Annotated in this window: 41 protein-coding genes and 1 pseudogene (2 of these 42 running past the window's edge); 20 read left to right on the plus strand and 22 right to left on the minus strand. The window is 70.4% G+C overall.

Annotated features, from left to right (window positions below; translation table 11 throughout):
* Together ACP7TJ_RS28105 and ACP7TJ_RS28110 are read right to left on the minus strand one after the other, a co-directional pair.
* Positions 1 to 1,041 carry the 5' end (the start) of a trypsin-like serine protease gene (locus ACP7TJ_RS28105; RefSeq protein ID WP_427766257.1) on the minus strand. It extends 1,161 nt beyond the left edge of the window, so the window shows 1,041 of its 2,202 coding nt (coding positions 1-1,041); its start codon is at positions 1,039 to 1,041; its stop codon lies beyond the left edge, outside the window.
* A gap of 78 nt (positions 1,042 to 1,119) precedes the next feature.
* On the minus strand, positions 1,120 to 1,644 hold the full coding sequence (locus ACP7TJ_RS28110; protein ID WP_189912395.1) for a hypothetical protein: 525 nt from the start codon (positions 1,642 to 1,644) through the stop codon (positions 1,120 to 1,122).
* A 422-nt stretch (positions 1,645 to 2,066) separates the two neighbouring features.
* On the opposite strand from ACP7TJ_RS28110, the gene ACP7TJ_RS28115 reads away from it, so the two are divergent.
* The 5 genes from ACP7TJ_RS28115 (at position 2,067) to ACP7TJ_RS28135 (ending at position 10,995) form a co-directional block, all read left to right on the plus strand.
* On the plus strand, positions 2,067 to 5,450 hold the full coding sequence (locus ACP7TJ_RS28115; protein ID WP_189912394.1) for an ALF repeat-containing protein: 3,384 nt from the start codon (positions 2,067 to 2,069) through the stop codon (positions 5,448 to 5,450).
* Positions 5,451 to 5,525: 75 nt separating this feature from the next.
* Entirely contained in the window at positions 5,526 to 7,490 is a 1,965-nt protein-coding gene (locus ACP7TJ_RS28120) for a DNA/RNA non-specific endonuclease (RefSeq protein ID WP_427766261.1), read from the plus strand.
* Between the two features lie 32 nt (positions 7,491 to 7,522).
* A complete protein-coding gene (locus ACP7TJ_RS28125) occupies positions 7,523 to 8,560 on the plus strand; it encodes a hypothetical protein (protein WP_427766264.1) in 1,038 nt (345 codons plus the stop codon).
* A gap of 229 nt (positions 8,561 to 8,789) precedes the next feature.
* On the plus strand, positions 8,790 to 10,262 hold the full coding sequence (locus ACP7TJ_RS28130; RefSeq protein WP_427766267.1) for a NucA/NucB deoxyribonuclease domain-containing protein: 1,473 nt from the start codon (positions 8,790 to 8,792) through the stop codon (positions 10,260 to 10,262).
* A 109-nt stretch (positions 10,263 to 10,371) separates the two neighbouring features.
* Complete coding sequence (locus tag ACP7TJ_RS28135) at positions 10,372 to 10,995, plus strand: DUF6461 domain-containing protein (RefSeq protein ID WP_387580629.1); 624 nt, start codon at positions 10,372 to 10,374, stop codon at positions 10,993 to 10,995.
* A 29-nt stretch (positions 10,996 to 11,024) separates the two neighbouring features.
* Here the strand turns inward: ACP7TJ_RS28135 and ACP7TJ_RS28140 are convergent, their stop codons facing one another.
* Positions 11,025 to 12,395 carry an SMI1/KNR4 family protein gene (locus tag ACP7TJ_RS28140; RefSeq protein ID WP_427766272.1) on the minus strand — a complete coding sequence of 457 codons (1,371 nt, stop codon included), beginning with the start codon at positions 12,393 to 12,395 and terminating at the stop codon, positions 11,025 to 11,027.
* Between the two features lie 33 nt (positions 12,396 to 12,428).
* A complete protein-coding gene (locus ACP7TJ_RS28145; RefSeq protein ID WP_373312553.1) occupies positions 12,429 to 13,535 on the minus strand; it encodes a vWA domain-containing protein in 1,107 nt (368 codons plus the stop codon).
* A gap of 296 nt (positions 13,536 to 13,831) precedes the next feature.
* On the opposite strand from ACP7TJ_RS28145, the gene ACP7TJ_RS28150 reads away from it, so the two are divergent.
* Positions 13,832 to 14,185: a hypothetical protein gene (locus ACP7TJ_RS28150; RefSeq protein ID WP_266402434.1), complete on the plus strand. Its 354-nt coding sequence runs from the start codon at positions 13,832 to 13,834 to the stop codon at positions 14,183 to 14,185.
* Positions 14,186 to 14,308: 123 nt separating this feature from the next.
* On the opposite strand, the gene ACP7TJ_RS28155 is transcribed toward ACP7TJ_RS28150, so the two are convergent.
* Positions 14,309 to 15,718 carry an MFS transporter gene (locus ACP7TJ_RS28155; protein ID WP_189912386.1) on the minus strand — a complete coding sequence of 470 codons (1,410 nt, stop codon included), beginning with the start codon at positions 15,716 to 15,718 and terminating at the stop codon, positions 14,309 to 14,311.
* A 427-nt stretch (positions 15,719 to 16,145) separates the two neighbouring features.
* Between ACP7TJ_RS28155 and fusA the strand changes: the two genes are divergently transcribed.
* A complete protein-coding gene (gene fusA / locus ACP7TJ_RS28160) occupies positions 16,146 to 18,194 on the plus strand; it encodes an elongation factor G (RefSeq protein ID WP_427766277.1) in 2,049 nt (682 codons plus the stop codon).
* A gap of 67 nt (positions 18,195 to 18,261) precedes the next feature.
* Here fusA and ACP7TJ_RS28165 read toward each other — a convergent pair whose 3' ends face one another.
* Entirely contained in the window at positions 18,262 to 20,076 is a 1,815-nt protein-coding gene (locus tag ACP7TJ_RS28165; protein WP_390920501.1) for a coagulation factor 5/8 type domain-containing protein, read from the minus strand.
* 237 nt (positions 20,077 to 20,313) lie between these two features.
* On the opposite strand from ACP7TJ_RS28165, the gene ACP7TJ_RS28170 reads away from it, so the two are divergent.
* Genes ACP7TJ_RS28170 through ACP7TJ_RS28185 form a run of 4 tightly spaced genes read left to right on the plus strand, consistent with a single transcriptional unit; the run spans position 20,314 to position 24,876 of the window.
* Positions 20,314 to 21,630, plus strand: a complete 1,317-nt coding sequence (locus tag ACP7TJ_RS28170) for an ABC transporter substrate-binding protein (protein WP_427766280.1) — start codon at positions 20,314 to 20,316, stop codon at positions 21,628 to 21,630.
* Positions 21,631 to 21,644: 14 nt separating this feature from the next.
* Positions 21,645 to 22,634 (plus strand): carbohydrate ABC transporter permease, encoded by a 990-nt coding sequence (locus ACP7TJ_RS28175; protein WP_427767504.1) that lies wholly within the window; start codon positions 21,645 to 21,647, stop codon positions 22,632 to 22,634.
* A gap of 17 nt (positions 22,635 to 22,651) precedes the next feature.
* A complete protein-coding gene (locus ACP7TJ_RS28180) occupies positions 22,652 to 23,491 on the plus strand; it encodes a carbohydrate ABC transporter permease (RefSeq protein WP_225627865.1) in 840 nt (279 codons plus the stop codon).
* 26 nt (positions 23,492 to 23,517) lie between these two features.
* Complete coding sequence (locus ACP7TJ_RS28185; RefSeq protein WP_387790145.1) at positions 23,518 to 24,876, plus strand: GH1 family beta-glucosidase; 1,359 nt, start codon at positions 23,518 to 23,520, stop codon at positions 24,874 to 24,876.
* Between the two features lie 59 nt (positions 24,877 to 24,935).
* Here ACP7TJ_RS28185 and ACP7TJ_RS28190 read toward each other — a convergent pair whose 3' ends face one another.
* The gene (locus ACP7TJ_RS28190) at positions 24,936 to 25,145 is read right to left on the minus strand and encodes a tautomerase family protein (RefSeq protein ID WP_427766285.1); all 210 of its coding nucleotides are present in this window, start codon (positions 25,143 to 25,145) and stop codon (positions 24,936 to 24,938) included.
* A gap of 116 nt (positions 25,146 to 25,261) precedes the next feature.
* Positions 25,262 to 26,023, minus strand: coding sequence for an SDR family oxidoreductase (locus tag ACP7TJ_RS28195; protein ID WP_387751998.1), 762 nt, complete (start codon positions 26,021 to 26,023; stop codon positions 25,262 to 25,264).
* Between the two features lie 86 nt (positions 26,024 to 26,109).
* On the opposite strand from ACP7TJ_RS28195, the gene ACP7TJ_RS28200 reads away from it, so the two are divergent.
* From ACP7TJ_RS28200 to ACP7TJ_RS28210, 3 genes are all read left to right on the plus strand, one after another.
* Complete coding sequence (locus tag ACP7TJ_RS28200; protein ID WP_266550517.1) at positions 26,110 to 26,970, plus strand: helix-turn-helix transcriptional regulator; 861 nt, start codon at positions 26,110 to 26,112, stop codon at positions 26,968 to 26,970.
* 187 nt (positions 26,971 to 27,157) lie between these two features.
* Positions 27,158 to 29,047 (plus strand): DNA/RNA helicase domain-containing protein, encoded by a 1,890-nt coding sequence (locus ACP7TJ_RS28205; RefSeq protein WP_427766289.1) that lies wholly within the window; start codon positions 27,158 to 27,160, stop codon positions 29,045 to 29,047.
* A 200-nt stretch (positions 29,048 to 29,247) separates the two neighbouring features.
* Positions 29,248 to 31,362, plus strand: coding sequence for a DUF2075 domain-containing protein (locus ACP7TJ_RS28210; protein ID WP_427767508.1), 2,115 nt, complete (start codon positions 29,248 to 29,250; stop codon positions 31,360 to 31,362).
* Between the two features lie 54 nt (positions 31,363 to 31,416).
* On the opposite strand, the gene ACP7TJ_RS28215 is transcribed toward ACP7TJ_RS28210, so the two are convergent.
* The 3 genes and pseudogenes from ACP7TJ_RS28215 to ACP7TJ_RS28225 form a co-directional block, all read right to left on the minus strand.
* Entirely contained in the window at positions 31,417 to 31,545 is a 129-nt protein-coding gene (locus tag ACP7TJ_RS28215) for a DUF6408 family protein (protein ID WP_222436418.1), read from the minus strand.
* A 308-nt stretch (positions 31,546 to 31,853) separates the two neighbouring features.
* Positions 31,854 to 32,294, minus strand: a complete 441-nt coding sequence (locus ACP7TJ_RS28220) for a hypothetical protein (RefSeq protein ID WP_427766293.1) — start codon at positions 32,292 to 32,294, stop codon at positions 31,854 to 31,856.
* Between the two features lie 107 nt (positions 32,295 to 32,401).
* Positions 32,402 to 33,016, minus strand: a pseudogene (locus ACP7TJ_RS28225) (PIN-like domain-containing protein); the annotation flags it as partial.
* A gap of 257 nt (positions 33,017 to 33,273) precedes the next feature.
* On the opposite strand from ACP7TJ_RS28225, the gene ACP7TJ_RS28230 reads away from it, so the two are divergent.
* Positions 33,274 to 33,573: a hypothetical protein gene (locus tag ACP7TJ_RS28230; protein ID WP_367542472.1), complete on the plus strand. Its 300-nt coding sequence runs from the start codon at positions 33,274 to 33,276 to the stop codon at positions 33,571 to 33,573.
* Positions 33,574 to 33,859: 286 nt separating this feature from the next.
* Here the strand turns inward: ACP7TJ_RS28230 and ACP7TJ_RS28235 are convergent, their stop codons facing one another.
* The 5 genes from ACP7TJ_RS28235 to ACP7TJ_RS28255 all read right to left on the minus strand — a co-directional run bounded on the left by ACP7TJ_RS28235 (position 33,860) and on the right by ACP7TJ_RS28255 (position 41,367).
* The gene (locus ACP7TJ_RS28235; protein WP_427766296.1) at positions 33,860 to 36,805 is read right to left on the minus strand and encodes a hypothetical protein; all 2,946 of its coding nucleotides are present in this window, start codon (positions 36,803 to 36,805) and stop codon (positions 33,860 to 33,862) included.
* Entirely contained in the window at positions 36,802 to 37,926 is a 1,125-nt protein-coding gene (locus tag ACP7TJ_RS28240; protein ID WP_266550581.1) for an ATP-binding protein, read from the minus strand. The genes ACP7TJ_RS28235 and ACP7TJ_RS28240 overlap by 4 nt, the downstream gene beginning before the upstream one ends.
* Before the next feature lie 89 nt (positions 37,927 to 38,015).
* The gene (locus ACP7TJ_RS28245; RefSeq protein ID WP_427766300.1) at positions 38,016 to 39,458 is read right to left on the minus strand and encodes a vWA domain-containing protein; all 1,443 of its coding nucleotides are present in this window, start codon (positions 39,456 to 39,458) and stop codon (positions 38,016 to 38,018) included.
* Positions 39,455 to 40,846 (minus strand): hypothetical protein, encoded by a 1,392-nt coding sequence (locus ACP7TJ_RS28250; protein WP_427766303.1) that lies wholly within the window; start codon positions 40,844 to 40,846, stop codon positions 39,455 to 39,457. The genes ACP7TJ_RS28245 and ACP7TJ_RS28250 overlap by 4 nt, the downstream gene beginning before the upstream one ends.
* On the minus strand, positions 40,846 to 41,367 hold the full coding sequence (locus ACP7TJ_RS28255) for a hypothetical protein (protein WP_427766306.1): 522 nt from the start codon (positions 41,365 to 41,367) through the stop codon (positions 40,846 to 40,848). The genes ACP7TJ_RS28250 and ACP7TJ_RS28255 overlap by 1 nt, the downstream gene beginning before the upstream one ends.
* A gap of 339 nt (positions 41,368 to 41,706) precedes the next feature.
* Between ACP7TJ_RS28255 and ACP7TJ_RS28260 the strand changes: the two genes are divergently transcribed.
* On the plus strand, positions 41,707 to 43,329 hold the full coding sequence (locus ACP7TJ_RS28260) for a phosphodiester glycosidase family protein (protein ID WP_427766309.1): 1,623 nt from the start codon (positions 41,707 to 41,709) through the stop codon (positions 43,327 to 43,329).
* 14 nt (positions 43,330 to 43,343) lie between these two features.
* Here ACP7TJ_RS28260 and ACP7TJ_RS28265 read toward each other — a convergent pair whose 3' ends face one another.
* On the minus strand, positions 43,344 to 43,694 hold the full coding sequence (locus ACP7TJ_RS28265; protein WP_427766312.1) for a hypothetical protein: 351 nt from the start codon (positions 43,692 to 43,694) through the stop codon (positions 43,344 to 43,346).
* A gap of 229 nt (positions 43,695 to 43,923) precedes the next feature.
* On the opposite strand from ACP7TJ_RS28265, the gene ACP7TJ_RS28270 reads away from it, so the two are divergent.
* Positions 43,924 to 44,955 (plus strand): alpha/beta hydrolase, encoded by a 1,032-nt coding sequence (locus ACP7TJ_RS28270; protein ID WP_427766315.1) that lies wholly within the window; start codon positions 43,924 to 43,926, stop codon positions 44,953 to 44,955.
* 7 nt (positions 44,956 to 44,962) lie between these two features.
* Here ACP7TJ_RS28270 and ACP7TJ_RS28275 read toward each other — a convergent pair whose 3' ends face one another.
* Positions 44,963 to 45,688, minus strand: a complete 726-nt coding sequence (locus ACP7TJ_RS28275) for a TioE family transcriptional regulator (protein WP_367453790.1) — start codon at positions 45,686 to 45,688, stop codon at positions 44,963 to 44,965.
* A 58-nt stretch (positions 45,689 to 45,746) separates the two neighbouring features.
* On the opposite strand from ACP7TJ_RS28275, the gene ACP7TJ_RS28280 reads away from it, so the two are divergent.
* Both ACP7TJ_RS28280 and ACP7TJ_RS28285 read left to right on the plus strand, forming a co-directional pair.
* Positions 45,747 to 46,952, plus strand: coding sequence for an erythromycin esterase family protein (locus ACP7TJ_RS28280; RefSeq protein WP_427766319.1), 1,206 nt, complete (start codon positions 45,747 to 45,749; stop codon positions 46,950 to 46,952).
* A gap of 60 nt (positions 46,953 to 47,012) precedes the next feature.
* Positions 47,013 to 47,486, plus strand: coding sequence for a hypothetical protein (locus ACP7TJ_RS28285; protein ID WP_427766322.1), 474 nt, complete (start codon positions 47,013 to 47,015; stop codon positions 47,484 to 47,486).
* Between the two features lie 76 nt (positions 47,487 to 47,562).
* Here the strand turns inward: ACP7TJ_RS28285 and ACP7TJ_RS28290 are convergent, their stop codons facing one another.
* The 4 genes from ACP7TJ_RS28290 to ACP7TJ_RS28305 all read right to left on the minus strand — a co-directional run bounded on the left by ACP7TJ_RS28290 (position 47,563) and on the right by ACP7TJ_RS28305 (position 56,484).
* A complete protein-coding gene (locus ACP7TJ_RS28290; protein WP_401540579.1) occupies positions 47,563 to 48,162 on the minus strand; it encodes a hypothetical protein in 600 nt (199 codons plus the stop codon).
* A 47-nt stretch (positions 48,163 to 48,209) separates the two neighbouring features.
* On the minus strand, positions 48,210 to 52,676 hold the full coding sequence (locus ACP7TJ_RS28295) for a DUF6531 domain-containing protein (RefSeq protein WP_427766325.1): 4,467 nt from the start codon (positions 52,674 to 52,676) through the stop codon (positions 48,210 to 48,212).
* A 157-nt stretch (positions 52,677 to 52,833) separates the two neighbouring features.
* The gene (locus ACP7TJ_RS28300) at positions 52,834 to 53,598 is read right to left on the minus strand and encodes a hypothetical protein (RefSeq protein WP_427766328.1); all 765 of its coding nucleotides are present in this window, start codon (positions 53,596 to 53,598) and stop codon (positions 52,834 to 52,836) included.
* Between the two features lie 108 nt (positions 53,599 to 53,706).
* Positions 53,707 to 56,484: a glycosyl hydrolase gene (locus ACP7TJ_RS28305; protein ID WP_427766331.1), complete on the minus strand. Its 2,778-nt coding sequence runs from the start codon at positions 56,482 to 56,484 to the stop codon at positions 53,707 to 53,709.
* Positions 56,485 to 56,768: 284 nt separating this feature from the next.
* On the opposite strand from ACP7TJ_RS28305, the gene ACP7TJ_RS28310 reads away from it, so the two are divergent.
* Positions 56,769 to 57,671, plus strand: partial view of a hypothetical protein gene (locus tag ACP7TJ_RS28310; RefSeq protein ID WP_427766334.1) — the 5' portion only. It continues 624 nt past the right edge of the window; only the first 903 of its 1,527 coding nucleotides appear in the window; the start codon lies at positions 56,769 to 56,771; its stop codon lies beyond the right edge, outside the window.

The raw sequence follows: 57,671 nt of genomic DNA on the forward strand, positions 1-57,671 counted from the left end.
ACCCGCGTCGGCGACGCTGCCGACGTCCTCCAGGGTGCTGCCGACGACGAGGTCGGTGTAGCCGTCCTCGTTGTAGTCGACGGTGTCCAACGCGTCACCGAACCAGTCACCCTGCTCGGCCGCGCCGGCCACCCAGTCGAGGTCCTGGTTGATCTCGGCGGTACCCTTGCCGCCGCCGTACACGATCCGCACGAGACCCGCATTGGTCTTGCCCCCGACCGTCGCCGCCGGGTCGGCGATGGCGATGTCCTCGATCCCGTCGCCGTTGAAGTCGGTGATGCGGGGGGCGCGGACCTTGGAGCTCACCCAGGAGGCCAGGTCGTCCACCCGGGAGATCACGCCACCGGTGCCGGTCTGCGCGGCGTCCGTGCCGTAGCAACCGCCCTGGTGCGACTGGCTGCTGAGGCCCACCAGCGTGCCCGCGACGACGACCGGGCCTCCGGCGTCGCCCATGCAGGCGGCCGCGCCGTTCACGCCGGTCACGTTCGCGGAGGTGGCGGCGACCGAGTCGACGCTGTACGTCCCCGTGTGCAGACGGAGCGGGGCCCACTCGTCGGCGGTACGGCCGTACCCGGCGAACTTCACTTCCTGGCCGGCCGTGGGCGCGGTGGTCGCGAGGGCGGCGGGCGCCACGTCGGTGACCGGCCGGTTCAGCCGGGCCAGGACCACGTCACGGTCCGTGCGCGGCACGAGCTCGACGACACGGCGTTCGGCGCCCTGGGAGTTGGAGAGGTTGCTGCGTCCGACGACGGCGGTGATCGCCTTCGCCGGGGCGCCGGGAGTGACCGCGAGCGAGACGGCCGGGTCGGCGGCGAAGCAACTGGCGGCCGTGAGCAGCCATTCGGCGTCCACGAGGACCGCGGAACAGCCGCGGTCGTGCGGGCCGACGATGAGCTGGGCGGTGTAGGCGTAGGTGGTGTCCGCGTCGGCGACCGGGGTGCCGCCGGTGACGGCGGCCGCGGGCACCGCGGACAACGCGAGCGACCCGGTGGCCAGGACGGCGCCGAGCGCGGCGACGCGGGAGAGTCTGCTGGGATGCATGGGAGTGGTTACCTCAATCACAAGGCTGAGCAACATGGTCGGGGGAGCGGATCCGGGCGGTGGGCGCCCCGGACTCGGCTACCTGACCGTCCGGATCTCCACGAGCATGTGGTCGCGGCCCTGCGGGTCCGCGGACTCGCCCACCGGGGTCCAGGCGTTCTTGCGGACCTCGACGGTCTTCTCCTCGGTGCCGACGGTCATGTCGACGGTGGTGGCGTAGTCGTTGCCCTTGATGGAGTAGACGGCGGGGACCTCCAGGGTCAGCCAGCCCTCGTCGCCGACGGTGTCGAAGCAGATGTTGTCTTCGCTGATCCGGGTCGAGATCTCGATCTGACCGGTGCCGACCGCGCAGTCGGCCAGGGTGATGTGGCCGTCGCCGCGCTTCAGGACAATGTTCTTTTCAGCCAGAATCTCATCGGCAAACGGGTAGTTGAAATCCTCAACGGCATAGCCGGGAGCGTCGTCCACGACAAGTTCCGGGGACGCCCCCTGGGCGGACGACTCAGGGAGACCGGTGGTTACCGCGAGGATCGCGAGAGTGCCGGCCGCCGCAGCGCCGAGAATCCTCGCCGCAAGCCGATTTCTGCGCTTCCGCAGGGTCATTGTGCTGTTTCTCCTCATCGCTTCCTCAGTTTGAAACGCATCACAGGCATGGGAAACAGACCCCGCATTCAAAGGGGTGCGTCTCTGTCTTGAAATGGCTCATCCGCCGCCGGGCGTGGGTGGGTTGACGGATGGTCAGCTCCGTGAACCTCGTCAAGTCAACACGAAGTGAGGGGATGATCCAGCACCTCATTTGTGAAGATTCTGTGAGCGACGCACTGTGATTGGGCTGAATTGTCCGGACAGTGGTGAATAAATCTTCGCATTGCGGTCGAGTTCAACGGACGGAAAATAACTCGGCCTAAGATTCGGCGAGTTGCTAAGGTCGGCGGAATCCAGTGACAACTATCCGCCGTATTCCGTGGCCAGCCCGGCTCGCAGGATCGCTGCGCGCCTCATCCAGCTTTCGCGAGGAATTCCCCATGCAGACAATGTTCTGGAGCAGACGCCGCGTGCTCGGCGCGCTCGCGGCCGCGACCGCCGTCGCCGCCACCCCCTCGGTCCTGCGGCCGGCCACCGCCGCGGCCGCCGAGGGCGCCGCGCCCGAGCCGGTGCCGCTGCCGGACACCGACCGGGCCAAGGTCGTCCGCGCGTGGCTGACCGGTGGCAGGGGGGTCAAGGCCGCAGCGGCCACAGCCCTCTACGGCTCGGACACCGACATCTCGACCTTCCTCGCCGAGACGCTGCCGAAGCAGACCGTGCAGGACAACCGGGTCGCGATCATCAGCAGCCTGGACCGCGCGGGCAAGGGCCTGCGCCGTGAGGCCGTCGCCGCCCTGGAGGCCGGCGACGAAGCGATCGCCGCGTTCCTGACCAACGGTTTCCGGCCCGCCATGCGGGAGGACTTCAAGGTCGCCACCAACATCGTCGCGTCCACCGGCGGCAGGGGCGTGAATCGGGAGGCCAGTGCCGCCCTGGACGCCGGCACCGAAGCGGCGCTCGTCACCTTCCTCACCGACAAGCAGTACGACGCGCGGCTGGAGGACACCCGGGTACAGGTCAGCACCATGCTGGTGACCGGTGGTCCGGAGGTGCAGAAGTACGCGGACCGCGCGCTGAGCGGTACCGCGGCCGACATCGAGTGGTTCATCGAGACCGGTCAGCACATCGCCCGTGCCCGTGACCAGGAGGCGGCGACCATCGAGGAACTGGTCGCCGTCGTCGAGCGTGAGGGCAAGCGCGCCGAGAAGGAGACCAATCTGGCGGTGGAGGCAGGGGCCCGCGCCGAGACCGCCGCCGCCAAGGCCAAGGAGGCCGCCGAGAAGGCCGCCGCCGAGGCCTCCGCCGCCCAGAACGACGTGCAGAGGGCAGGGGCGGCGGCCCGCAAGGCGGCGAGCGCGGCGAAGGGCGCGGCGGACGCCGCCCGCAACGCCATCAACGCCTCCAACGCGGCGGTGCAGGCGTCCCGCCGTGCTTCCTGGGCGGCCGCGGGTGCCGCGCAGGCGGCCTCGAAGGCGGGCAGCGCCGCGACCGCCGCCTACAACGCCGCGATAGCCGCGTCCAAGGACGCGAAGAAGACGGAGGACGCCAGGATCGCGGCGGTCGCCGCCAAGAACGCCGCCGCCAAGGCCCGCACCGCCGCCGCCGCGGCCGACAAGGCCGCCATCGCCGGCGAGGCGGCCAGCTCGGCCGGCGCCTCCGCCGCGTCCGCCGCCCGCAACTCGGCCGCGGCCGCCGCGGCCGCCGCCCAGGCCGCGGTGTCGGCCGGAGTCGCCAAGGCGGAGGCCGACGAGGCCAAGCGCCAGGCCGCCATCGCCAACAGCGCCGCCAACCGTGCCACCAACGCCGCCTCGTCCGCCCAGGCGTTGGCGAGCGCCGCGGCCAAGGCGGCCCGCACCGCGCGGGACGCAGCGAACTCCGCCGCGGCGCACGCGGACAAGGCCGCCGCCGCCGCCGAGGAGGCCGTCCTCAACGCGGGCAAGGCCATCGACTACGCCAACAAGTCGACCGCTCACGCCGACGCGGCCGTGAAGGCCGCCAACATCGCCTCCCAGGCGGTCGCCGACGCCATCGAGGTGGAGAAGAACGCCCGCGCCGCCGAGGCGCAGACGCTGGAGCAGGACAAGCAGCAGGCCATCGAGGAGGCCCAGCAGCTCGCCGCCATCGAGGTGACCGAGCTGTCCGACGTCCGCGACAAGCGGCTCATGGCCGAGCGCACCGCCCAGGACACCCTGGACACCATCGCGAACGCCGAACAGGCCCTGTACTCGGGCGACATGGCGTTGGCCGCCACTCTGGGCCGCAAGGCCGCGGTCGCCCTGATCGACTCCCGCGGGTCCCACACCCGGCAGGCCGCCCAGCACGCCCTCGCCGGTTCCGACGACGACGTCTACGCCTGGATCGACCTCGACCGGGCCCTCGCCCAGGAGCAGGACGACCGCGAGACCACCCTCCACGTGGCGGCGATCGCCGGCCCGAAGGTCGCCGCCGCCGCCGCTGCCGCGCTTGAGAGTAACGAGTCCAAGGCCGTCGGCGACTTCCTCACCATCGGCATGAAGCGGGCATCCAACGAGGATCTGCGCGTCGCCATCAACAAGATCCTCGCCGAGGGCGCGGGCAGGGCCGTCACCGAGGCCGCCAACAAGGCGCTGGACGAGAACACCACCGAGTCGCTCAACTACTTCTTCGACGAGGCCTACCCGCGGGCGCAGAAGCAGGACGACAAGGTCCGGGCCAACCAGCTCATCACCACCGCTGGCCCCTACACCAAGGCGTACGCGGAGGTCGCGCTCGAGGGACCGGCGTGGATGCTGCGCAACTTCATCACCGTCATCCAGTACCGCACGGCCCAGCTCGACCACGACACCGCCACCCACGTGGCCGCGATCCGCGGGGCCATCTCCGCCGCCGCGAAGATCGCGGAGAAGGCCCAGGAGAACGCGGCCCTCGCCTCGAAGGCCGCCGCCGACGCACGAAAGGCCGCCGCCGAGGCCCAGCAGTGGGCGCAGAAGGCACTCGACTCCGCGGCCAAGGCCGAGGACTACGCCCAGCAGGCCCGGGACCACGCCGCGGCTGCCGACAAGTCGGCCGCCGCCGCCCAGGCCTCCGCCAACACCGCCAAGGCCGCCGCCGCCACGGCCCGCAGCGCCGCCCGGTCGGCCAACTACTCGGCCAACAAGGCCGTGGACTCGGCCCGTTCCGCCATCGCCTCCTCCGCCGCGGCCCAGCGCTCCGCCGCCGCGGCCCGAGCCGCCGAACTCGCCGCCTCCGCCGACGCGAAGGCCGCCGCCACCGCGTACGCCCAGGCCAAGAAGATCGCCGCCGACAAGAAGCGGGCCGAGGAGATCGCCAAGGCCAAGGAACTCGCCCGCAAGGCCGAGGAGCAGCGGGCGAACAAGGAGAACCCGGCCGACAACAACAAGAACGACCAGGTCAACCCGCACGGCACCGGGGACGGCGACTCCGACGAGTGGTGGAACGACGCCCAGTTCTACGCGGACGCCGCCAACGTGGTCAGCATCGGCGCCGGGTTCCTCGCCGCGGGCTGCGGCCTCGCCGCCATCGTGTTCCCGCCGGCCCTCGCCGCGGCCGGCTTCTTCGCCGGAGTCTCCGCGGGCGCGGGCGCCCTCGGCACCCTCTTCACCGGCATCGAGCACGGCTTCACCAGCGGCGCCTTCTGGGAGTCCGCCGTCGGCACCGGCCTGAGCCTGGTCACGTTCGGCGCCTACAAGTGGGTGGGCGCGGCCGACAAGGCGCTCGGTGGCGCTCTCGTCAAGCCCGTCGTGGGCAAGATCACGGAGGTCGGCGAAGACCTGGTGTCGCCCATCACCAAGGGGCTCAGCAAGCTCTACGACCTGGCGGCCTGATCTCTCTTCGCTCTCCAGGGGGCGCCGCGACCAGGCGGCGCCCCCTTCCTCCCCTTCACGGAAAGTCCTGCTCCCATGCATGGCATACGCCGTGGGCACGCCACAAGAAGACGTGCCCGCTCGACGGTCCTGACCGTCCTCACCGCCCTGACCCTCGTCCTCCCCACGGCTGCGACGAGCCAGGCGGCCGAGCCGCCCGCGACGGCGAAGGCCGCTCCCGCCGCCGAGTCCCCGGCGCCCGGCGCGAAGAGCAACAGGACCAGCGCGTTCGCGGCCGACTCCGGTGAGGAGTGCACCGCCACCGCGCCGGGCTCCAAGGAGCGCCGCGCCGGTGCCGTCGAGTCCTGTGTGACGGTCACCCCCGCCCCCGTCACCGCCCCCGCGAAGACGAACACCCGCACCGGTCTCGCCTCCACCGCCGCGGACGCCCCCACCGGCACCTGCGAGATCACCAGCCCCGGCACCTACAGCTACGGGCGCTTCTCGTACTGCGTGACCGGCATCCACGTCACCTACATCCTCCGCGACACCAACGGCATCGAACTCGGCCGTGGCGTCCTGCAGGTCTCCACCAGCGCCACCCTGTCCGCGCAGGCCACGACCTGGAGCGAGCAGGTCGACGTCACCATGATCAGCGGCAGCCCCGCGGTGCCGGCCCTCGACGCCAAGTTCCGCGCCTCCTGCACGACCGGCTGCAGGGCCACCACGACAGCCCCCTGGTACAAGAGCGACATCGTCGTCGGCGGGACCCTGAGCGGAGCCGTCAAGTACAGCTCGTCCCCGGCGGCGGGTACCGCCCTGTCGTTCACCACCGGATACAAGATGTACGTGAAGTCCCCGAACGCGGACACCACCCCCGTGGACCCGAACGCCTCGTGGGACAACCCGCGCACCATCCGCTGCGACCACGCGGTCGGGGGCAGCTCGGTGGCGGGCTGCGCGGTCCCGTCGGTCCTGCCCGAGCTGTCGATGAAGGCGACGGCTTCGGACGCGGGCGGCGCCGTCGCCTCCTACGCGTGGGCCCAGAAGAACCTCAGCGGAGCCTGGGGGAAGAAGGGCAGCCCGCTGACCCGGTCGACGAGCGGCGTGGCCAACCGGACCGCCGCCACCTGCGGCGGCTTCACGGCCGAGCCGGAACTCGTCGACGCCGACTCCTGCGCCGACTTCCCCTTCGGGGAGGCGAAGGAGGGCGGTGCCCCGGGCGACAAGTGCGTCCAGGTGATCCCCAACCTCGGCAACGGCGAATGGGACACCTACGTCCTGAACGACGCCCACGTCCTGGACCCGGCCTCACCGTGCGTGCAGGCCCATGTCACGCCCGCTGAGAAGCAGTTCGCCGACGCCCAGCTCGCGGACGGTTTCAAGGACCAGCGGGTGATTGACGCCGACCAGTTCGAGCTGACGTTCTCGTTGCCGGACACCGGCCCGCATGCCGACTGCCTGAACGACCCGACGCCGGGCGACTCGCTGCCCAACGGCGACGGCTGGTTCTCCCTGGCCAAAGAGCCGGTTCCCCTTGTCAACAAGAGTGACCCGGCGGGCGGCAGCGGATTCAGGACGACCCGGGCGCTGGCATGCATCGGGCTCAACATCAAGGAGGGGACCGATACCAGCAACCCCGTCACCGGTATGAAGGACGCGGTGGAGTATGCGAAGGCGAACAATCTCCCCTACGACCAGGCCCGGTGTCATCTCGTCCCGAAGGTCCTCGGCGGGAAGGGTACGAGCAAGCGCACCCGGTTCAACCTCGTCCCTTGCTGGCAGGTCGGGATGAACACGGGCTCGCCCAGCATGCGGACCTACGAAAAGATGGCGGAGGACCTGGTCAAGGGCAACGATCCCCGTCGGGTTCTCGGAACGAGCGACGCGATCTTCTACCAGGTGACTCCCGTCTACAAGGACGCCAACAGCACCATCCCGGTGGGCGTCACGATGAGCGCTACCATCCAGCGGGCGAACGGGCCGACCGAGGAACTGTTCCCCAGCGTCTACGTCACCAACACCTATGCGAACACCGGGTTGTACAACCTCGGTAACTGACCCCCACTCAGTTCCTGCCAACGGGAGCCGGCATGAGCTTCACCACCCCACCGCGGCCGTTCGACATCACCGCGCTCTTCCCCCAGCTGGCCCCGCTGGCGCGCACGGCGACCCGGCTGCACCCGAGGCCGGGATCGCCGACCCTGCGCGACAGTTCCGTCGGCGGGCCGCTGCTGTGGCCCGCCGACGAGCCGTGGCCGTACTGCGACGAGCCGCACGACAGCCGCGCGGAGCCGGTGGTCCACACACCGGACGACGTCCGGCTCCTCCGTCGCGACCGCGCCGCGGCGGCCGAGCGGCGGCGCCTGGACCCCGAGGCACCCCAGTGGACTCCCGAGGAACGGGCCACCTGGGAGCGGCTCGCGAACCGCCCATGGTTCGACGGTCCGATCCCTCTTCTCCCCGTCGCCCAGCTCTACGCCCGCGACGTCCCCTTCCCGCGCCCGCCTGAAGCGGACATCCTCCAGGTGCTCTGGTGCCCCTTCGACCACGAGACGGCCCACCCCCGGACGGCCCTCTTCTGGCGCTCCTCCGCCACCGTCACCCACGTTCTCGACGCACCGCCCGAGCCGCCCGTCGTCCAACGGGACTGCTACCTCCCGGAGCCGTGCCTGTTCTCACCGGAACAGGTAACCGAGTACCCCCACCCCTCGGAGCTGGACGAGGAACTGCAGGACCAACTGGAGGACGAGAGCCGTTGGGAGTCGATCGACCCCGAGCTGTACACCACGTACGCGGACGACCCGGGCGAGCTGTACCTGAACAACCTCTCCACCGCCCCCGGCTGGAAGACCGGCGGCTGGACCCGCTGGAGCCTCACCGATCCCAAGCCCCGCCCCTGCCCCGCATGCGGAACCGAGCAGGTCCCGCTGCTCACCCTCGCCTCCTCGGAATGGGACGGCGGCAGCGGTACCTGGATCGCCGAGGAGGACCCGACGGACACGTCCCCGCCTCCCCTGGGCGCCCGGGACGGCCGGTACACCTTGATCGACATCGTCGGCGGCTACAACCTCCAGCTCCACGTCTGCCCGGCCGACCCGTCCCACCCCCACATCGAGCTGGTCCAGTAAGCAAGCGTCCTCGGCGTCCTCGGCGTCCCCGCTTCGAGCAGGCCCGCATCGGCTGCCGACGCCATGCGGTCGGGGCCGCACCGGGACCTGCGCTAGTCGTCCGCCAGGAACTCCCCTCGCGGTGACCCGCGTTCGCCCCGGCGGCGGAGCGGCGAACGGTACAGGTTCCTCCATGAGCCGGCGGAGGCCGCTGCCTCTGCCCGGAATCCACCGACACCAGAGAGAAGACATGCCCTCACGACGTACCAGACGGTTACTGCCCGTCCTCGCGCTCTCCCTCACGCTGAGCCTCACGGCCGTCGGCACGACGAACGCCGGCGAAGCCCCGGACCGCGACGCGCTCAGCTCCGCGAGCCCCGCCACCGGCCCCGCTCCGGTCGATCCCGCGGCCCCCGCGGCGACCCTGCAGACCACAGCCTTCACCGCAGGGAGGTCCTGCACCCGCGTTCCCGCCGGTACGCACCCGGAGGCGCCCGAGGCGGTCACGGCGTGCGTGAGCGTGGAGAGCAGCCCCGCCAAGGCGGGCACCCTGCCCCGCACCCAGGCGACATCCGCTTCGGCCACGCCGGACACCACCACCCCCGCGCGTTCCACGACCACGCACACCGAGGGAGGCGCCGCAGGCACCCGGAGCCTGGCCGCGGACGCGGACGAGGCCGACGACCCGGCCGGCGACGGCCTCGGCACCGAGTTCGAACCCGACGCCGACGACCCCGAACCTCCGGCCGCCACCTGCCAGGTCACCAACCCCGGCACCTGGACGTGGAGCCGCACCGGCGGCATGTGCCTGAACGGCGCCGAGGTCACGTACAAGCTCCTCGACTCGAGGGGCGCGGAGATCGGGAGTGGCCTGATATCCGTCAACTCCACCCTCAGCACCTCCTACAAATCCCTCGACGTCACCGAAACGATCACCGCCAAGGTGATCCGCGTCACCGGCGACGTGCAGAGCCTCACCCTGCGCATGCAGGTCGGCTGCGGCACCGGTTGCACGACGGTGACCAAGCAGCCCTGGTACGCCACCACCTTGTCGTACAACGATGAGGTCACCGGAAAGACCAAGTACCGCGGCGACCCCTTCGCCACAGGCAAGACCCGCGTCTCCTTCCGGACCAACTACGCGATGTACGTGACGATGCCGGGCGCCAATCCGGTCGACTCCAGTGCCACCTGGTCCAGCCCCGCGGGCGGGGAGATCCGCTGTGACGCCGAGCAGCCCCGGCTGCGCGGCTGCGTCATCCCCACGAACGACCTGCCCGTACTCAGCTATTCGCGCTCGCACGAGAAGTACGGGATCGTCGTCCCGATCTACGAGGAGATCATGCGGCGCCGCGGTACCGACATCCTGCACGCCGTCGACCTGACCCAGGCGACAGCCAACCGCAACGCGACCTGCACCCCGTTCACCAACCTGTACCCGACCACCCGCGGCGCGGACAGCTGCGACGAGTTCCCGCCCGCCAGCACCAAGGAGGGCGGCCAGGACGGCAGCCTCTGCGCCGAACTGACCCCTCAGGTCGTGAACAACGTGTGGTCAGCACCCGCGACCTGGCCCAACCGCCCGACCACCGGCACGGAGACTTGTCTGCGGCTGCACATCACCCAGCGCGCCAACAGCTCCGCCGGCGGCGTCCTCGGCTCCCTGCGCAAGTACCAGCGCCTGGTGACGGACGACCCGTTCCGCATCGAGTTCACCTCCTGAACCGGGCACCATGAACCGGGCACCATGAACCGGGCCCCCGCGCTGTGCCGCGGGGGCCCGGCAGACACGATCCGGCAGACGGCGCCGGTACACAGGACGGAGGCAGAACATGACAACGGACGCGTTCGACTGGGCGGGTGACCAGATGTGCGTCACCTTCACCCGGGGCCTGGACACCGCCGAGGTGTTCGCCCGCTACGGCGCCGACCCGGCCCGTTCCCGTCTGCTCGACGCGGACGCCGCGTCCGACCTGCCCACAGGTCAGTTCGCCGCCGGAGCGGTGTCGCTCCTCCGGTCCGGAAGGCTCGGCGACTGGACGTTCTGCGTCGAGGAGGACGGCGTCATCGGCTCGTGGCCCGAACTCCTCGCCGCGCTGTCCCGCGGCACCGAGACCTACAGCGTCCTGTCCACCGAGGGTCTTGCCGTCTTCCAGTACTGGCGCGACGGCCAGTGCCTGGAGAACTTCGAGCCCGACCTGGAACAACCCCCGTCCGAGCATCACGGTCCCTGGTGGGACAGGGTTCAGGAAGCCCTGGCCGGGCGTGAGGGCTCCGGAATGGCCCCCGTGGTCGCTCTCGTCCTCGACCACCTCGGCCTCACCCTGGACGACGCGACCCTGGCCGCCCCGTGGCCCACCCTGACCATCGCGGAGGACGACGCCCCGACCGCACCGCGCGGCGACTCCTACGCAGGTGAGGGCCCGGTCCCGCCAGGCGCCGTCGAGATCCTGTAGGTCCCAGGCCGTCCCTCACCGGTCGGGCCTCAAGAGGCCGCAGACTCCAACACCGTGATCCCGGTGATCGGCGGCCGGCCGTACAGGGTGAGGATCTCGTTGGCGAGGGCGATCATGTGCAGCGGGTTGTCCCGCTGCCGGTGGGCATCGATGCCGGCTGCGAGGAGCCCCGTGGGGACGGCCCCCGCGTCGAGCAGGACGCGCCACTCCGCGGGCGGCAGCTCCAGATACTCGAGGTGGGTGAGCCGGGAGATCTCGCACGGGTCGGCGAGCGTACCGGGATACGCGCTCAGGGTCCGCAGGCGGGGCAGGTCGAAGACGGGGGCGAGGCTGAGGGGTTCCTTCTCCCACACTCCGATGCTGAGGACCTCCAGGCCGGGGTGGGCGGCGGCCTCGATGCTGGGCAGGGAGGCGCGGTTGACGTAGGCGACCAGCGGGGGCCGTTCGACCTTCGGGACCGGCCGGCCGTCGAAGTGACCGTGGACGACCATGTCGGTGAGGGAGTCGGCGACCAGCCCGGCGCCGATGTTCCCCTCGTGACCGATGATGATCACCTGTCCGAGGTGCCCGTCCGGGCCCGGTGTGAGGTCGACGGCGATACGGTCGCCGCCGCCGTTGTCACCGAAGACGATCCAGCCCGGCGAGCCGACGAGCTGCTGCACGGCGTGCTCGGGACCCGTCTCGACCGCGTCCATGGCGCCGAACTGCCACAGCACCTCGCGGGACGCCGCGTCGGCGATGTACACCTCGCCGAGCGGGAACAGTTCGCAGCCGATGGTGTCGTACGGGTCCCGGAGGTCGTCCCAGTCCTCGTACCGGCCCCGGACGACCTGGTACAGGGCTCGCAGCTCGGGCGGCAGCGTCACCCCGAGGCGCGCTTCGGCCGCCGCGAGCTCTTCCTCGGAGGCGCCCACCGCGTCCTGGAGCCGTTCACGCAGAGTGCGCCGCAGCAGGTCCACGTCCGCGGACGCGGCCGGCGCCGCGCCCGGCACCGGCTCGGGCAGGCGGCGCACCGGCTCGGGCAGCGCCCCGTCCGCGAGGAGGAGCGTGCCGGGGTGCGCGGTAGCGACACCCGGCTCGACGGAGGAGCTCGGTTCGATCAGGTGCAGCCGGAGACCACCGGGTGTGGAGGAGGCCTCCACGACGAAGGAGACACCGTCGCTCCCGTCCTTCACGAGCGCCTCGGTGATCAGGCCCACGGCGTCGAACTCGTCCTGGTTGTCCGAGACGAGTGAGGCACGCCCCGGCTGCGGGGGCCGGTAAGGGAGGGGAACACTCCACCCACCGGGACCGATCTGCCCCGCCACGTGCCCGCCGGGCGCGGAGAGCGTGTCCGCGTGCGCGGTGTGCAAGAGGCGCAGCAGGGGCTGCCAGGTGGTGATGTCACGGAGCGAGGACAAGGGAGGTCTCCGAGGTGTGATGGATGGTAATGGCTACAGCAGGACGAGCAGCCTGGTCCCCGGGACCAGCTTGCGGTTGACCGACGTCGACTGGACGAACACCGTGTAGGCGTCGTTGCTCCCCGGCGCCACCGTGACCTCCGTGGCGGGCAGGCCCAGGAGCTGGCGGGCGGCGGGGCCGGTGAACACCTTGCCGGTCATGCGGCCGGTGGCCGGGTCCTTCTCGGCCACGGCGATCTGCTTGTTCGCCTGCACCTTCTCGCGCTTGGACAGCTCGTAGAAGGCGCAGCCGGTCCTGTACGGATGCCCGGCGCTGGTGACGAAGTCGCGGATCGACGTGCGCTGGTCCACCGGGATCAGCACGTACTTGCCGGCGTCCAGGGCCTGGAGGCTGGACGTCACGTCGGCCGCGCTCAGGTCCTGGCCCATCGCGAAGAGGTTCCGGGTGCCGCGCACGCCCTGCTCACGGTCGCGCAGGAACCGGGTGGCGGCCGTCTTGACGGCGCCGATCGCCTCCTCGACACCCTGGTCGGAGTCGGCGTCCCAGATCGAGATGTTGCCCGTCGGGAAGCCGTACTGCTGGGCCGTCCGCTTGGCCAGGGAGTTCGGCACCATGATGGCCGACGTCCAGTGGTCGGGCAGGGTGTTCATCTTGTCGGCGATCCTGCTCCGCCACTCGTCCAGGACGGCACGCCCGTCGGGCATGAGGTCGTGCCGCGCGCCCGTCCTGTCGGCGCCGGAGGCGTTCTCCTCGCCGTCGGTGACGACGACTTGGAGGAAGCTGTGCTCGCCGTACTCCTCCCATATGTGACCGAGGTCGTCGAGCGCCTTCACCGAGGCCTGGATCAGTGCCGTCGCGCCGTTCTCGACGGTGTACAGCCCCCGCATGGACGGCAGGTGCTTCACGTCCATGTCCCACACCAGGTTCTCGACGAGGTGGTCGAAGGCGTAGAGGCTGATCCGGGTCTCGTGCCCGAGCCGGTCCGACTCCTCCGCGAGTCCCTTCACGAACTCGTCGACGACGCGCACCAGTTGCTCCGAGTGGCCCTGCATCGAACCGGACTTGTCGATGACGAGAGCGACGTGGTTCACGAAGTGCTTCTTCAGCCGGTCCTTCACCGTGGCGCTCATCGCGTCCATCCCTTTCCCCGTCGGCCGTCGGGGCAGCTCCCCAACGCTCGTTTCCGCAGGCGGACGTGTCCATCTCCGGGGCGTGAACCCCGGGGATGGACGCCGTTCCGTCCAAGTGATGGCTTCACCTTAGGGAGGGGCACTGACAACGCGCCTGAACTGCGGTATCGCGCATCGGCCGCTTCACGCTGCGGTCCCGGGCGCGTGAGGACATCCCAACGCACCGTTGAACTCACGCGATTAATGGTTGATGGTTCACCTAAAGCTTCGGTCCGCCGGAGCTCCGACCGGAAGGAACCACGATCATGAAGAGCCGAACCAGGAAGCTGGCGCTGGGAGCCATGGCGGCCGTCGCGTTGAGCCTCGCGCTCCCGGCGGCCCCCGCGTTAGCCACTGAGGAGATCGACTGCGGCGTCGGCACGGATGCCGTGCGGGTGACGTATCTGGAGAACGGCACGGAGCACAGCCGGTGCTGGACCGGACCCGGTGACGTCTCGCTCGGACAGAGCGGGGTCACCTCCTTCTCCTCGGGCGCCCACGAGGTGGTCGTCTTCTGGAGGACGGACTTCGGATGGGACGTCGAAGTCCTCCCGCCCTACACGTCAGCCCCCTTCACCGGGACCGGCACCCACCACGTCTACGGTTTCCACGTCAGGTAACCGCTGACGGCGGCCGGCCGGTCCGTCGTGACCGGGCCGGTGCCGACGCGCCACCAGGAGAACGGCACGCAGAAGCCCTCCGCGTCCGATGAAGGACGCGGAGGGCCTCAGTGGGTGGACGGCTCAGGGAGCCACGCCGACGGAGGCGTTGTCGCGGGCCGGCGCCTCCGCGGCCTCGCCCTCCTCGAGACCCACGTCCTTCGTCTCCCGCCCGATCAGCAGCGCCACCAGCGTCAGCAGGGCCATCGAGGACAGGTAGACGCCGACCAGCCAGGGCGAGCCGTCGCCGGCCTCCCACAGGGCCACCGCTATGAAGGGGGCCACGGCCGCGCCGAGGATCGAGCTGACGTTGTAGGAGATGCCGGAGCCCGTGTACCGCACGCTCGTCGGGAACAGCTCCGGCAGCAGCGCGCCCATCGGGCCGAACGTCATGCCCATCAGCGTGAAGCCGAACACCAGCCACAGCACCACGCCGACCGTGCCCAGGCCGATCAGCGGCACCCAGACCAGGCCGAAGACCAGGATGCCGGCCGTGACCGCGATCAGCGTGGCGCGCCGGCCGTAGCGGTCCGCGAGCGGGCCGGAGATCAGGGTGAACGCCGCGAAGAACAGCACTCCGAAGATCATCATCAGCACGAACGTCGCGTAGTCGTAGCCCAGGCCCGGCACGGCGGCGTCCTCCGCCGTGCGGCCGTAGCTCAGGGAGAACGTGGTCATCAGGTAGAAGAGCACGTACGTCGCCAGCATGAAGAACGTGCCGAGGATCAGCTGCTTCCAGTGGCTGCGGAACACCGTCGCCAGCGGAAGCTTCCGCACCAGGCCCGCCTCCTTCGTCTTGGCGAACACCGGCGCCTCGACCAGGCGCATCCGCACCCACAGGCCGATCGCGACCATCACCGCCGAGAACAGGAACGGGATGCGCCAGCCCCAGTTCAGGAAGGCGTCCGACGGCTGCGACGGGTCGGCGCCGGCCGCGGACGGCAGCAGCGCGCCGATGACGAGGAACAGGCCGTTGCCGATGATGAAGCCCAGCGGGGCGCCCAGCTGCGGGAACGTGCCGTACAGGGCGCGTTTGCCCTTCGGCGCGTTCTCGGTGGCGACCAGGGCCGCGCCGCTCCACTCGCCGCCGAGCGCGAAGCCCTGCGCCAGCCGCATCAGCACCAGCAGCGCGGTCGCCACCCAGCCCGCCTGCGCGTAGGTGGGCAGCACGCCGATGAGGAACGTGGCGATGCCCATGGTGAGCAGGGAGGCCACGAGCGTTCCCTTGCGGCCGAGGCGGTCGCCGAGGTGGCCGAAGACCACCGCGCCGATCGGCCGGGCGACCATCGCGGCGCCGAACACCGCGAACGACGAGAGCAGCGCCGTGGTGGGGTCGCTGCTCGGGAAGAAGAGCGAGGGGAAGACCAGTACGGCGGCGGTCGCGTAGATGTAGAAGTCGTAGAACTCGATCGTCGTGCCGATGAGGCTGGCGATGAGGACGCGCGACCGCGAGTTGACGGGGGTCGGGGCCGGGCTGGTGGATGGTGCGGGCATGTCACGGTCTTTCCACGGGGGACGATCGCTCCACATTCTCAGAAGGTCTCACGCATCAGGAACGGTGTTCCAAGATATGAGACAACTTCCCTGTGACCTGCTGCGGTAAATGCGTGGCCCCGCGGCCGCCCGGCTCCCTACACTCGCCGGACAGGCGCGCCCCGCCCCCCGTCGGCGGTGCGCGCGTTCAGAACCGACCTGGGAGGGAGTCCGGCCGTGCGTGACCACATCGCTGTCGCCGTCGCTCCCCGTTCCCGGTCCCGCCGGTCCGTGGTGATCCTGGTGTCTCCGGCCGCCCGGTGCCCGCTGCGCGGCCGGCACCGGAGGCCCTGACGCACGTCCGACCCCTCCGCGGGGAGTACTCGGCGCCGTGCGCCGGGGGGAATCGCGCTGCCCTTTTCCGGTTCCATCCGAAAGGCCACGGGCCATGCGCACCACCGACACCCTCGCCGTCGTCCGCAACCTCGGCATCCTCGCCCACGTCGACGCCGGCAAGACCACCGTCACCGAGCGGATCCTGTACGCCACCGGCACCACCCACAAGCGCGGCGAGGTGCACGACGGCACCACCGTCACCGACTTCGACCCGCAGGAGCGCGACCGGGGCATCACCATCTTCTCCGCCGCCGTGACCTGCTCCTGGGACGGTCACCGGATCAACCTGATCGACACCCCGGGCCACGTCGACTTCGCCGACGAGGTCGAGCGTTCCCTGCGCGTCCTCGACGGGGCGGTCGCCGTGTTCGACGCGGTCGCCGGGGTGGAGCCGCAGAGCGAGTCGGTGTGGCGGCAGGCCGACCGGCACGGCGTCCCGCGCATCGCGTTCGTCAACAAGATGGACCGGGCGGGCGCCGACCTCGACGCCGCCGTCGCCTCCGTCCGGGAGCGGCTGCACCCGGCGCCGCTGGCCGTGCAGCTCCCGGTCGGGGCCGAGGACGCCTTCACCGGCGTCGTCGACCTGCTCGGCATGCGCGCCCTGACCTGGAGCGACGAGGGTGAGGCCCGCGATCCGGCACCCGTGCCGGACGCCCTGCGGGAGGAGGCGCTGCGGCGGCGCCGGCTGCTGGAGGAGGCCGTGGCGGAACTGCACCCGGCCGCGCTGGAGGAGTTCTGCGACACGGGCGCGCTCCGCACCCGGACGCTCACGGCGGCCCTGCGGGACCTGACCGCACGCGGCGAGGCCGTGGTCGTGCTGTGCGGCTCCGCCTACCGCAACCGCGGGATCGAGCCGCTGCTGGACGCCGTCCTCGCCTATCTGCCGTCGCCGCTGGACGTACCGCCGGTGCGCGGCACGCACGACGGCGCCGAGCAGGAGCGGCCCGCCGACCCGGCGGCGCCGCTCGCCGCCCTCGCGTTCAAGGTGACCGCGACCGCCACCGGGCGCCTCACCTACCTGCGCGTCTATTCCGGAACGATCGAACAGGGGGACACCGTGTGGGACGCCAGTGCTGGCCGCGCCGAGCGTGTCGGACGCATCCTGCGCGTCACCGCCGACCGGCACGCGCGCCTGGACCGTGCGGTCGCGGGCGACATCGTCGCCGTGGTCGGACTGAAGGGCGCCCGCGCCGGCGCCACGCTGTGCGCGCCGGACGCCCCGCTGGCGCTGGAGCCGCCCGGCACCGCCGAACCCGTCGTCTCGGTCGCCGTCGAGGCGCTGCGCGGCACGGACACCGGGCGGCTGGCGTCCGCGCTGGCCCGGCTCGCGGAGGAGGACCCCTCGCTGGTCGTGCGCGGCGACGCCGAGACCGGGCAGACGGTGCTGTCCGGCATGGGCGAACTGCACCTGGAGGTCGCGGTGGAGCGGATCCGGCGCGACCACGGGCTGGGCGTCGCCGTCGGCCGGCCCCGCGTCAGCCACCGGGAGACCGTGGAGCGCGGTGTGTCCGGGTTCGTGTACCGGCACGTCAAACAGGACGGCGGGGCCGGGCAGTTCGCGCACGTGGTGCTCGACGTGGAGCCGCTGGACGACCCCGAGCGGGGCTTCGAGTTCCGCTCGGCGGTCGTCGGCGGCCGGGTGCCGCAGGAGTACGTCCGCGCCGTCGAGGCCGGCTGCCGGGACGCGCTCGCCGAGGGACCCCTCGGAGGGCACCCGGTGACGGGCCTGCGGGTGACGCTCACCGACGGTTCGACGCACGTCAAGGACTCCTCCGACACCGCGTTCCGCACCGCGGGCCGGCTCGGACTGCGGGACGCCCTGCGGGCGTGCGCGATGGTGCTCCTTGAGCCGGTCGCCGAGGTCACGGTCACCGTGCCGCAGGACGCGGTGGGGTCCGTACTCGGTGACCTGGCGGCGCGGCGCGGCCGGGTGAGCGGCTCGGCCACCCGGGCGGGCGCGGCGGTCGTCACCGCGACCGTGCCGCTGGCCGAACTCTTCGGCTACGCGACCCGGTTGCGCAGCCGCACCCAGGGCCGCGGCACCTTCACCACCCGGCCGACCGGCTACGCACCGGCACCGGCGACGGCGCCCGCCCGGTGACGCGGTGACGCGGTGGCCGGTCCCCGGTGGTCCCTCCCCGGCCCAGTGGGGGAGGGACCGTCACCGGTCAGGGGTAGGACACCACCACCGACGGCACGGTGTTCGTGCCCGAGGTCGGCGCTCCGGTGTCGTTGATGACGCACTCGTACTGTCCGTGCCCGCTCAGCGAGATGACCATCAGGTGGTGGAAGCGCACCCCGGGCCGCTCCGGGGCGGCGAAACCGTGGTGCTGGACGATCGTCGGGTCGACGTTGTAGTAGCAGTAGCTGCCCATGCCCCAGCCCTCGTGGGTGGTGACGTGGTCGCCGACCTTGTAGGCGGCGTAGCCCTTGAGCGAGCCGTTCTGGATCGCGGCCTGGTTGGGGGCGTCGTAGGCCTTCTCGTTCTGGAAGAAGATCGTGCGGCCGCGTTCGCCGTTCCACTGCACGTCGTACTTGTTGAAGTGCTCGACGAACAGGCCGGTGGCGAGGACGTCGTGGCCGTTGACGACGACACCGAAGTCGCAGCGGTTGGTCTCCCAGCCCACACCCTCGCCGTGGTCGGCGCGCCAGACCCAGGTGTGGTCGATGACGGTGTGCCGGGCGTTGACCACCATGCTGGTGGTGGCCCGGCCGGGTCCCGCACCGCCGATCCGGATGAAGACGTCCTGGACGGTGATGGGGTTGGCGGCGTGGTCCCTGCAGGCGCCGCGCGGCCCGACCTCCAGCAGGACCGGGGAGTTGACCGTTCCGGCGTCGATCAGGAAGCCGGCCAGCCGTACGCCGTCGACGTCGGCGACCTTCAGTGCGGTGACGCCGTTGTCGGGGACGAGGGTGGCGTAACCGAGGCCCAGGACGACCGTGTTCGGCCGGTTCACCCGGACCGGCTGGTCGACGTGGTAGATGCCGGGCGTGAGCAGCAGGTGCAGGCCCTGCTCGAGCGCCCGGTTGAGGGTGGCCGCCGAGTCGCCCGGCTTGGCGACGTAGAAGCGCTCCAGCGGCAGCGAGGTGCCGCGCGGGGTGCCGTTGCCCCAGGTGACGCCACGCGCGTTCCGCCGCAGTGCGGGCAGGAAGACGCGGTACTTCTCGCCGTCGAGGTACAGGAAGGGCTTCTCGCGGGAGACCGGCGTCGTGTCGAGCGTGGTGTACGGCGGGTCCGGGAAGCTCTGCGCGGGGGCGCCCTCGACGCCGGAGAACACCATGTTCCACACGGCGTTGGTCCAGCCGCCGACCGAGCTCTCCCGGGTGTACCACTGCTGCTGCGAGTAGGGGCCGACCGTGCCGTCGATCCGGCTGTCGGCGATGTAGCCGCCGCTGGCCCAGCCGTAGGTGGACGAGGCGAGGTTGAGGTCGCCGCGTATGTGCATCCGGCGGAACGGCGCGGCCTGGGCGACCGCCCAGCGGTTGGTGCCGTTGGCCGGGACGAGGGCCAGGTTCTCCGCCGAACGCCAGAAGTTCTGCGTGGCGTTGCCGTCGAACCAGCCGGCGTCGACCGTCACGTCGCCGTGGATGGTGGTGTCGTCGGGGGACAGGCCGAGGCCGGAGACGGAGGTGTAGAAGCCGAGTTGGGCGTTGAGCCCGTGGTAGGCGCCGGGCTTGAAGAAGAACTGGTAGCGGCCGGGGCCGAACTGGTCCTCCTCCTGCCGGGCGAACACCTCGTCCAGCCTGGCCTGGATGCCCGGCGTGGAGGGGTCGAAGACGATCACGTTGGGGCCGAGGTCGCCACCGCCCTTCAGGCGCGGGGGCCTTCTGTGCGCGGCCGGCGCGGCGGACGCCGTACCGGACAGACCGGCCAGCACGGGAACGGCAGCCGCGGCGCCGAGCACGGCCCGGCGGCCGACGGCGGAAAGCGGGGTCGGGGTGGCGGAGGGCGGGGTGGGAGCGGAGTCGGACGTCGACGTCATGGGGCGGCTCCTGGTTCAGGAAGTGAAAACGGCGGGGAGGTGAGAGCGCTCTCTCGCGCTGAATGGTTTATCTCCGCAACGCATGAGTCAAGACATGCGGCAGGAGTCGAGCGGGTCCGTCAGAACCCTTGACGTGGTCCCGGCCAGAGGTTTAACTCACGTCCTAAATTAAGCCGTGAGGCGCTGCCCCGGGTCTTGCCCGCGGCATTCGACCTTCCCGGAAAGGGACCAGGAGCCATGCGCAGCATCCGAGCCGCGGCCACAGGCGCCGTCATGCTGTCTCTCGCACTCGCCGCCTCGGCCTGCGGAGGCGGTTCGAGCACCGGCGGCGGGTCCAACGACTCGCCGAAGGAACTGACCTACTGGGCCTCCAACCAGGGCGCGAGCATCGAGGCCGACAAGAAGGTCCTCCAGCCGGAACTCGACAAGTTCGAGAAGCAGACCGGCATCAAGGTCAAGCTGGAGGTCGTGCCCTGGTCCGACCTGCTCAACCGCATCCTCACCGCCACCACCTCCGGCCAGGGCCCGGACATGCTGAACATCGGCAACACCTGGTCCGCCTCCCTCCAGGCGACCGGCGGCCTCCTGCCCTGGGACGACCAGCAGTTCGAGAAGATCGGCGGCAAGGACCGCTTCGTCGACTCCGCGCTCGGCTCCACCGGCGCCGAGGGACAGCCCCCGGCCGCCGTCCCGCTCTACTCCATGGCGTACGCGCTCTACTACAACAAGCAGATGTTCGCCGACGCCGGCATCGACGCCCCGCCCGCCACCTGGGACGAGTTCGTCGCCGCCGGCAAGAAGCTGTCCAAGGACGGCAGGTGGGGGACAGCCATGGAGGGTTCCAACCCCTCCGAGAACGTCCACCACGCCTACGTCTTCGCCAAGCAGCACGGCGCCGACTTCTTCACCCCCGACGGCAAGCCCGACTTCACGAACGACGACGCCGTCGCCGCGGTCAAGCAGTACGTCGACCTCATGGCCAAGGACAAGATCATCGCCCCGGGCAACGCCGAGTACGCCCAGAACCAGTCCGTCAGCGACTTCGCCAAGGGCAGGACCGGCATGCTGCTCTGGCAGTCCGCCTCCGCCAACCTCACGTCCCAGGGCATGAGCGAGGACGCCTACGGCATCGCCCCCGTGCCCGTGCAGTCCGGAACCCCCGGCGCCGGCACGCAGGTCAACTCGATGGTCGCCGGCATCAACCTCGCCGTCTTCAAGAACACCGACAACCTCGACGGCGCCACCGAGTTCGTGAAGTTCATGACCAGCGACGCCGAGCAGAAGATCCTCAACACCGCCTACAGCTCCATCCCGCCGGTCAAGGCAGCCCAGGCCGATCCCGCCTTCAACACCCCCGCCAACGCCGTGCTGAAGGACACCCTCGCCAAGAGCGCCGTCGCCCTGCCGCAGGTGCCCGACGAATCCCAGTTCGAGACCGCCGTCGGCACCGCCGTCAAGGAACTGTTCGCCGACGCCGCCGCCGGACGCCCGGTCACCACCGACTCGGTGAAGGCCGCGCTCACCAAGGCGCAGCAGCAGATGCCCACGAAGTGAGTCCCAACACCGCCATGACCGCCACCGCCCCCGCAGCGGAGGCCACCGTGCGGAAGAGCTCCCCCGGTACGGCGCGCGGCCCCCGCCGCCGCACCGGGCGGCTCCGCCGCGTCGGACTGCCCTACCTGCTGCTCCTGCCCGCGCTGCTCCTCGAACTCCTCGTCCACCTGGTGCCGATTGTCATCGGCATCGTGATGAGCTTCAAGGAACTCACCCAGTTCTACATCCGCGACTGGAGCACCGCCCCCTGGGCCGGCCTCGACAACTACTCCGTCTCGGTGGACTTCGACGCCCCCGTCGGCGAGGCCCTGCTCCACTCGTTCCTCGTCACGGTCGCCTTCACCGTGCTGTCCGTCGGCCTGTGCTGGCTGATCGGCACCGCCGCCGCCGTGTTCATGCAGGACACCTTCCGCGGCCGCGGCCTGCTGCGCGCCCTGTTCCTGGTGCCGTACGCGCTGCCCGTCTACGCGGCCGTCATCACCTGGGTTTTCATGTTCCAGCACGACAACGGCCTGGTGAACCACGTCCTGCACGACCTGCTCGGCCTCACCGACAAGCCCTCCTTCTGGCTGATCGGCGACAACAGCTTCGTCGCCCTGCTCACCGTGTCGGTGTGGAAGGGCTGGCCGTTCGCCTTCCTCATCGTGATGGCCGGCCTGCAGAACATCCCCCGTGAGCTGTACGAGGCCGCCGCCCTCGACGGCGCCGGCATGGTCCAGCAGCTCCGCCGCATCACCCTGCCGTCGCTCCGCCCGGTCAACCAGGTGCTGGTCCTCGTCCTGTTCCTGTGGACGTTCAATGACTTCAACACCCCGTACGTCCTCTTCGGCAAGAGCGCGCCCGAGGCCGCCGACCTGATCTCCGTGCACATCTACCAGGCGTCCTTCGTCACCTGGAACTTCGGCACCGGGTCCGCGATGTCCGTGCTGCTCCTGCTGTTCCTGCTCGTCGTCACGGGCGTCCACCTCGCCCTCACCTCACGCGGACGGAGGACCGCCCAGTGAGCACGCCCCGGTCCCCGATGGCCCCGCCCCGCTCGTTCCTGTGGTCACGGCGGATCTTCCTGACCCTCCTCACCGGCTTCGTGCTGATCCCGGTGTACGTCATGCTGTCCAGCTCGCTGAAGCCGCTCGCCGACGTCACCGGCACGTTCCGCTGGCTGCCGACCGAGCTGACGATCCGCCCGTACATCGACATCTGGTCCACCGTGCCGCTCGGCCGCTACTTCGTGAACTCGCTGATCGTGGCGGGCGCGGCCACCGTCTGCTCGGTCGTCATCGCCGTCTTCTCCGCCTACGCCGTCAGCCGCTACTCGTTCCGCGGCAAACGCGTCTTCACGGTGACCGTGCTGTCGACGCAGATGTTCCCCGGCATCCTGTTCCTGCTCCCGCTGTTCCTCATCTACGTCAACATCGGCAACGCCACCGGCATCGCCCTGTTCGGCTCCCGCGGCGGCCTCATCCTGACGTACCTCACCTTTTCGCTGCCGTTCTCCATCTGGATGCTGATCGGCTACTTCGACTCCGTCCCCCGCGACCTGGACGAAGCCGCGCTCGTGGACGGCTGCGGCCCGCTCGGCGCGCTGTTCCGCGTCGTCGTCCCGGCCGCGGTCCCCGGCATCGTCGCCGTCGCCGTCTACGCCTTCATGACCGCCTGGGGCGAGGTCCTCTTCGCCTCGGTGATGACCAACGACACCACCCGCACCCTGGCGGTCGGCCTCCAGGGCTACTCCACCCTCAACGACGTGTACTGGAACCAGATCATGGCCGCCTCCCTCGTGGTGAGCGTCCCCGTGGTCGCCGGGTTCCTGCTCCTCCAGCGCTACCTCGTCGCCGGCCTGACGGCAGGCGCCGTCAAGTGACCACCCCCCGCACCGAAAGGACCTCCGTGACCATCGACTACGCCGCCCTCCCCGACGACTTCCTGTGGGGCACGGCCACCTCGGCCTACCAGATCGAGGGCGCCGTGGCGGAGGACGGCCGTTCTCCGTCGATCTGGGACACCTTCTCGCACACCCCCGGCCGCATCGACAACGACGACCACGGCGACGTGGCCTGCGACCACTACCACCGCTGGCGCGAGGACATCGCCCTGATGCGCCGCCTCGGCGCCAACGCCTACCGGCTGTCCGTCGCCTGGCCGCGCGTGGTGCCCGGCGGCGACGGCCCGGTCAACGCCAAGGGCCTCGCCTTCTACGACCGGCTGATCGACGGACTCCTCGACGCCGGCATCACCCCGTCCGTCACCCTCTACCACTGGGACCTGCCCCAGACCCTCCAGGACCGCGGCGGCTGGCCCGAGCGCGACACCGCCGAACACTTCGCCGCCTACGCCTCCGCCGTCGCCGAACGCCTCGGCGACCGCGTCCACCACTGGGCCACCCTCAACGAACCCCTGTGCTCCGCCTGGATCGGTCACCTGGAGGGCAAGATGGCCCCCGGCCGGACCGACCTCGCGGCGGCCGTCCGCGCCTCCTACCACCTGCTCCTCGGCCACGGCCTCGCCGCCCGCGCCATCCGCGCCGCCGCCCCCGCCGCCCAGGTCGGCATCGTCAACAACCTCTCCACCATCCACCCGGCCAGCGACAGCCCCGAGGACCGCGCCGCCGCCGTCCGCATGGACGGCCACACCAACCGCTGGTGGCTCGACCCGGTCCACGGCCGCGGCTTCCCCTCCGACATGCGCGAGGTCTACGGCGTCGACCTCCCCGAACGCCCCGGCGACCTCGACACCATCGCGGCCCCGCTCGACTGGCTCGGCCTCAACTACTACTTCCCCCAGGTGGTCGCCGCCGACCCGGACGGCCCCGCCCCGCACGCCGCGCCCGTCCGCCGGGACGGCGTGCCGCGCACCGGCATGGACTGGGAGATCGACCCGACCGGCATCGAGGACCTCCTGCTGCGCCTCACCGACGAGTACGGCGCCCGCCGCCTCTACGTCACCGAGAACGGCTCCGCCTTCCCCGACGTGGTCCGCCCCGACGGCACGATCGACGACCCGGAGCGCCAGGACTACCTCACCCGGCACATCGCCGCCTGCGCCTCCGCCGCCCGCAAGGGCGCCCCGCTGGCCGGCTACTTCGCCTGGTCCCTGCTCGACAACTTCGAATGGGCGTACGGCTACGCCAAGCGCTTCGGCCTGGTCCACGTCGACTACACCACCCAGACCCGCACCATCAAGGGCTCGGGACACCGGTATGCGGACATCATCCGGGGGCATGGGGGGCGGGCGCGCAGGGCGGCGTGACGTCCCGGCGTCGGTGGAACGCGGGCACTGCCCCGCCCGCGCCCACCGACGGCCGCGGGTCAGGCGTCGCCGTTGAGGAGGGCGGCGGTCAGGACGTGACCGCCCACGCCCCAGCCGCCGTCGGCGACCTCGTCGACGAGCACTACGGTAATGGCGCGGGCGCGCTCACCGTAGATCTCGGCGTACAGATCGGTGGTGCGCTCGACGATCTTCCTCTTGTCGTCGGGGTCGAGGGTGTCCGCGGGGACCTTGAAGTGGGCGAAAGGCATGACTCGTACTCCTTGAGAGTTCTGTAGGAAGTTGCGGACGCGATACGGGCGCCGTACGGACGTCTCCGGGGTGACCGGCACGTCTCGGGTGACCGGCCGGGCGGCCGGCGGGATGCTCACACCATTCCGCCGTTGGCCCGCAGGACCTGTCCGTTCACCCAGTGCCCCGCCGGGCTGGTGAGGAAGGCGGCGACCCGGGCGATGTCCTCGGGCGTGCCCAGCCGCTCCAGCGGCGGGGTCTTGGCGAGCCGCTCGATCTCCTCGGGCGTCTTGCCGTCGAGGAACAGGTCGGTGGCTGTGGGGCCGGGGGCGACGGTGTTCACCGTGATGTCCCGGCCGCGCAGCTCGCGGGCGAGGATCAGGGTCATCGACTCGACGGCGGCCTTGCTCGCCACGTACGCGCTGTAAGCGGGGAACTGCGTTCCGACCACGGAGGTCGACACGCCCAGGAAGGAGCCGCCGGGCCGCAGCCGCCGAGCGGCCTGCTGGGCCACCACGAAGGCGCCGCGGATATTGGTGCGGTGCATCTCGTCGAGGGCCGACAGGTCGAGGTCGGCGACGGGCGACAGGGCGAGGCGGCCGGCGGCGTTGACCACGACGTCCACGCCGCCGAACTCCCGCTCCGCCCGGTCGAACAGCGCGGTGACCGCGTGCGCGTCCGCCACGTCCGCCCGCTCGGCGATCGCCCTCCCGCCGTCGGCGGTGATCGCCTTCACGGTCTCCTCGGCCGAGGCCACGTCCCTGGTGTAGTTCACCACCACCGCCAGACCGTCGCGGGCCAGCTGGAGCGACACCGCGCGGCCGATGCCACGCGATCCGCCGGTGACGACGGCAACCCGCTCGGGTGCCGGTGTGTGAAGGGGGTCGCTGGTAGTCATGCCTCCACGGTGCGCGGTGGCGGCCGGCACAACCAGGGGATGCCATCCCCTGGGTCGGCGCCCCGGCCGGGCACAGAATGGTGCACATGGGTTCTGCCAAGTACACCGAGCTCGGGACGTTCCTGCGGTCGCGGCGCAGCCGCATCCGGCCGGCCGACGTCGGTCTCCCCGCCGGTCCGCGGCGCCGGGTACCCGGGCTGCGCCGGGAGGAGGTGGCGCAGCTCGCCGGGGCATCGGTGGACTACTACAACGAGCTCGAGCGCGGGGCGGGCTCCCAGCCCTCCGAACAGATGATCGCCGCTCTGGCCCGGGCGCTGCGGCTGACCGCCGACGAGCGCGACTACCTCTACCGCTTGGCGGACCGCCCCGTGCCCGCCCCGGGCACCGCCGCCTCGCACGTCCACCCCGGCATGCTCGACCTGCTCCAGCGGATGCCGTCCACACCCGCGCAGGTCATCACCGACCTCCACGTCACGCTGGTGCAGAACCCGCTCGCGGTGGCGTTGCTAGGCGACCAGTCGGGATTTCGCGGGCCCCGCGCCAGCTTCGTCCACCGGTGGTTCACCGAACCCGACGCGCGCCGCCTGTACCCCGAGGCCGACCACGCGACCCAGTCCCGGGCGTTCGTCGCCGACCTGCGCGCGGCCGCCGCCCGCAGGGACGCCAAGGACACCGAGGCCACAACGATGATCCGCACCCTGCTGCACGCCTCGCCCGAGTTCGCCGCCCTCTGGGCCGACCACGACGTGGCGTTCCGCCGCGACGACCGGAAGCGGATCCGACACCCCGCCCTCGGGGTCGTCGAGGTCAACTGCCTCAACCTGTTCAGCGAGGACGGCCGGCAGCGTCTGCTGTGGTTCACCCCCGCGCTGGGCACCGACAGCGCGGACCTGCTCGATCTGCTCGCGGTCCTCGGCACGCAGGACGTCGTCGACTCCGGCTCGTAAGGGGGCCTGGCCGGGACGCGTACAGACGCCGTTCCCCCGGTCGGGGTCACTGCATTGCTCCCGGTGGTGCCGGGTAATCTCGTCCCCGTCGTCAACGCGGCCCGACGGGCTTCCGCTCCACCCCGTGGAGTTTCGAAGGACATGCCCCCACCCGCACGAGTCACTTCGTGCTGCCTGGGGGAAGTTCTTGCTGTTCCGCGCGTCCGCGAAAACGGTCGCCGTCATGGCGTTCGACGGTTCGCTGTTCCTGCACCTCACCGACCAGTTCGTCCACATGCACGGCTACCGGCCCGGCACCTCGGAGGCGCGCTCCTGGGAGCGCAGCATTCCCGTCCTGGCCGCCGCGCTCAACGACGCGGGCCTGGGCGATGTGGAGATGATGCTGGAGTATGCCCTCCCGCTGAACAGCAAGCGTGCCGACGTCGTCCTCGCGGGCGTGCACCCCTCCACCGGGGAGCCGTCGTACGTCGTGGTGGAACTGAAGCAGTGGAGCGAGGTCATCCCCCATGAGGACGATCCCACGCTGTGCCACGTCGAGCGCTACGCCCACCCCGTCCTCAACCCCATCGAGCAGGTCCGTCGCTACTGTGACTACCTGGTCAACTTCAACGGTGCGGTCGCCGAACACGGGCACAGGGTCAGCGGAGTGGCGTTCCTGCACAACGCCACCGAGTTCGGTGTCGCCGGCCTGCGGGAGATCGAGCGCGACGGCCGCGGACTGTTGTTCACGGGGCAACGCCGCGGCGAATTCCTCGATCATCTCCGTTCGAAACTGAGCGACAGCCATTCCGGTGCCCGGGCGGCGGACGAACTGCTCTCCGGCGCCACGGTGCCGTCGAAGCAGCTCATGTCCGTGGCCGCCGAGGAGGTACGCGAACGCCAGCAGTTCGTGCTCCTCGACGAGCAGCAGGTCGCCTACCGGATGGTGCTCAATGCGGTGGAGAAGGCCAAGCGCGCCGACCGCAAGGAGATCGTCGTCGTGACCGGCGGCCCGGGCACCGGCAAGAGCGTGATCGCGCTCCAACTGCTCGGCGAGCTGTACCGGCGGGGGATGCCGGCCCTGCACGCCACCGGCTCCCAGTCGTTCACCAAGACGATGAGGAAGGTCGCCGGCTCCCGCAAGCGGGAGGTGCAGGACCTCTTCAAGTACTTCAACAGCTTCATGACCACCGAGAAGAACAGCCTGGACGTACTGATCTGCGACGAGGCCCACCGCATCCGGGAGACGTCGGCGAACCGCTACACGCGTACCGAGCACCGGACCGGCAAGGCCCAGATCGACGAACTCATCGACGTCGCCCACGTGCCCGTCTTCCTGCTGGACGAGCACCAGGTGGTGCGGCCGGGTGAGATGGGCACCGTCGCCGACATCAAGGCGGCGGCTGCCAAACGGGACATCCCTTGCCACGTCGTGCCGCTGGAGAGCCAGTTCCGCTGCGGTGGCAGCGACGCCTACCTGCGCTGGGTCGTCCGGCTCCTCGGCCTCGAACCCGGCGGGCCGGTCGTCTGGGAGCCCGACGACCGCATGCAGCTGCTGGTCGCCGACAGCCCGCAGGAGATGGAGGCGTTCCTCGAGGCCCGACGGGCGGAGGGCTACGGCGCCCGCATGTCCGCCGGCTACTGCTGGCGTTGGTCTCCGGAACCGAAGCCAGGTCACCCGCTCCCGCTGGACGTCGTCATCGGTGACTGGGCCCGCCCGTGGAACCTGCGGGGTGAACGCTCGGTCTCCGGTGCGCCCCCGGCCGCCCTGTGGGCCACCGACCCGGCGGGCTCCGGCCAGGTCGGCTGCGTCTACACCGCCCAGGGCTTCGAGTACGACTGGTCCGGCGTCATCATCGGCCCTGACCTGCTGTGGCGCGGCGGCCGCTGGATCACGGACCGGACGGCCTCCAAGGACCCGGTGTTCAAGAAGTCCACCCCGGACGCCGACGTGGATCGCCTGATCCGCAATACCTACAAGGTGCTGCTGACCCGGGGCATGGTCGGCACGATCGTGTACTCGACGGACCCGGAGACGCGCGAGAAGCTGCGGGAGTTGGCGGGCGGCCGACTGGATCAGCACGTTGCCACGGTCTGACCTGGGACCCGTCTACGCCACGGGGAACGCGATCCGGCCATGATGGCTACGCTTCGCGTCGCCCCCCGCCGCATCGGCGTCCGTAGGGCGGCTGGCCTCCCTAAGATCCCGAGTACTGCTTGCGGCCCGACGGGCTTCCTCACGAGGACATGCCCCCACCCGCACGATCACTCGTGCTCTGGGGGACCCACCTCGTGTCCATGCTCCTGCTGCGGCTGGCAGCACAGGATCTGCTGACCTTGAACTCAAGGCGCCGTATGGTGCCGCACCTGGCCGCTCGATGGCGGCACTTCCGAGGCGCCGACGCATCGCTGTCGGAACGGTCCGCGTGGGCCGAGAGCCTCGTGCACCTCGCGGAGGACCTGGTCGCCGCCGGCCGCGGAAACGTGGAGATGATCGTCGAGTGCGCCGCTACCCTCGACGAGGCCGACCGCCCCGGCGACCCCAGGCTCATCGACGTCGTTCTCGTGGGTCATCACCCCGACGACAGGCGGCTGTCCGTCCAACTGGTCGAATTGAAACGCTGGTCGACGGTGACCAGGGTGGAGCGAGCCACCGCGGAACTGGTCCACGTACCGGGGATGGGCAGGAAGAAGCACCCCGCGCTGCAGTTGCGCGAGTACTACGAGGCGTTCACGGGCGGCCGGGGACCGCTGCACGGACTGGACTTCGAATGCGGCGGGTTCGCCTACCTGCACAACGCCACCGACGCCTCTGTCCGGCCTCTGGTCGACGTGGACGCTCCGACCGGCGCCTACGCGGCCGTCTACACGAACGACCAGCGCGAGCAGCTGATCTCCGACCTCCGTGAGCACTTCGCCGACGAAGGGGGCGCTTCCGCGGCCGAGATACTGCTGCAGAACATGGGCTTACACAACACACCCCTGCTCGACGCCATGATCCGCTCCCGCGGAGAGGACACGGTCTTTACCTTGCGCGGCCGGCAGAAGAAGGTCGCCGACCAGATCTTGGACACCGCGGCCAAGGTTCTCCCTGACCCGCAGCGCCCGGCCCTCGTGCCGGACGAGCGGCGCGTGGTCTTCCTGGTCACCGGCGGCGCTGGTACGGGGAAGAGCGCCATCGGCCTCCAGATCAAGGCGGAGCTGGAGGCGGGCGGCCACACGGTCAAGTACGCCAGCGGCAGCAGGGCCTTCAACGGTGCGATCCAAGAGCACGTCGGCTACGGGGACCGGGAGTTCAGGGAGAGCTTCACGTACTTCAGCAACTTCGTCACCCCTCCGGACCCGCCGTTGGACGTGCTGATCTGCGACGAGGCGCACCGCCTGCGGGAACGCTCGACCAACCGCTTCTGGAAGCCCGAACACCAGGGCACCAAGCCTCAGGTCGACGAACTCCTCGACGCGTCCCGTCTGACCGTGTTCTTCCTCGACGAGGGCCAGACCGTGCGACCGCACGAGGTCGGCACCGTCGAACTGATCGAGGACGCGGCGCAACGGTACGACGCCACTCTTGTCAGATACGAGCTCCGGGAACAGTTCCGATGCGGAGGCAGCGACGCGTACATCCGCTGGGTGCGGGCCATGCTCGGGGTGACGGACGAGGAGCCGGAGCAGTGGACGCCGGACGGCCTGATGCACGTCGAGGTGGCGGACAGCCCGGAGGAACTCGAACGGATCATCCGCACCGAGGCGCTCGCCGGAGCGTCCGCCCGCCTCGTCGCGGGGTACTGCTGGCCGTGGACAAAGCCGATCGGCAAGGAGAGGAGGTTGGAGGCCGACGTGCGGATCGGAGACTGGCACAGGCCCTGGAACGCGGACAGCGACGCTTTCTGCGAGGACGGGGCGCCGCCCTGCAGGATCTGGGCCGTGCACGAGAAGGGACTTGACCAGATCGGCTGCGTGTACACAGCCCAGGGCCTTGAGTGGGATTGGTGTGGCGTGATTATGGGCGAGGACATGGTGCGCCGGGGTGACCGGTGGGTATTCCGTCGCGGCAAGGAGCGGAAGGACCCGGAGTTGGGCGTCAAACGCGTCGCCGTTCCGGGTTCGTTCGACCCCAAGGTGAAGGCCGGAAGCGTCGACGACGAGGAGTTCGCCCGGCTCATCCGCCACGCCTACCACGTGCTGATGACCCGGGCGAGCCGGGCGACGGTGCTCTACTCCACGGACGAGGAAACCCGGAACTATCTGAAGGAACTGGTCGGCGAGGTCCAGGTCCACGGGCTGCGCCCCACCTGGGAGAACCTGCCGGAGGAGGCACGCGTGCCGCACCTGCCCCGGCCGCGTCGCGGGCGGGGTTCCCGAAGGAGGCGGCAGAGCACGGGCCCGCACTCGCCCGACCTTTACCTGTTCTGACGCGCGCCGCCTGCATGCGGAGTGGCGGGCTCTCCGGGCCCGCCACAGGCCTGCTCAGAGGAACAGGCGCGCTGCCGCCACCAGGGCCGTCACCACGAGCTGGGTGACGACACCCGCGGCAACGTCGACCAGGATCTCGCGAAGCCGGTGACGACGTGCAGGCTTGTACTCAACGGGGTTCATGGATGTCCACTCCTTGGCGTGACCTGGGAATGGCGGGACCGCCCTTCCGGGCATCCGCGGTCACGCCGCGTGCGACACGCAGCGGAAACCATTCGTCAGTCACAGCCGGGAACCGGCATCCGAAACACCGCCGACGTACCCTCCGGGAAGGTGCGCAGCGAGATCAACGGTAGTGGACCATCAATACGAGCTCACGCCTTTTCAGCCACTGCCGGGATGCGGTTGGCGAGCGGTTCCCGGCTCGGCTGCAGCCGAGCCGGAGTTGCAGGCCCTTCGGGAGGGCCAGCGCGCTGCGGACCGGCGTTGCGTCACGAGTCCTCGTCGTCGCTCTCCCCGTCGTTGATGAGGGGAGCGAGGAGAGGGTGGACTCTGAAGCCGGAGGTGCGGCCCGGACCGTTCTTGTACTCAGCCGTGAGAACAGGAACCGCTGAGTCCGCGATCAGCCCTTGCTTCTGCAGCTTGCGGCTGATCCGAGTGATCGGCTTGGTGAAGCCTCTCAGTGTTCGATCGTCGTCGTAGTCACAGAGGTCGTAGACCGCTTCCGGTTCCGCATGACCGTCCATGGCTGCCGCGTAGCGGATGACCTCCACACGGTTGGCGTAACCCTCGTATTCCAGCCCGCGGAAGAGAGCCTCGAGGGCCTCGACGGTCCATCCGCCGTAGGTGACGCCTGCTTCGATGCGCTCGACTCGTTCGATGTCCTCGACGGAACCAGCCTGAAGACTGAGTCGCAGTACGGGGGCGGCCACTTCCAGAAACTGCTTCGGCGACAGCAGGTAAAGGCGGCCCCCGCCACGTGCCCGTAGCTCCGCCGGCAACTCCGGTCGCGGGCCCCGGTTGTGGCCCCGCTCCTTGCCCCCCAGTCTTCCTTCGCGTCCGCGGTCACGAACAGGACATCGCACTGGCGGCGGGATGCCTCTCGCAGCAACTGTTCCCAGACGAAGAAGTCACCGACCGCCCCGTTGCCGTCTTTCTTGGCGTCCATGTAGCCGGGTGGCACGCGCTGGTCGACACGCTTCTGACCCAACGCGGTCAACGCGGCGCGGTCTTCCGGAGAGAAGGAAGGCCCCACCCTGCCGGTCAGTGCCGGCTCCAGCTTGGCGATCACCGGATCGGTACTCGTGTCGTGACCTATGTGCTGCCACTCGCCCTCACCAACCTCGTTGATCTTCTTTCGGACTTCTTCGAAGACCTCGCTCAACCGATCGTGGACGTCTTCGAAGTCGTCATCGCTCAAGGCGACCCGGTTGGCCCAGGTGCGCAGCGTTTGTACCGCTTGCACCGAGTGACCGCTCATCTCCTGGGCGGCCTTGGCACTGGTCGACCGGGCCTCGGAGATGGTGGTCTCCCGGTTCCGCCACGTCGGGACGTCGACCGGTTCCCGCAGCGCGGGGGGCGATGGCCAGGAACCCGGGAGTGACGACTGCGTGGAGGTCGAGCGGACGCTCCACTTCGTGCGCGTCCACGACAGAGGAGGGTGACGCGGTACTCAAGTCGCGCGAACCGGCTGAACCGGGGTATTTCCGGGTGATACGTCGGAAATGGTCAGCGTGGCCGAACCGTTGATCTAGCAATTCGTGACAACCTCCGTCCCGCTGCGAGGAACTCATCGTGCCACCGCGCTTCCAGGCCGTCCGCTTCCACGTCGGGTCAGGCCCTGATTCGCTCTTCGCACGGGTCCGGCACATCCTGAGCGAACCGGTCTTGCTGAAGGCTCAGGGAGCCCACGTGACCGTGCGGCTGGGGCAACGAGGGGCGCCCTTGGACACGGTGACCCGCTTCGACCCGGGAACCTGGCAGCTGGTGTCGGCCGAGGTGCGCACGGACACCGGGAAATGGGTGAAGTCGACCTGGCGAGTAAGGGCGGACGGACGTTCCTGGTGGGTGGTGGTCGGGCTGGGCAACGCGCTCGTCACCGTGATCGACGTGGACCCACGGCGTCGGGGTAGGGGGGATGGCATTGTCACCGGAGGCCATGTGTACGCGCACGTCGATGTCGTCAACGCGGCGCTCATGCGCGATGCATGAGCGCCCCGCGAAGAAGCCGCCCTTCCCTTCTGTCTTTGTCCACCAACCGCGACGAAGGGAGACAGGAGCGGCGGCAGACTACCCTTCAGTGGGCTGCGACTGGCCCTTCCGAACGCACCAGACCTGACGCCACTTCCTCGACCGCGTTCCTGGCGAGCAGCTCCTAGATGTACCGGTCGAACGCGGCCCCGATGTCCGACCCAGGCGTGGGCCACCCGACGAACCGTTCCGTTCGACGTCGGAGGCTTGAGGCTGGACACACTCCGCAGGTGCCCAGCCTCAGATGTCAGCCGCCTGCGAGCAGCGCCTCCAGCGCCTCGACCGCGGCCGGGTGCGTCGTCGTCAGGGCCGCACCCGGCGAACCGGTGCCGACGGTCGGCGCCCAGCCCTCACCGCACCCCAGCAGCCCCGCCACCGCCTCACACGCCGCCGGATACGCGGCCAGCAGCGCCGCGCCCGCCCCGCCCGGAGGCAGGGCTGACGTGCCCTGCTGCTGCCACCCGTCCTCGCAGCCCAGCAGCTCCGCCACCGCGTCGCACGCCGCCGGGTGGGCGGCGAGCAGCGCGGCGCCCCGGGGGGCCGGGACGGCGGTGGTGGCCGTGTGCCGGGAGCGGGAGGCCGCGAACGGGTCCTCCAGTTGCGGCATCCGCCACGGCGGCACCCACGTGTCCAGCGCCGGCAGCCGGCCCGGGAAGACGCGCCCCGCCTCGCGGATCAGCAGCGGCGCCAGGTCCGCCGCGCCCTTGCGCAGGGTGGTGATCAGCAGCGGCAGCCACGGCAGCAGCACCGTGTCCGGCAGACGGCCGAACGCTTTGGACACCGCCTCCACCACCACGTCCGCCAGCCCTGGCACCGGCTCCAGCGCGTGCACGAAACCGTTGAGGTAGCGCGGGTAGGAGGGCACCACCAGCGGGTTGTCCAGCAACGCGTCGCACCGGTCGCGCAGTTCGGCGCGCGACAACGTGCCGAGCTGCACCTGCGCCGCCCACAGCAGAGCCGTCTTCGACGGATCCTCTGGGTGCGACTGGGCCACCGCCAGCTCCAGCTGCGTACGGTCGCAGCCCAGCGACAGCGCCAGGCTCTCCATGCTGAACAGGAAGCCCAGCATCGCCGCGACCTGCCCCACCGTCGCGTCCTCGTCCCGGAACGCCGTCGGCAGCAGCGTGCAGTAGTGCGCGTACCCCGCCTTCACGAAGGACTCGATCCACGCCGGCAGTTCCGGCCGGCTCGTGCGGTAGTACGCCAGCAGCGTCCGCGCCCGGCGCAGCACCTCGGGCGCCCCGTCGACCGTGCGTTCCGCGGACAGCACCTTCAGCGCGTGCGTGCCCAGTTCGTCCGCCAGTCGCCCGCTGCGCAGGTACAGCAGGGCGTCCTCGACGGCCGCCAGCACGCCCGCCGTGGTCGCCCGCGGACCGTACGCCTCGCGCCGCAGCCGCTGCTCCAGCACCTGCTCGATGCTGACGCCCTCGTAGCCGAGCTCGATCAGCGCACGCTGATGGGTGCCGAGGGCCAGGTCCCAGGACTCCTGGATCGACCGCTCGCCGAGCCGCCGCTCACCCATGATCGGGCGGGCCGCGGCCGCCGGCATCAGGCGCCGCAGCATCCACAGCACGTCCGAGCACGCCGCCAGCTCCGGCCGGCCGGCTATGTCCAGCAAGGCCCGCTGCACACCGCGCTGTTGCAGCTTCAGCCCCAGCGGCTCCAGCCGGTCGTACACGTCACGGGCGAGCGGCGGCAGAGCCTCGTAGCCCACCTGCCCGATCCGGTCGCCCCCCATCATGATCTCGACGAGCCGCCGCACGTCCCGCCGCCCGGGCACCCTGTCCTTCTCGATGCAGGTGACCGCCGCGTCCTGGAAGTCGTACGGCGTCGGCCTGGCCCGGTCCCGCATCCCCGCGAGCAGGATCGACGTCTCGAACACGGCGATGGCGTCCGCGGTGGAGGCCAGATAGCCGTTGCGGCGGGCCGCCCGCACGATGTCCACGGACCAGCCGAGCAGCTCCGCCTCGTCCAGGCCGTCCAGCACGGGCGGCTGCTGGAGGAACCCGGACAGCCGGTCCGTGGCGGGCTGCGGGGCGGCCGGTGCGGCGGCCGGCAGCGCCTTCTTCGCGCGGGACGTGCGCGCCCCCGCCTGGCCCTCCAGCCGGTACGGCCGCACCCGCGTCCGCTTCAGGCTCTTCTGCCACTGCGTCGCCGCGATCGACACCGAGCCGGGCGCCAGGCCGAACTGCGCCTCGATCGCCGCGTGACTCGACGGGATCAGCCCGTACTGCCACGTGGTCGCCGTGCGCGGGGAGATGGTGAACGAGCCCGAACGTCCGTCCACGCCGAACTCCTCCACCCGGCTCGCCGCGTGGAACGCCCCGCACACGTACAGGCAGTCCTCCGGGTCCGTGCCCGTCGCCGCCATGTGCTCGCGCATCCGCGTCCACATGTAGCGCTCGCGGTCCTCGTCCACCCGGACCCGGTCGCCGTCGCCCGGCGCGAGCCGCCGGAACAGGCTGCCGATGAGGAACATCACCTGGCGGTAGGTGTCGTGGTCGCTGTCCCCGAGCGGGACCTCGACGTACTGGTGCCACCACTCCGACCAGTGCCGCACCTTGCCGTGGCGCAGCAGATGCTCCTCCAGCTCGGCGAAACGGGGGCGCAGGTCGCCGATCTCGACGCCGACCGCCTCGCCGTGCAGCGCCGCCTCCTCGGACTTCGGCGCCTCCTCCGCCCCCGCGGAAGCGTCGTCCGTCTGCGCGGTGTCGTTCCACTGGAAGACGTGGTCGGAGGAGCGGTCGACCAGAACCAGTTCCACGCCCGGCGTGTCCAGGGCATAGGCGATCGCCTGGTACTCCGCGGACGCCTCCGTGATCGGCGCGACCACCGACAGCGGCGCCCACTCCTGCGGGAAGCCGTCGATGTCACCGGCGAACGCCTGCACCGCCACGGGAAGCCGGCAGTTGCGCAGCTCGGTCAGCAGCGGCGCCATGTCCTCGCACAGCTCCAGGTACACCACCTTCGGCTGCTTCTCCCGCAGACGGCGGGCCATCGCCAGGGCGGAGGCGGGGGAGTGGTGGCAGACCGGGAAGATCTCCAGCGGCTCCCGCACCGCCCGGTCGACGTCGTCGACCATGCCGAGGAGGATGCCCTCCAGTGCGTCGGGCCCGCCCGCGAACTCGGTCGCGGCCTCCTGAAGTTGCGTACGCAGCGCGGTGAACACACCGCTCGCCCGGGGCCCGCTCACGACAGGGTGGCGATCGCGTCGCGGCCGCCCTCGAGGAACTCGGGCCACGCCCCGCCCTCTTCCTTGCTGCGGGGCTCGACGACCCCGTGCAGATACTTGTTGAGTATGGCCAGGTCCTCCGGCTCCCGCCGGGTCAGCGAGCCGACCAGCGAGGACGCCAGGGTGCGGGCGGTCAGGTCGCGCTCACCGAAGAAGTTGCTGTGCAGCACCGCGTCCTCCAGGACGCCGATCTGCTCGGCCGTCGACAGCGCGGACTCCAGCTTCTCGTCGTCGCTGCCGGCCGCCGCGGCGGAGGCGCGCAGATCGGCGAAGCTCTGCAGCAGCACGTCGAGCAGTGTGGGCGGCACGTCCAGGTCGATCGAGTGCCGGCGCAGCAGCTCCTCGGTGCGGAAGCGGACGATCTCCGCCTCGCTCTTCTTGTTCGTCACCACCGGGATGCGGACGAAGTTGAAGCGGCGCTTCAGCGCGGACGACAGGTCGTTGACGCCACGGTCCCGGCTGTTGGCGGTGGCGATGACGGAGAAGCCCGGCTTGGCGAAGACGATGTTGTCGTCGCCGCTCCCGCTCTCCAGCTCGGGAACGGAGATGTACTTCTCCGACAGGATCGAGATCAGCGCGTCCTGCACGTCGCTCGTGGACCGGGTCAGCTCCTCGAAACGGCCGATGGCGCCGGTCTCCATCGCGGTCATGATCGGCGAGGGGATCATCGACTCCCGCGACTGGCCCTTGGCGATCACCATCGACACGTTCCACGAGTACTTGATGTGGTCCTCGGTGGTGCCGGCCGTGCCCTGGACGACCAGGGTCGAGTTGCGGCAGATCGCCGCCGACAGCAGCTCGGCCAGCCAGCTCTTGCCCGTACCCGGGTCGCCGATCAGCAGCAGGCCGCGGTCGGAGGCGAGGGTGACGATCGACCGCTCCACGAAGCTGCGGTCGCCGAACCACTTCTGCGAGATCTCACGGTCCAGTCCGTCGGCCCGCTCCGAGCCGAGGATGAACAGCCGCACCATCTTCGGCGACAGGCGCCACGAGAACGGCTTGGGGTTGTCGTCGATCGACTCCAGCCAGTCGAGCTCCTCGGCGTACTTGATCTCGGCGGGAGCGCGCAGCAGTTCGGACATGAGGGATGAGCCTTTCGAAATATGAGTCGCTGGATAGCGAAGTCGCGAAGTCGAGAAATCTGTGAGTCGTCAAGTCAGGAAGTCGACGCTCACGTCAGGAACGTCTTGAGCTCGTGCACGAGCTTCTTGATATGACCGGATATCACCGGCGTGCCCAGGTCCTTGAACTTCTCCCGGAACCAGGGGTTGACGCTGCCGCGGCCCGAGCTGGTCACCGACCCGACCGGGATGAACTTCGCCCCGGAACGGTGGATGGCGGCCATGCTCTCGAACAGCTCGTCCGTGCGCCATTCGTAGAAGTCGGAGATCCACACCACCACGGTGTTGCGCGGCTCGGCGATCTTGGGCTGGGCGAGCGCCATGGCGACCGTGCCGTCCGTGCCGCCGCCGAGCTGGGTGCGCAGCAGCGTCTCGAACGGGTCGTGCGCCCACGGCGTCAGATCCAGTGCCTGCGTGTCGTACGCGATCAAATGCACGTCCACCTTGGGCAGACCCGCGAAGATCGACGCCAGGATCGTGCAGTTGACCATCGAGTCGACCATGGACCCCGACTGGTCCACCACGACGATCAGCCGCTGCGGCGTCGTCTTGCGGCTGGTGTGCCGGTAGTAGAGCCGGTCGACGTAGAGCCGCTCCTCCTCCGGGTCCCAGTTGGTCAGGTTCTTCCAGATGGTGCGGTCCAGGTCGAGGTTGCGGAAGACCCGCTTGGGCGGCACGGACCGGTCCAGCTCGCCGACCGACGCCTTCTCCACCTGTGTGCGCAGCACCTCGGTGACCTCGTCGACGTAGCGCCGGATCAGCGCCTTGGCGTTGGCGAGGGCGACCCCGGAGAGGTTGTTCTTGTCCCGCAGCAGCTGCTCGATCAGCGACATGCTCGGCGTCAGCCGCGAGGCGAGCGCCGGGTCGGCCAGCACCTCCCGCAGATGCATCCGCTGCACCAGACCGGCCTCGATCGAGCCCAGCTCCGGGCCAATCTCGGGGATCAGCCTGCTCAGATCGGGCGCGGGCGTGCCGACACCGGTACCGGTAGGGCTGACGCCTCCGCCGGCGCCCGCCCGGCCCGCGCCGCCCCGGCCGCCGCGCAGATCACCGGGCCAGCAGCCCAGGGCCCGCTCCAGCCAGCCGGCGTCGGACTGCCAGCGGGCGAGCTGCTCGGCGGTGACCGTGCCGCTGCCGGTCGAGAAGACGTTGAGCAGCACCTTCGACGCCAGCGCCGCACGCCGCACCTCGGCGGCCCGGTCCCGCTCGCCGTCCGCGTCCGGCTCCGGCGTCATCAGCCCGTCGAACTCGGCGGCCAGCTCGGGATGCCGCTGCACCACCGAGTCGACGGACGCGGCCGGGTCGAGCAACGCCACCGGCAGGCCGATGTCCTCGACCACGGCGACACTCGCCGACTCCAGCGACGCCTGCTCCTCCGGGTCGAAGAGGCGGGCCAGCAGCCGCCAGTACAGGACCTGCCGCCGGTTCTCGTCCGAGTCCGGGACGGGCGCTCCGTCCTCGGCTCCTCCCTCGACGACGCTCAGCTCGCTCATTTCCGCAGCAGCCTTCCCGCGCGCTCACGCAACACAGTGACGGCGTCGGTGGCGGCCTTCTCGGCCCGCACGCCCGCCTTGTCGGCCGTACCCCCCGCCCAGGCGCCCGCGTGCACGGCGACGGGCTTCTTCCGCACCGTCCGTTCCACGGCCAGCGGCTGGAGCAGGAACTCCCCGGCGTCCCAGCGCAGCAGACCGATACACGCGGCGGACGAGGCGACGGCCTCCGCGGTCAGCGGCCCGGCGGCGGGCACCCGGCCGGCGTCGACGGCCAGACGCTCACCGGCGACCCGGAAGGCGACGCGTTCCCCCTCGTCCTCCACGGCGTACCCCTCGAGCAGCACGGGCACGGCGATCCGCGTCGGATGCCGGTCCACCGGCGTCACAGGGGCGGCGGCAGCAGTCGGCAGCGCCACCCGCGCGGTGGTGAAGGGCTCCGCGGACTCGCCCAGCGCGGCGCGGGCGTCGTCCCAGATCAGGTCACCCTCGGCGGTGACCGGCATGGCGTCGAGCTCCATCGCGCGCCCCTCGCTCACGGCGGCCAGCAGCGACATGTGCGGCCGCAGCAGTTGCCACAGCCCCGCGCCGACGACCGTGTCCGGCTTCGGCGCGGACACACTGGCCCGCACCAGACGGGGCGTCCCTCCGTCCGCCGGCTCGAACACCGCGTGCACCTGCGCCTGCACCGCCGTGGCGTGCTCGTGCACGTCGACGCCGAGCGGCAGCAGACGGCCGGTGGCCTCCGCGACGGCGGCCGCCCGGTCCGCGCCGGGCAGTGTCAGCAGCATCGCCCGGGACCACAGATCGGCCCACCGCCGTACCGGGATCCGCTCCAGCGTCGCGCCGGGACACGACGCGGCGAGCTCCGCGGCGAACCCGTCGAGCAGCGCGGCGAGCCGACGCAGCCCCGGCTCGGACAGCATCGCGGTCACGACGGGAGCAGCGCCGCCGACCAGCTCATGGTCGATGCCCTGCCAACCTGCCCGCGCCAGATCGCACAGCCAGCCACGCGCCGCCACCAGCAGATTCACCGGATGCTCGACGCCCGCGGCCGCGGCGGCCGGCTCCTCGGCGCGCGGCCGCCCGACCGCCTCCTCGACCCGCGCGACGAGCGCGTCGTGCACGGACCCCAGCAGCGCGGTGCGCGCGGCGGCCAGCGCCATGAGGTGGTCCTCGTCGGCGGCCCCCGCCGCGGCCTTCTCCGCCGCCTCGGCGACCCGCCCGGCCAGCGGCGACCCGGCGACGGCGTCCGCCAGCCCGGCCAGCGCGACCGCCTGGGCCGGCTGCGGACGCAGCAGCCCGCCGACGAGCACCTGGTCGAACCCGTCCACGGCGGCCAGCGCCTCGTCCAGCCCCTCGACGGCGTCGGTGAGCAGATCCGCACGCATCACGCCACCGCCCCGGTCGTCGGGAACCAGTGCATCTCCGGCACAGGCGCGGTCGTCGGCGCGAACTCCAGGTAAGCCAGATGGCGCAGGAACCGGCTGAACACCTGGGCCGCGGCCGACCTGTCGCCCTGAGCGGGACGCGTCGACGTCATGGCCGAGGTCAGGCCCTGCGCGTTCGCCTGCTCACCGGCCACGTCCACCTTCAGATACCGTGCCACGCGCTCCGCGCCGTACTGCAGCACGGCCTCCCCGACCAGCGCCCGTATGTGGTTGCAGAAGGCGCCGCGCGCCCCGCCGCACGGCCGGTTGTTGTTCGTGCTGCACGAGAACGCGTACGTCCCCGCCTCCACCGACGACACGTACACCCGACCGATGTCGGAGCCGCTGGACACCACACCCTGCAACCGCCCGTCCGCCAGCTCCACGAACGGCACCTTGGCGAGCTTCCGCGGCCGCGCGGGCGGCACCACCCGCACCGTGCTCGACCTCTCCCAGACCGACAACGCACCTCTCCCATGCATACGAAAGGGGATGTCCTCGCCGGACCGGCGGGACGCGAAGAAATCTATCGGCGGCCACTGACAACGGCTCAGGGCTGTGGACAACCCCGGATGCGCGGCCATCGGCGTCACCCGTTGGTGTGGCGCCGCGCCCACCGGACCAGGCCGCCGCGCCTCTCGACTGGCAGGCGGTCACGCCTTCTTGACGCACGTTCCCACAGGTCGATACTTGTCCAGCGTGCGTTAAGTGACTGTTCGTGACGCCGTCAGCACAGGGCGAGAAGGTGACGCATGTTCCCAACCGGGGCTTCGCTCCACGAGTGACGCGGGCAGGCTCGACGCGCGAGAGGGCGGTCAACGATGAAGAAGAGAAGACTGGGCGGGGCGGCCGTCGCCTTCGGTGTCGTCCTGGCGGTGACCGGGCTCCCGGCCCAGGCGTCCGCCGGCAACCGCACCGCCGACGCCCGCGCGGCCCTCCCGCTGGGCCCGGCCGGCCTCGCCGAAACCCGCACCACCCAGACCCTGCAGCCCGGGGTGACGCTCACCCGCATCGTGCGCGGCGCCGTGGACCCGGCACACCACTGGACCGTGGAGGCATCCATCCCCGGGGGCGACACCTCACCCGACCCCGACGCACCGCCGACCACCCTCAAGGACAAGGCCAGCGCCGACGAACTCGCCGCCGAGCTGCGAGGCGACGGCTTCGACGCGCGGGCCGAACAGGTGACGACACCGAGGACGACGGACTACGCGGGCGGAACGCTCGGCTGGCGCGTCCGCATCGGCAGCTTCACCTCCCAGTCCGCCGCGGCGACGGAACGCATCCGCGTGATCAACGCCGGCTACAGAGGCTCGGTCACCTACACCGGCTGGGACGGCGCGACCACCGACCGCGGCCCCTGGCGCCTCGATGTCCTCACCATCGACCCGCGCACCTTCCGCGGCACCCTGGACGCCACTTACGGCCCCGACATCGAGAACCGCGAGACCGTCAGCGCCCTCGCCGGCGACGCCGGAGCCGTCGCCGCGGTCAACGCGGGCTTCTTCGTCCTCGACCCCCGCTCCGGCGCACCCGGCGACCCGGCGGGCGTCGGCGTGTTCGACGGGCGTCTGCTGAGCGAACCGGTCAGCGGACGCCCCGGCCTCGTCGTCCGCGACGGCGGCCGCAGCGCCCAGATCACCCGCCTCACCTGGGAGGGATGGGTCACCGCGCGCGGCACCGCCCTGACGCTCGACGGCGTCAACCGCGTACCGGGCCTGATCCGCAACTGCGGCGGCAGCGAGGGCGACAGCCCGACCTCGCTGCCCCTGCACGACGTGACGTGCACCAACCCCGACCAACTCGTCGCGTTCACCCAGGAGTACGGCGCGAGCACGCCGCAGGGCGAGGGCGTGGAAGCCGTCCTGGACAGCCGGGGTCGCGTCCTGGAGCTGCGCTCCGTGCGAGGCGGCCCGCTCCCGTCCGGCGGCAGCTCGCTCCAGGCGACCGGCCGGCAGGTGGCCGCACTGACGGCGTTGGCCCGCCCCGGCGAGAGCCTGCGCGTCGAGACGACCCTCCGCGACGACCAGGGCCGCCGCGTGACACCGTCACCGGGGACGGACATCGTCAACGCGGGCCCCGAACTGGTCCGCGACGGGCGCCTTCACGTCACCCCCGCCACCGACGGGATGGTGCACCCTGACGACCCCAGCTGGTACTACGGCTGGGTCCACAAGCGCAATCCCCGCACCCTCGCCGGTACGGACGCGGCAGGCCGCACCGTCCTGGTCACGGCCGACGGCCGCAGCACGGCCTCCCTCGGCCTCAGCATCACCGAGAGTGCGAAGGTGGCCCGTTCCCTCGGCCTGCGGGACGCCGCCAACCTCGACGGGGGCGGATCGACGACGATGGTGGCGAACGGCCAGGTGATCAACGACCCGTCGGACGCGGCCGGCGAACGTCCTGTCGGCGACGCGCTGTTGATCCTGCCGCGCAGGCGCTGACGAGCGGCAGCGGATCAGCTTCGGCCCCTGGCTCGTTCCGCGAGGGTCCACGCGGGCGAGCCGGGCGCCGGTACGGGCCGCACGGCGAGGGAGGAGACGTCGATCCGCCGGTCGTGTTCCTCGTCCCCGCACGGCAGCCGGCCGGCCGCGTCCGGCACGTAGTAGGCGCCGTACGCCCAATACACAGGTTCCTCGTGGCACATGAGGTCGGGGTAGGGCTCGATGTCGCAGTCGCCGTAGCGGGCGTTGATCCTCGCCACGGCCTCCGCCCGCGAGATGCCGAACCGGTTCACCATCTCGTCCGCCATGTCGCGGAAGTACGCGAGCATCCCGTCGTCGAGGCGCATGAGGAACTCCTCGGTCATGACGCGACCCTCTCTCGAACACCGGTTGGCTGATGAGCCTCAAGCTACCCCGGTCCGCAGGCGGGCGCGGATGCAGCCGGGAGAGGCATCGTTCACGCAAGGGTCATGTACGGGCCGACCGTGGTCTGTCGCTGAGCGCCTCACGTGGTGAATGCTTGCCCAGGGCACATCCGCTCTTCGCCCCGCCGCCCTTCCACCGCAGCGACGAACAGCACCGCAGGGAGCCGCCGTGACCGCCGCCGTCACCTTCCGAGCCCGTGTACGTCTCGTCCTCGCCGTCCTGATCCTCGCCCTCGTACCGACCACACCGACGCTCGTCGCCCCGACCCCCGCGGATGCAGCCGACACACGCTCCGCGCAGGGTGATACGGGGCGACGCGGCGCCGAGGTCGTGGCGGTCACGCAGGTCGCGGAGCGCCAGGTGGACCTGTCGGTTCGCTCGACGGCGCTCGGCGGCCGCACCGTCAAGGTCCGCCTGCTGACCCCCGACGGCTGGAACCCCGCCGACCGACGTCAGCACTGGCCCACCTTCTGGCTGTTGCACGGCTGCTGCGGCGACTACACGTCCTGGACCGCGATGACCGACGTCGCCGAGACCGACAGTCTGCGCAACGTGCTCGTGGTCATGCCGGAGGCGGGCTGGAACGGCTGGTACAGCGACTGGTGGAACTACGGCGAGGGTGGTGACCCCGCCTGGGAGACCTTCCACACGGTCGAACTGCGCCACCTTCTCGAACGCGACTGGGGCGCCGGCCGCAACCGTGTCGCCGCCGGCCTGTCGATGGGCGGCCAGGGCGCCCTGCTGTACGCCGCCCGGCACCCCGGCATGTTCAAGGCGACCGCCGCGTACTCGGGTTCCGCGCACCCGCTCCTCAACGACGAGTCGGTCAACCGCATCCTGAGCCTGTTCGCAGGCCAGGACAACGACCCCCTCCGCGTGTGGGGCGACCCGGTCGCGCAGCGGCGCGTCTGGCAGGCCCACGACCCGTTCCACCTCGCGAAGCGCCTCAAGTCGCTGCCTGTGTACCTCTCCTGCGGCGACGGCACGGCGGGCCCCCTGGACAAACCCGGGGCGGTGAGCGCCCTCGAGGCGGACTTCAACCGGCAGAACCACGCTCTCGCCGCCGAGTTGAAGCGCGTAGGCGCCAAGCACCTCACCACCCATTTCTACGGCGCCGGCACGCACACGTGGCGGTACTGGGAGCGCGAACTGCACGCCTCGCTGCCGATGTTGCTGGGAGCGCTGGGCGTGAAGGGCTGACGCGCACTCAGTCGCGCCCCAGCAGGTACGCGTCCAGCGCGGCGGCCCCACGCAGCATCGCCCGCCCGCGGTCGGACAGCCGGCCACGCCAGTCACGTAGAGCGCCTTCGAGGGGTTCGATGCCACCGGCTGTCCGCACCTGGGTGATCAGCGGGGCGATCTGCTGGAGCAGGTGGCCACCGCGCCGGAGCTGATGCACCAGGTGTGCGTCCCGCACGTCGGCCGGGTCGTACACCCGGTAACCGGTCACGGGGTCGCGCCGCGGACGTACGAGTCCGGCGTCCTCCCACTTCCGCAGGGTCGCCGGCCGGACGCCCAGCTCCTCGGCCAGCGGCCCGATGAACGTCTGAGTGAAGACGGCCGAGTCGGCACAGCCTGAGTCGGCGGTGAGCCCGCGCAGGGCGTCCTCCACGGCTCGGAGCGTGCGCCGGTCGTGCAGCAGCCGGGCGTGACTCTCGTCGATGAGCTGGAAGGCCTCGTCGACGGCGTCACGGTTCACGGCCTGCATGACCGCTGTCGCCGTCGCATGCCCATGCCCCGGCACCAGGGTGAGGAACGCGGCCAGCGCCCGCTCGTGCAGAGGGGTGTAGACGCGATAGCCGGAGGCCGTTCGCTCGGCTGTCGGGAGGATGCCGGCCTCTTCGTAGTTCCTCACCGCCTGGGTGGACAGACCGTGCCGACGGGCCAGGTCGACCGGCCTCAGCTTGCCACTCGTTTGAAGGTTGTGCCCCACGGACACGACGATACTGCGCTCAAACTCTCCACCGAAAGTTCAACGATACCGTTGAGGTATGGAAACCGGCATCAAGGACTTCGCCCGTCCCGTGGAAGCGTCGGCGATCACGGAGCTGCTTCCGGCCCCTCCCCGCGTGCTCGCCCTCGGCGAGCCCACGCACGGTGAGGACACCCTCCTCGACCTGCGCAACACTCTCTTCCGGCAGCTTGTGGAAGAGGAGGGCTATCGGACGATCGCGCTGGAGAGTGACTGTCTGAGGGCTCTGACCGTGGACGCGTACGTCACCGCGGGTGAGGGATCACTGGACGACGTGATGAAGCGCGGCTTCAGTCACGACTGGGGCGTCTCGCAGGCGAACCGCGAACTGGTTCGCTGGATGCGGGACTTCAACGCGAACCGTCCCGCGGACGACCACGTCCGGTTCGCCGGCATGGACGGCCCGCTGGAGATCACAGGCGCCGAAAGCCCTCGCCAGGCGCTCACCGGACTGCACGACTACCTGGCGGCCCATGTCGACACGGACCTGCTGCCCTGCGCGCCGGACAGGCTCGACGACCTGCTCGGCGCCGACGCTCCCTGGACCAACCAGGCGGCCATGACGGACCCGTCGCAGTCCATCGGCCGCACACCGGAAACACGCGAACTACGGCTGCTCGCCGACGACATGGTGACCCTGCTGGAGACGCAGGCACCCCACCTCGCTGCGGTGTCCTCACCGGACGACCGCTCCCGAGCGCACCTGTACGGCCGTACCGCCGTCGGCCTGCTGCGCTACCACTCCTGGATGGCGGACACGTCACCCGCCCGCATGGCACGCCTGCTCGCCACGCGGGACGAGATGATGGCCGGCAACCTCCTCGCCCTCGCCTCACGCGGTGCGGTGCTGGTCCACGCCCACAACAGTCACCTGCAGCGGGACAAGAGCGCGATGCGTATGTGGGGCCACGCGAAGGTGGAGTGGTGGAGCGCCGGGGCACTGGTGAGTACGCGGCTGGGTGACCAGTACGCGTACCTGGCCACCGCTCTTGGCACGATGAAGCACCAGGGCGTGCACGCCCCGCCCCCGAACACGGTGGAGGGCATCCTGCACGCGCTGCCCGAACCACAGTGCGTGATCGACGCGGCTCAACTCGACCTAGCAGCACGGCACATAGCCACCGTCCCACGCGTGTCCCCGTACTTCGGCTACGCCCCGCTGGACCCGTCTCACCTGCCACGCATCGACGGGGTCGTGTACGTGAAGGACGTCCCGCACGACTAGAGTCGGCGCGACGGCGCGTACGACGGTCCCGCCCCGTCCGGAGGGGAGGCGACGAAACCGTTGCTCGCGCTACTGGCACTTGCTCTGTGCCTGGTCTCTGCCATCGGGGTGCTCATCGCCGCCGCACGGGCCGCCGCGATGGCGCTCCCCGGCCGGCCTCAGCCTTGGCCCGACCACCTGCTGCGTCGGGCGGCGGCAACGCTCGGCTGGGCCGCGGGCGCTGTGTATGCCCTGGGCCTGGCCGGTGTCGCGTGGTCGGAGGCGGAGGTCGGTGACGGCGCCGACTCGACGCCGGCCCCGGCCTGCCGCATGGGTTTCGACCCGGAGACGATCGAGGGCCTGACCCACCACCGCGCCACCTACCTCCCCCTCCGCTTCGACTGCGTACGGGAGGACGGAACCGTCTACGTCAGCGATCCCGACCTGCTGTGGATGAACTGGACGTGGGCCGTACTGGCCCTGACGGCGGCGCTGCTCTTCCTCGGCATGCACTACCGGGCGGAGCTGCGGGCCCGGTGGGATGCGGTGCGCTGACGTTGCCGCGCGGTGGCGCACGGAGACGCCCGGGGAGCAGTGCGGCAAGCTCCGCGCAGCTCGGCCGAGCGGTCCGTCAGAATCCCCACGGGTCGGGATGCGGAACTGCCGTCGGATTCTCGGACCAGCACAGACGTGCTTCGATCTGGTCGCCGGTGAGTTCGACGAGCCGTTCGGCCGCCCAGCCGTTCCACTGCACAGCGCCGGCGAACTGTGGCAAGCGGAATGCCGGGAGGTGTGCGGGGAGGGCGTCCGTGCGGTACACCGCGTTCTTGACTTCGCCGTTCAGCTTCTTGGGTTTGGAGGACCTTCGCAGGTCCAGGCAGTCGACCACCTGCTCGACGAGGAGGAGATGATACTCATCCTCGTTCGCGCCCTCGATGTCAACAGGCAGCAGACTGCCGGCTGTTCGTAGCGCATCAACTCCGAACCGGTCGATGAGGCGTCGGCTGAGAATGGGCGCTCCTGGATAGCCCGAGGGGAAAACCCCCTTGGGCCAGTTCCGCTCTCCGGCCCATTCGGCTCGGAACTGGACGGGCCGGTCCTCCTCGGCTCCCAGCCGTTGCCAGCGCTTGAGCTGGCGCAGGTCCCAGCTGTTCGGAGTGAGCTGCTGATATTCGGCCAGCTTCGGCAGAAGCCGGTACACCGCCGGGCTCTTCTCCGGCGTCTCGGTCATCGCGTCACCATTCGTGTTCGTCGTCGTGTCGGGAGCGGACTGGCCCTCTACCCCGTCCACACCGCTCCGGGCCCTGGCTGTCCTCCTGCCAGTTCCCGTTCCACCTGTTGCCCGATGGAGCGTAGTTCCCGGCGCAGCGCACTGCGAATGGCACGCGCGCCGTACCCGGCTTCCGTCATGGTCTCCGTCAGGTCGGTGAGGTGTGAGTTGAGACGGAGCAGGAAGTCCTTGCGGTGAGTGAAGTTGTGGGGGCGGGGGTGCCCAAGAGGTATCCCGTTGGCCGCATCGTTGATGTCGACGCCGTACTTCTCCAGCATGGCCCGGGTGTCCGCGGCCTTGTTCCGTTTCATGCCGGACGGTACGAGATGGGCGGCGGCCTCGCCCGGGCTCTTGGCCCGTCCTTCCCGCGCGAGGTTCTTGGCCAGCCGTTCGGCGTTCTCGGAACAGGTCAGGAGCCCCAGGTAGTCGAACCACGTCAGTGGGTTCGAGGCGTAGGCCCGGGGATGGGGTCCCGCGTCGAGCCCCAGTGGATCCGCGCTGATGTAGGTGGCGGCGACGGGATCGTAGTACCGCATGAAGTTGTAGTGCAGTTGCGACTCAGCGTCGGCGTACTGGCCGGGAAAACGCAGCGGCGTCGAGGCACCGGAGCCTTCCTCCCTCGTCAGCCCCCACAGCGTGGCGTCCGCGTGCCATGCCACCTCACCCGCCTCGGAGACGAGTTCCGTGGGGGTGCCTATGAGGTCTGTGACGATCGCGTAGAAGTGCTCGTCGACGATCTCCTGCGGCGCGTCCGCCAGGGTGGAGCGCTGGGCCTGGACGATCGGCCGGACACCGTCCCGTTCCCAGGTCAGGGTCGACACCTCGGAGGAACCCGCACGCGTCGTGACCTGCTCCACCAGGTGCGTGCCGTCCCAGGTGAACCGTGTCTCCTCGGTCACGGTCCGCTCGTCGGCGGCAAGACGCTGTTTGGCGACTCGCCTGCCGAGCGGGTCGTAGAGGTATCGCCACACTGTGCCGTCCGGTGTCACGACCGTGGTGAGCCGGTCGTCACCGTCCCAGGTGTATCGCCAGATGTCGGCCTTGCGGGACAACCGCGTCCGGCGGCGGAGCACCACCCGCCCGGCCGCGTCGTACTCGTAGTGGATCCGCCCCGCGCGCACGACTCGATTGCCCCGGTGGACCCGCTCGCCCTGGCCCTCCGGTTCTGGGTGCCGGCCGGGCCATGCAGCCAGCGTCTGGTTGCCGTGCGCGTCGTAGGCGTAGGCCTCGGTCCAGCCCTCGGCACGCACGCCGTGCACGCGGCCGGCGGGGTCGAGGTCGAACGTGCGGCGGCCGGTCCTGACATCGGCCAGTGCGGTGACATGACCGTCCGGCCGGTAGGTGTACGACCGCTGCGTCACCGGCGCTGCCCGCCCGACGGCGGTCATCTCCTGGGCCGTCAGCTGATCCACGGCGTCCCACGTCGAGACGAGCGTGAGACCGGCGTCGTAGTTCCTGACCGTTTCGCGCCCCAGGAGGTCATGCGTGAACGTGAGCGTCCGGCCGGCGGTGGACAGGCCGGTGCGGCGACCGGCTCGGTCGTAGGTGTACCGGGTGACGGCACCACTCGGAGTGGTCCGGGCGACGGAACGGCCCACGGCGTCGTAAGCGGTCGTGAGGACTCGCCCGTCGGTGTCTTCCGCGGTCACCCGCCCCGCCGCGTCGTAGACGTACGACAGAGTGGCGTCGGGCCCCGCCGCGTGTACGAGACGACCGGCCCGGTCGTACCGGTAGGTCGTGACACTGCCGTCGAGAGCCGAAGCCGTCCGGTTGCCCACCGCGTCGTACGAGTGGACCAAGGCCTGTCCGACAGCGTTCGTCCGGCTCAGCAGCTGACGGGCGGCGTCGTAGGAGTACGTGAGCGTACGGTTGTCGAAGTCCGACTCCGCGATCAGATTGCCCACCTGGTCGTAGCGGTAGTCCCAGGTCAGTCCCCGCGAGTCGGTGACCTGTTGCAGCCGGAGCTCGGTGTCGTGGGTGAATGTGTGCCGGACGCCGTCCGGGCTCGTACGGGAAGTGAGCACGTCGAACGGCCCGTAGGTGTACCGGGTGACACGGCCCATCCGGTCCGTGTGACTGACCAGGTTGCCTTCGCCGTCGTACGCCCAGTATTCGGACGCACCGTCCGCGTCCGTCAGTGAGGTGAGCAGCCCCTCCACGGACCAGGTCCGGCGTATCTCCCCGCCCAGGGCGTCCGTGACCACACTGTTGCGCCCGAAAGGATCGTAGGAGTATGTGATCACTGAGGCGACGGGGTCGACCGCGGAGGTCGGCTGCCCGGCCGCGTTGTTGGTGAAGCGGTACTCGTTGCCGCCGGCGTCCGTGAGGGTGGCCAGCGCGCCCGAGGGGTCGCGGGTGAATCTCGTCGTGGCGCCGTCGGCGGTGGTCAGCGAGAGGCAGTTGCCACGCTCGTCCCACTCCTGCCGCAGGACCGTGCCGTCGTACTCCGTGATCTCGACGGGGAGCCCCAGGTCGTTGTAGCGGGCGGTCGACACCGACCCGTCGGGCAGCCGCACGGATTCCAGCCGTCCCATGGCGTCCCACTCCAGCTCCAGGACCCGTCCGAGCTGATCGGTACGCCGGATCAGACGGTCGTGGTCGTCCCACTCCTGCAGCACCGTGTGCCCGAGCGCATCGGTCTCCTCCACGAGCTGGTACGAGTCGCTGAACCGGTAGTGGGTGGCGTGTCCCAGCGAGTCGACGGCCACAGTGTGCCGAGCCTCGTCGTCGTAGGTGAACGTGTAGTCGAGGAACCCGTCCTTGCCCTGACCGGTTGTGCAGCGGCCGGCTCCGTCGTAGACGAATCGGTACCAGACGCCGTTCCGGTCTTCCCAGCGGGTGATACGCCTGCTGTCGTCGTAGCTGAATCGAAGAGGCAGACCGGAGGAGTTGTACACGGCGGCGAGGTTGCCGCGACGGTCGTACGCGTACCGGATCAGTGTCGGCCGCTCCGGATGGCTGAGCAGTGCGAGTTCGGTGATCCTGCCCTGCTCACAGGTGACACCGATGCGGTAACCACCGTGGTGGAGGATCTCGGAGGGCGTGCCGTCCGGGTTGTAGGTCACGTCGATGGAGTTGTCGTTCCGGTCGCGGATCGATGCAAGGGGCAGCTCCGCGGCAGAACGCCCGGGGAGGGGGCGGAAGTGCAGACGGTGCCCTGTCTCGTTCCGGTGTACGACCATCTCCCCCTCGGCCGTGCCGTCCCAGCTCAGCGGCCATTGAGGGCCGGTGACGGGCAGCACGGCGACGTCGCGCTCGGGGACCGGGTAGCGCAGCACCATCCCGTCGTCGACTACAAGACGTACGCCGTCGGCGTCCAGAACCAGCCGCTGGTCGAGCGTGGAGGTCCAGCTGGGTCCCAGAAGGCGGCCGCTGCGTGCGCGACTTCGGTGGTGGCGCTCCAGCACCAGGGGCAGGACACCGTCGAGCGTCACGTCCGTGGCGGACATGACCATCTCCCCGGTGGCGAGATCGACAGGGTCGCCCCTGGTGATGAGCTTCTTCATCTGGCGGCCGAGGGCACTCGTGCTTCTGCCCAGACCCTTGACCCCGAGGGCCATCCCCTTGAGCCCGGTCTTGCCGAAGGCCCTCATGCCCTTGGCGAGTCCGCCGAGGGTGGTCAGTCCCTTCATGCCGGGTATGCAGTCCAGCGCGGCCAGTCCGACGTCCCATAGGGACGCCTGGCCTTTGCTGTATTTGTAGAGCGTGTCGGCGAGGACGACGAGCGCGGCGATGAGGACGATCGCGCCGAGGATCGGTCCGCCGATGATCAGGGCGACGATGCCGACGACCGCGACGACGATCTTGCAGGCGGCGACGATGTTGTCCCAGTTGTCGGTGAACCAGTCGCCGATCTCCTCCCACCACGACCGGTTCTGGATCCCCGCGTCGGAGGCCTCGTCGATCTTCGACTTCGCGTCCCGCGCCGCCTCCTCGCGCATCTTCCGCGCGTCCGCGGCCATCTTCTTCGCCGCGTCCAGCGCGCTCTGCGCGGACGTGACGTCCGACTGCGCCTTCTCCTGCGCGCTCTTGGCGCTCCGCACGTCCCGGGTCGCGGCCCGCACCTTCGCCTCGTCCGGCTTGTCCGCGTCCGACGTCGACCCCGTCGGGTCGTCCTTGTACTTGTCGGCCTCCTTCGTCGCCCGCCCCACCCACGACTCAGCCGACGCCAGCTTCGACTTCGCCGACGTCAGATCAGCCTGCGCCTCACGCGCCTTCGCCAGCGCCTTGTCCGCCAGCGCCTGCGCCCGCTCCAGCTTCGGCCAGTAGTCCGCGAGCGCGTCCCCGCACATCGCGTACGACTTCTCCAGCTTCCTCAAGTTCTTGGGAACGCCGGAGAACTCCTCCTTGAACACCTTCGCCGACTTCCCCGCCCACTCCGCCAGCGTCCCCTCACCGGCCATCCCCTTCACCAGACGCAACGCCTCGGAGACGTCGTCGGCGAAGTCGTGCAGAAACCGCGCGAGCTGACGCACCCGCTCCGGGTCACCAGGCGTCGGGTCCCTGTCCAGGTCGAGAACATGCCAATCAGTCGGCCGGTGACCCGCCATCCCGCAACCCCCGTCACGCGCACATCGCCAAAACCCGTATGCACACGTGAACTTACCCAGCACGACTGTGCGAGGAAAGATCCTACGAGTCTTCCGGACCCTCAAGTGGAGTGTCTACCAGCAGCGTGGTGTCGGCGAAGTCCAGTACTTCGTCCAGGCTGAGCCCCCGCTGCTCCTCCTCACCACCGCGCAGCACCCAACCCTGGTCCCACGCGACCCGCCACACCTCGCCGACCCGGTTCTCCCACTCGACGAATCCGCCCGAAGATCCCTCCAGCTGAGGGATCTCCTGGCGCAGCGTCCGGGGGTAGGCCAACGCCCGCCCGTCGTTGGCGCTCCCGCCGCCCGTGCGCGGGTTGTCGTAGCTCACCTTCAGGAAGGGCACCGCGTTCCGGCCGGTCTCGGAGGGGCTCAGCATCTTCTGGTATCGGGCCTGTGCTTCCTCCGGGGACTCCCGCCCGGACACCTCCGTCGCGAAGGCGGGAAACACGATGTACGTGACAGCGGTGAGGTCAGGGTTCTGCGTCTTGTGGTGGCAGTGGACCTCGGGAGCCACGGCGGCCACCGCGTCGAAGTCGTAACCGGCCGCGGAGAAGCCATGCACGGCCGCGATCGGGCGGCCTTCCCCGATCAGTGCCTCCTCGTGCTGCCGCGCGAACGCGAGAACAGCCCGCGCGAGGTCCTCGTCGTGTCTGCCCCGCTGGTTCGTCTGCAGCAGTCGGTTCCCGTCCGCCGTCACCGCGCCCGCGAAGTGGAGGACCGGGCCGAGTGACCACGTCCATGCCTGGTCGAGCCCGGTGAGCGGGGCGGCGTTCGGGAAGCCGGTGAGTGTGGTGAGCAGGTCCATCATTCCTGTACCGGGCAGTGGCTTCAGTCGTGGGCGTGACCCTATCCCGGTCCGATCCGGTGGGGACCGGTCCCGCAGGTCCGGTCCCCACCGACAGCTCACAGCACCTCAGCTGTACGGAATCACCACCACAGACTTGTCCGTCCCCGTCTGCAGTTTCGACGCCCCGTTGCCGATGGCGCTCCACACCTCAAGGCGCACCGTGCCGCCCCTGAGGTCGCTCAGGCTGCCCGTCGCGGACTTGAGGCCGCGGGCCTGGGTGTACTCCTCCCAGCCGGTCACCGGGTCGGTGGCGAAGTAGTGGTACGTCTCCGTCCGGTCGAACGTGCCGTCACCCGTGAAGTCGTAGCTCACGCGCGCCTGCTGGCCGAGGCCGACCGTCGTGCCCGCGTCGACCTGGAGGCGGAAGGAGGTCTGGCCGCCCGAGGTCAGGGTGCCGTTGACGCCGCGCACCTCGTAGACGAGGGGCTGGTACGGCGTGCCGTCGTGGTTGGCGCCGTTCCCCGAGGGGATCGTGTCGCTGCCCGCCGTGCCGCCGGTCGCCGTGGTGAGGACGCCGCCGGCGCGCAGCTGGAAGGTGTTGCCGGTCGGCGGATCCGGGTCGGGGTCCGGGTCCGTGGAGCCGGTGCCCGTGCTCGTCGCCGTGGAGCGGGCCGGCACGGACAGCGTCTTGCCGTCGGAGAAGGTCACCGTGCGGGCCGTCGAACCGTGGTTGTGGGCCACGTACGTCCGGGTCGTGCCCTTGGTGAACACCGCGGAGGTCGGGATGTCACCCGTCACCGTGGCGTCCGGGGCGCCCACCGCGGCCAGCGTGTTGATCCAGTGGTAGGTGTGGGCCTTCGACTCGCCCGCCTCCGGCGTGTAACCGCCGTTGCCGGCGTCCCACTTGGCCTTCGCCGCATCCGGGTCGGCGAACGACTCGAACTCCCAGAGCAGGTCGCGCCATTCGACGGCGGGTCCGCCGTTCTCCCGTTCCATCTCGGCGAGGTTGCGCCGGATCGCCGCCTTCTCACCGCCGAGGTGCAGCGAACCGCCGGTCACCGGCAGGACGTTGATGCCGTGGATCTCCTCGGGGTTCGCGGTCCACCACGTGGAGTACGCGGCGCCGCTGCCCCACACCATGCCGACCGTGTCGTGGCCGAAGGACGACGGGAAGACCTGCTCGTCGGCGTCGAACCAGTACTGGGCGATCGACTCCGCCTCCGTGGTCAGCAGGAAGGCGCCCAGGTCGCGCAGCGAGGTGTCACCGGTCGCCGAGCCCCACAGGACGAGCGCCGCGCTGAGGTTGGTCGACTCGGACGACGACTCCTGGTTGTTGCCCGCGGCGAATCCCTGGTGGCCGGAGGCCCAGCTGTGGCCCGCGTAGACGTCGAAGCCGCGCAGGAACGGGTACGCGGAGTCCGTACGGCTCGGGTTCGCGGTGTCCCGCACGAGGGCCTTGACCATGCCGCCCCACGCCGAGTCCGCGGCCCACGACGGGTCGTACTGGGCGATGACCGCCGCGGCGTAGACGTAGTAGCCGTAGTGGAAGTGGTGGTCGTTCAGCTCGGTGTCACTGCCGTACGAGGCGGGGTAACCGGTGAGCGTCTTCCACGCCTGGTCGTAGCTGAACTCGTTGGCGCCGCCCGCCGTGAACCAGTCCTGCAGCCTGCCCTTCATCAGGTTCAGCATCCGGTCGCGGATGCCGGTCTCGCCGATCTGGTCGGCCACGGGCACCAGTTGGGCGAGGCGGCCGAGCGCCTTGCCCGTCCAGTAGGTGTCGACCGCACCGGAGAAGGGGTCGGAGGCGTTCACCACGTCGTTCAGGTAGCCGCGCAGTCTGGTGGCGTCCACACCGCCCGACTTGGGCAGCGCGGGCAGCACCGCAGCCGCCTTCTGGGTGGTCGTGAAGGACGCCGACTCGCGCACCTTCATGGTGCCGCGCGGCGAGACATACGTGTACGAGGTCAGCGCGTCGGTGGTGTGCAGCCACTGGTGGCGGTACAGGGCCTGGAGCGTGCCGCGCTCGGTGCCCTCCTTCGCCTCGGTGGTGAGCGTGTACGTCGCCCGGACGGTGCCGCCGCTGTAGCTCCAGGTCACCTTCGAGTCGGTGACGAAGCTGTAGGCGTACTTCTTGAACGTCGCCAGCGCGCCGGTGGACGGCAGCACGGCGACGGAGAAGTAGTCCTTGCCGCCGAGACCCGCGGTGACGCTGGAGCCGGAGACGTTCCAGTCGCTGCCGGTCGGGGCGAAGAGGGCGTAGTGGTGTCCGGCGACGGTGATGCCGAGGACGTTGCCCTGGTCGGCGAAGACGCTGGGCGCGCCGGCGGTGGTGATCTGCGCGTTGCCGCCGGTTCCCTTGGCGTACACGAACGGCGAGCCGTGGCCGATGGTGGTGCGCAGGGTCCGGGTTCCGTCGGACCAGTAGGGGGTGACCGTCCAGTCGGACCAGGCGTCGGCCTTGGTGTCGGGGGAGTTGAGGCCGGTCAGTCCGATGGTCAGGTCGCGCTTGTGGGCGAACTCGTACTGGCGGCCGTCGCCGGTGATCACGGGCGTCGTCGGGTATCCGACGTCGAGTCCGCCGGCGGTGGCCTGGTAGGTGAGGGGGTGCCCGTACATGGGGGTCGAGTACGGGTTGTCGCCGTAGCGCTGGAAGGCGAGGGAGGACCACCAGTCGTTGGTGGGCACGGGGCGGTTCCGGGCGGCTGCGGTCACCTTGGGCGTGACCGGCGTACCCGTGTTGGTCGTGGGGCCGGACGTTCCGGGCGGCCGGGTGTCGGAGTAACTTCCCGCGCCTACGGGAATGGTTGCGGCGGCCGCGGGGGCGGCGGCCGGGCCCAGGCCGACGACGGCGAGGGCCGACGCCAGCAGCAGAACGGTTGCCGGTCTGGTGCGTGGGGATGGCATGAGTCACCTCAGGTTGTGACTGGGGGGAGTCTCTGAGAGCGCTCTCACGTGCTCTCAGATGGCCGGAACGTAAAGCCGGTGTATTTCACGTGTCAATAGTTTGAACACAACCGACCTGTACGGGACTTGAAAGTCGTCAGGTCTTCGAGGCGTCGCGCGCCACCTATCCCGCCCTGCTCCCCTGCGCGGACCGGCACGCCTGGCACGCCGGTCGACATCAGACTCTGGTCCGGCGAGCGGGGGCCGCGAGTCCGCGGTCAGTGGGCGGTGTTACTTTCCGTGACATGACCGACCACGCGCTCCGGATGCTGCGACACGACCGCCGTTTGACCGAACTGGCCGCCTCTACCTTCGACTTCGACCTCGACCGAGCCGTCCACGGCCATGTCGAGGAGGTCCGCCTCGCCTCGGGCGGGCCGCTGGAGGTGGTGGCCGGCGACGCTACCGGCGGCACGTACTTCCTGTGCGCGGACGGCTTGGTGCTCTACGCCGACTCGGAGGGCGCTGCGGGGATCATCGGTTCCAGTGTCGACGAGGCCCTGGAAGTCGTGATCGGCCTGCCCGGCTGGCGTGACTGCACGCGTCTGTCGCCGGACGACGGCGAGGAGAAGGTCCTGGCATGTCTCGCGGAGACCGAGGACGAAATCCGTGAGTACGACGGGATCGACGAGGAGCGAGCCGAGCTCCGTGCGGCGCTGGGCTTCCCGGAACGCTCTCCGGTCGAGCTGGTGCGCAGGCTGCGTGCCGCGCTGCTGCGCACCGAGCCGGACTTCGTCCTGCTCAACGCGGAGGAGGGCTGCGCGTACGACCGGTTGGGCCCGGCCGGGCCTCCGCTGTGGGAGCCCGTGCTCGCGGCGGGCCGTGCCGATCTCGCTCGCTTGCGGGAGGGCGACCGCACGGCGTGGCGTGAGGTCGCCGAGGACCCGGTCCGGCGCCGGATCACCCTGCGTGCCGCGCAGTTCGACCGCGCCGAGGACGACCTGGAGCTGCTGCGGCACTTGCTGCGGCATGAGACACGGTCCTCGATGACGGACGAACTGCGGCTCGCGGCCGTGCTGGTGGGGCTCCACGGGGACATCGGTGATCTGCCGCTGCTGCTCGACGTCCGCGAGACGGACTTCGACACGGCGTGCGGCCTGAGCGATGTGCCGGAACCGGGCGCCGACGCGGATGAGTTGCGGCAGTGG

It is taken from the genome of Streptomyces sp. DSM 41931, from assembly GCF_050271085.1.
Taxonomy (GTDB): domain Bacteria; phylum Actinomycetota; class Actinomycetes; order Streptomycetales; family Streptomycetaceae; genus Streptomyces; species Streptomyces albogriseolus.

Excerpts from the sequence above, each read along its gene's own strand:
- ACP7TJ_RS28195 (WP_387751998.1), bottom strand. The coding sequence starts at position 26,023 with ATGACTACCAGCGACCCCCTTCACACACCGGCACCCGAGCGGGTTGCC.
- ACP7TJ_RS28200 (WP_266550517.1), top strand. The coding sequence starts at position 26,110 with ATGGGTTCTGCCAAGTACACCGAGCTCGGGACGTTCCTGCGGTCGCGG.
- ACP7TJ_RS28120 (WP_427766261.1), top strand. The coding sequence starts at position 5,526 with ATGCATGGCATACGCCGTGGGCACGCCACAAGAAGACGTGCCCGCTCG.
- ACP7TJ_RS28170 (WP_427766280.1), top strand. The coding sequence starts at position 20,314 with ATGCGCAGCATCCGAGCCGCGGCCACAGGCGCCGTCATGCTGTCTCTC.
- ACP7TJ_RS28250 (WP_427766303.1), bottom strand. The coding sequence starts at position 40,846 with ATGCGTGCGGATCTGCTCACCGACGCCGTCGAGGGGCTGGACGAGGCG.
- ACP7TJ_RS28115 (WP_189912394.1), top strand. The coding sequence starts at position 2,067 with ATGCAGACAATGTTCTGGAGCAGACGCCGCGTGCTCGGCGCGCTCGCG.
- ACP7TJ_RS28210 (WP_427767508.1), top strand. The coding sequence starts at position 29,248 with ATGCTCCTGCTGCGGCTGGCAGCACAGGATCTGCTGACCTTGAACTCA.
- ACP7TJ_RS28175 (WP_427767504.1), top strand. The coding sequence starts at position 21,645 with ATGACCGCCACCGCCCCCGCAGCGGAGGCCACCGTGCGGAAGAGCTCC.
- ACP7TJ_RS28300 (WP_427766328.1), bottom strand. The coding sequence starts at position 53,598 with ATGGACCTGCTCACCACACTCACCGGCTTCCCGAACGCCGCCCCGCTC.
- ACP7TJ_RS28305 (WP_427766331.1), bottom strand. The coding sequence starts at position 56,484 with ATGCCATCCCCACGCACCAGACCGGCAACCGTTCTGCTGCTGGCGTCG.
- ACP7TJ_RS28245 (WP_427766300.1), bottom strand. The coding sequence starts at position 39,458 with ATGAGCGAGCTGAGCGTCGTCGAGGGAGGAGCCGAGGACGGAGCGCCC.
- ACP7TJ_RS28155 (WP_189912386.1), bottom strand. The coding sequence starts at position 15,718 with ATGCCCGCACCATCCACCAGCCCGGCCCCGACCCCCGTCAACTCGCGG.
- ACP7TJ_RS28260 (WP_427766309.1), top strand. The coding sequence starts at position 41,707 with ATGAAGAAGAGAAGACTGGGCGGGGCGGCCGTCGCCTTCGGTGTCGTC.
- ACP7TJ_RS28265 (WP_427766312.1), bottom strand. The coding sequence starts at position 43,694 with ATGACCGAGGAGTTCCTCATGCGCCTCGACGACGGGATGCTCGCGTAC.
- ACP7TJ_RS28150 (WP_266402434.1), top strand. The coding sequence starts at position 13,832 with ATGAAGAGCCGAACCAGGAAGCTGGCGCTGGGAGCCATGGCGGCCGTC.
- ACP7TJ_RS28180 (WP_225627865.1), top strand. The coding sequence starts at position 22,652 with ATGGCCCCGCCCCGCTCGTTCCTGTGGTCACGGCGGATCTTCCTGACC.
- ACP7TJ_RS28110 (WP_189912395.1), bottom strand. The coding sequence starts at position 1,644 with ATGACCCTGCGGAAGCGCAGAAATCGGCTTGCGGCGAGGATTCTCGGC.
- ACP7TJ_RS28240 (WP_266550581.1), bottom strand. The coding sequence starts at position 37,926 with ATGTCCGAACTGCTGCGCGCTCCCGCCGAGATCAAGTACGCCGAGGAG.
- ACP7TJ_RS28290 (WP_401540579.1), bottom strand. The coding sequence starts at position 48,162 with ATGACCGAGACGCCGGAGAAGAGCCCGGCGGTGTACCGGCTTCTGCCG.
- ACP7TJ_RS28280 (WP_427766319.1), top strand. The coding sequence starts at position 45,747 with ATGGAAACCGGCATCAAGGACTTCGCCCGTCCCGTGGAAGCGTCGGCG.
- ACP7TJ_RS28125 (WP_427766264.1), top strand. The coding sequence starts at position 7,523 with ATGAGCTTCACCACCCCACCGCGGCCGTTCGACATCACCGCGCTCTTC.
- ACP7TJ_RS28135 (WP_387580629.1), top strand. The coding sequence starts at position 10,372 with ATGACAACGGACGCGTTCGACTGGGCGGGTGACCAGATGTGCGTCACC.
- ACP7TJ_RS28255 (WP_427766306.1), bottom strand. The coding sequence starts at position 41,367 with ATGCATGGGAGAGGTGCGTTGTCGGTCTGGGAGAGGTCGAGCACGGTG.
- ACP7TJ_RS28190 (WP_427766285.1), bottom strand. The coding sequence starts at position 25,145 with ATGCCTTTCGCCCACTTCAAGGTCCCCGCGGACACCCTCGACCCCGAC.
- fusA (WP_427766277.1), top strand. The coding sequence starts at position 16,146 with ATGCGCACCACCGACACCCTCGCCGTCGTCCGCAACCTCGGCATCCTC.
- ACP7TJ_RS28130 (WP_427766267.1), top strand. The coding sequence starts at position 8,790 with ATGCCCTCACGACGTACCAGACGGTTACTGCCCGTCCTCGCGCTCTCC.
- ACP7TJ_RS28165 (WP_390920501.1), bottom strand. The coding sequence starts at position 20,076 with ATGACGTCGACGTCCGACTCCGCTCCCACCCCGCCCTCCGCCACCCCG.
- ACP7TJ_RS28215 (WP_222436418.1), bottom strand. The coding sequence starts at position 31,545 with ATGAACCCCGTTGAGTACAAGCCTGCACGTCGTCACCGGCTTCGCGAG.
- ACP7TJ_RS28145 (WP_373312553.1), bottom strand. The coding sequence starts at position 13,535 with ATGGACGCGATGAGCGCCACGGTGAAGGACCGGCTGAAGAAGCACTTC.